The sequence below is a fragment of the Mucilaginibacter inviolabilis genome, from assembly GCF_011089895.1.
Lineage (GTDB): Bacteria > Bacteroidota > Bacteroidia > Sphingobacteriales > Sphingobacteriaceae > Mucilaginibacter > Mucilaginibacter inviolabilis.
The window spans coordinates 461372-517275 of the sequence record NZ_JAANAT010000002.1 but is presented as its reverse complement, the minus strand read 5'-3'; the positions used below and the strand labels follow the sequence as shown (position 1 = coordinate 517275).

At 40.3% G+C, this 55904-nt stretch carries 71 protein-coding genes and 1 pseudogene (2 of these 72 running past the window's edge); 18 read left to right on the top strand and 54 right to left on the bottom strand.

The window, feature by feature from the left end; all coding sequences use genetic code 11:
* Window positions 1–356, bottom strand: the 5' portion of a protein-coding gene (locus G7092_RS18545; protein WP_166091353.1) for a M60 family metallopeptidase. The gene continues 1153 nt to the left of window position 1, outside the view; 356 of the gene's 1509 nt are visible here — the first part of the coding sequence; it begins with the start codon at window positions 354–356; its stop codon lies off the left edge, out of view.
* A 353-nt stretch (window positions 357–709) separates the two neighbouring features.
* On the opposite strand from G7092_RS18545, the pseudogene G7092_RS18540 reads away from it, so the two are divergent.
* Window positions 710–823 (top strand): annotated as a pseudogene (locus tag G7092_RS18540) (transposase); the annotation flags it as partial.
* 157 nt (window positions 824–980) lie between these two features.
* Here the strand turns inward: G7092_RS18540 and G7092_RS31000 are convergent.
* The 5 genes from G7092_RS31000 to G7092_RS18515 form a co-directional block, all read right to left on the bottom strand.
* On the bottom strand, window positions 981–1280 hold the full coding sequence (locus G7092_RS31000; RefSeq protein ID WP_166091351.1) for a YXWGXW repeat-containing protein: 300 nt from the start codon (window positions 1278–1280) through the stop codon (window positions 981–983).
* A 29-nt stretch (window positions 1281–1309) separates the two neighbouring features.
* Window positions 1310–2212 carry a transposase gene (locus G7092_RS18530; RefSeq protein WP_202985355.1) on the bottom strand — a complete coding sequence of 301 codons (903 nt, stop codon included), beginning with the start codon at window positions 2210–2212 and terminating at the stop codon, window positions 1310–1312.
* 155 nt (window positions 2213–2367) lie between these two features.
* Entirely contained in the window at window positions 2368–2517 is a 150-nt protein-coding gene (locus G7092_RS18525; protein ID WP_166091350.1) for a hypothetical protein, read from the bottom strand.
* A 28-nt stretch (window positions 2518–2545) separates the two neighbouring features.
* Window positions 2546–2869, bottom strand: coding sequence for a hypothetical protein (locus G7092_RS18520; protein ID WP_166091349.1), 324 nt, complete (start codon window positions 2867–2869; stop codon window positions 2546–2548).
* Between the two features lie 41 nt (window positions 2870–2910).
* Window positions 2911–3279 (bottom strand): hypothetical protein, encoded by a 369-nt coding sequence (locus G7092_RS18515; protein WP_166091348.1) that lies wholly within the window; start codon window positions 3277–3279, stop codon window positions 2911–2913.
* A gap of 157 nt (window positions 3280–3436) precedes the next feature.
* On the opposite strand from G7092_RS18515, the gene G7092_RS18510 reads away from it, so the two are divergent.
* The gene (locus tag G7092_RS18510; RefSeq protein WP_166091347.1) at window positions 3437–3775 is read left to right on the top strand and encodes a PadR family transcriptional regulator; all 339 of its coding nucleotides are present in this window, start codon (window positions 3437–3439) and stop codon (window positions 3773–3775) included.
* Entirely contained in the window at window positions 3772–4389 is a 618-nt protein-coding gene (locus G7092_RS18505; protein ID WP_166091346.1) for a hypothetical protein, read from the top strand. Before G7092_RS18510 ends, G7092_RS18505 begins: the two co-directional genes overlap by 4 nt.
* Before the next feature lies 1 nt (window position 4390).
* On the opposite strand, the gene G7092_RS18500 is transcribed toward G7092_RS18505, so the two are convergent.
* The 22 genes from G7092_RS18500 to G7092_RS18395 all read right to left on the bottom strand — a co-directional run bounded on the left by G7092_RS18500 (window position 4391) and on the right by G7092_RS18395 (window position 20278).
* Window positions 4391–5365, bottom strand: a complete 975-nt coding sequence (locus G7092_RS18500) for a YeiH family protein (RefSeq protein WP_166091345.1) — start codon at window positions 5363–5365, stop codon at window positions 4391–4393.
* An 80-nt stretch (window positions 5366–5445) separates the two neighbouring features.
* A complete protein-coding gene (locus G7092_RS18495) occupies window positions 5446–6060 on the bottom strand; it encodes a class I SAM-dependent methyltransferase (protein WP_166091344.1) in 615 nt (204 codons plus the stop codon).
* Window positions 6061–6062: 2 nt separating this feature from the next.
* Window positions 6063–6656, bottom strand: coding sequence for a TlpA family protein disulfide reductase (locus tag G7092_RS18490; RefSeq protein WP_166091343.1), 594 nt, complete (start codon window positions 6654–6656; stop codon window positions 6063–6065).
* A gap of 2 nt (window positions 6657–6658) precedes the next feature.
* Window positions 6659–7993 carry an MBL fold metallo-hydrolase gene (locus G7092_RS18485; RefSeq protein ID WP_166091341.1) on the bottom strand — a complete coding sequence of 445 codons (1335 nt, stop codon included), beginning with the start codon at window positions 7991–7993 and terminating at the stop codon, window positions 6659–6661.
* A 13-nt stretch (window positions 7994–8006) separates the two neighbouring features.
* Complete coding sequence (locus tag G7092_RS18480) at window positions 8007–8417, bottom strand: DUF6691 family protein (protein WP_202985354.1); 411 nt, start codon at window positions 8415–8417, stop codon at window positions 8007–8009.
* The gene (locus G7092_RS18475) at window positions 8414–8974 is read right to left on the bottom strand and encodes a YeeE/YedE family protein (protein WP_166091339.1); all 561 of its coding nucleotides are present in this window, start codon (window positions 8972–8974) and stop codon (window positions 8414–8416) included. Before G7092_RS18475 ends, G7092_RS18480 begins: the two co-directional genes overlap by 4 nt.
* A gap of 1 nt (window position 8975) precedes the next feature.
* Complete coding sequence (locus G7092_RS18470) at window positions 8976–9764, bottom strand: sulfite exporter TauE/SafE family protein (protein WP_166091338.1); 789 nt, start codon at window positions 9762–9764, stop codon at window positions 8976–8978.
* Between the two features lie 59 nt (window positions 9765–9823).
* Entirely contained in the window at window positions 9824–10432 is a 609-nt protein-coding gene (locus G7092_RS18465) for a Crp/Fnr family transcriptional regulator (protein WP_166091337.1), read from the bottom strand.
* Window positions 10433–10458: 26 nt separating this feature from the next.
* Complete coding sequence (locus G7092_RS18460) at window positions 10459–11124, bottom strand: FAD-binding oxidoreductase (RefSeq protein ID WP_166091336.1); 666 nt, start codon at window positions 11122–11124, stop codon at window positions 10459–10461.
* Window positions 11125–11175: 51 nt separating this feature from the next.
* Window positions 11176–11547, bottom strand: coding sequence for a hypothetical protein (locus tag G7092_RS18455; protein WP_166091335.1), 372 nt, complete (start codon window positions 11545–11547; stop codon window positions 11176–11178).
* A gap of 110 nt (window positions 11548–11657) precedes the next feature.
* Entirely contained in the window at window positions 11658–12554 is an 897-nt protein-coding gene (locus G7092_RS18450; protein ID WP_166091333.1) for a LysR family transcriptional regulator, read from the bottom strand.
* 17 nt (window positions 12555–12571) lie between these two features.
* On the bottom strand, window positions 12572–12718 hold the full coding sequence (locus G7092_RS18445; protein WP_166091332.1) for a hypothetical protein: 147 nt from the start codon (window positions 12716–12718) through the stop codon (window positions 12572–12574).
* Window positions 12719–12970: 252 nt separating this feature from the next.
* On the bottom strand, window positions 12971–13270 hold the full coding sequence (locus tag G7092_RS18440) for a hypothetical protein (RefSeq protein WP_166091331.1): 300 nt from the start codon (window positions 13268–13270) through the stop codon (window positions 12971–12973).
* An 11-nt stretch (window positions 13271–13281) separates the two neighbouring features.
* Complete coding sequence (locus G7092_RS18435) at window positions 13282–14025, bottom strand: substrate-binding domain-containing protein (protein WP_166091330.1); 744 nt, start codon at window positions 14023–14025, stop codon at window positions 13282–13284.
* A gap of 13 nt (window positions 14026–14038) precedes the next feature.
* Complete coding sequence (locus G7092_RS18430) at window positions 14039–15409, bottom strand: beta-propeller fold lactonase family protein (protein WP_202985353.1); 1371 nt, start codon at window positions 15407–15409, stop codon at window positions 14039–14041.
* Window positions 15410–15419: 10 nt separating this feature from the next.
* Window positions 15420–16034 (bottom strand): DUF305 domain-containing protein, encoded by a 615-nt coding sequence (locus G7092_RS18425; RefSeq protein WP_166091329.1) that lies wholly within the window; start codon window positions 16032–16034, stop codon window positions 15420–15422.
* Between the two features lie 32 nt (window positions 16035–16066).
* Window positions 16067–16705 (bottom strand): peroxiredoxin, encoded by a 639-nt coding sequence (locus G7092_RS18420; RefSeq protein WP_166091328.1) that lies wholly within the window; start codon window positions 16703–16705, stop codon window positions 16067–16069.
* Between the two features lie 24 nt (window positions 16706–16729).
* Complete coding sequence (locus tag G7092_RS18415; protein ID WP_166091326.1) at window positions 16730–17650, bottom strand: molybdate ABC transporter substrate-binding protein; 921 nt, start codon at window positions 17648–17650, stop codon at window positions 16730–16732.
* Between the two features lie 43 nt (window positions 17651–17693).
* Window positions 17694–18149: a DsrE family protein gene (locus G7092_RS18410; RefSeq protein ID WP_166091325.1), complete on the bottom strand. Its 456-nt coding sequence runs from the start codon at window positions 18147–18149 to the stop codon at window positions 17694–17696.
* A gap of 11 nt (window positions 18150–18160) precedes the next feature.
* Window positions 18161–19264: a c-type cytochrome gene (locus tag G7092_RS18405; RefSeq protein WP_202985352.1), complete on the bottom strand. Its 1104-nt coding sequence runs from the start codon at window positions 19262–19264 to the stop codon at window positions 18161–18163.
* A 26-nt stretch (window positions 19265–19290) separates the two neighbouring features.
* The gene (locus tag G7092_RS18400) at window positions 19291–19779 is read right to left on the bottom strand and encodes a hypothetical protein (protein ID WP_166091324.1); all 489 of its coding nucleotides are present in this window, start codon (window positions 19777–19779) and stop codon (window positions 19291–19293) included.
* Between the two features lie 109 nt (window positions 19780–19888).
* Entirely contained in the window at window positions 19889–20278 is a 390-nt protein-coding gene (locus G7092_RS18395) for a YidH family protein (RefSeq protein ID WP_166091323.1), read from the bottom strand.
* Window positions 20279–20463: 185 nt separating this feature from the next.
* Between G7092_RS18395 and G7092_RS18390 the strand changes: the two genes are divergently transcribed.
* Complete coding sequence (locus tag G7092_RS18390; RefSeq protein ID WP_166091321.1) at window positions 20464–20637, top strand: DUF3606 domain-containing protein; 174 nt, start codon at window positions 20464–20466, stop codon at window positions 20635–20637.
* Window positions 20638–20641: 4 nt separating this feature from the next.
* Complete coding sequence (locus tag G7092_RS18385) at window positions 20642–21304, top strand: MBL fold metallo-hydrolase (RefSeq protein ID WP_166091319.1); 663 nt, start codon at window positions 20642–20644, stop codon at window positions 21302–21304.
* 274 nt (window positions 21305–21578) lie between these two features.
* On the opposite strand, the gene G7092_RS18380 is transcribed toward G7092_RS18385, so the two are convergent.
* From G7092_RS18380 to G7092_RS18335, 10 genes are all read right to left on the bottom strand, one after another.
* Window positions 21579–22268 carry an ATPase gene (locus G7092_RS18380; protein ID WP_166091318.1) on the bottom strand — a complete coding sequence of 230 codons (690 nt, stop codon included), beginning with the start codon at window positions 22266–22268 and terminating at the stop codon, window positions 21579–21581.
* Window positions 22268–22666: a hypothetical protein gene (locus G7092_RS18375; RefSeq protein ID WP_166091317.1), complete on the bottom strand. Its 399-nt coding sequence runs from the start codon at window positions 22664–22666 to the stop codon at window positions 22268–22270. Before G7092_RS18375 ends, G7092_RS18380 begins: the two co-directional genes overlap by 1 nt.
* Window positions 22667–22689: 23 nt before the next feature.
* Entirely contained in the window at window positions 22690–23277 is a 588-nt protein-coding gene (locus G7092_RS18370; RefSeq protein WP_166091316.1) for a hypothetical protein, read from the bottom strand.
* On the bottom strand, window positions 23274–24260 hold the full coding sequence (locus G7092_RS18365) for a relaxase/mobilization nuclease domain-containing protein (RefSeq protein ID WP_166091315.1): 987 nt from the start codon (window positions 24258–24260) through the stop codon (window positions 23274–23276). Before G7092_RS18365 ends, G7092_RS18370 begins: the two co-directional genes overlap by 4 nt.
* Window positions 24235–24639, bottom strand: a complete 405-nt coding sequence (locus G7092_RS18360; RefSeq protein ID WP_166091314.1) for a plasmid mobilization protein — start codon at window positions 24637–24639, stop codon at window positions 24235–24237. Before G7092_RS18360 ends, G7092_RS18365 begins: the two co-directional genes overlap by 26 nt.
* Before the next feature lie 220 nt (window positions 24640–24859).
* Window positions 24860–25084 (bottom strand): toprim domain-containing protein, encoded by a 225-nt coding sequence (locus tag G7092_RS30995; protein WP_166091313.1) that lies wholly within the window; start codon window positions 25082–25084, stop codon window positions 24860–24862.
* On the bottom strand, window positions 24987–25502 hold the full coding sequence (locus G7092_RS18350) for a hypothetical protein (RefSeq protein WP_166091035.1): 516 nt from the start codon (window positions 25500–25502) through the stop codon (window positions 24987–24989). The genes G7092_RS30995 and G7092_RS18350 overlap by 98 nt, the downstream gene beginning before the upstream one ends.
* 8 nt (window positions 25503–25510) lie before the next feature.
* Window positions 25511–25858 (bottom strand): helix-turn-helix transcriptional regulator, encoded by a 348-nt coding sequence (locus G7092_RS18345; protein WP_166091312.1) that lies wholly within the window; start codon window positions 25856–25858, stop codon window positions 25511–25513.
* 129 nt (window positions 25859–25987) lie between these two features.
* Window positions 25988–26941 carry a hypothetical protein gene (locus G7092_RS18340; protein WP_166091311.1) on the bottom strand — a complete coding sequence of 318 codons (954 nt, stop codon included), beginning with the start codon at window positions 26939–26941 and terminating at the stop codon, window positions 25988–25990.
* Between the two features lie 2 nt (window positions 26942–26943).
* Complete coding sequence (locus G7092_RS18335; RefSeq protein WP_166091309.1) at window positions 26944–28020, bottom strand: site-specific integrase; 1077 nt, start codon at window positions 28018–28020, stop codon at window positions 26944–26946.
* Between the two features lie 199 nt (window positions 28021–28219).
* On the opposite strand from G7092_RS18335, the gene hemW reads away from it, so the two are divergent.
* From hemW to G7092_RS18315, 4 genes are all read left to right on the top strand, one after another.
* Window positions 28220–29341 carry a radical SAM family heme chaperone HemW gene (gene hemW / locus G7092_RS18330; RefSeq protein ID WP_166091691.1) on the top strand — a complete coding sequence of 374 codons (1122 nt, stop codon included), beginning with the start codon at window positions 28220–28222 and terminating at the stop codon, window positions 29339–29341.
* A gap of 210 nt (window positions 29342–29551) precedes the next feature.
* The gene (locus G7092_RS18325; protein ID WP_166091308.1) at window positions 29552–30100 is read left to right on the top strand and encodes a fasciclin domain-containing protein; all 549 of its coding nucleotides are present in this window, start codon (window positions 29552–29554) and stop codon (window positions 30098–30100) included.
* 152 nt (window positions 30101–30252) lie between these two features.
* Window positions 30253–31131 carry a cupin-like domain-containing protein gene (locus tag G7092_RS18320; RefSeq protein ID WP_166091307.1) on the top strand — a complete coding sequence of 293 codons (879 nt, stop codon included), beginning with the start codon at window positions 30253–30255 and terminating at the stop codon, window positions 31129–31131.
* Between the two features lie 122 nt (window positions 31132–31253).
* Window positions 31254–32135, top strand: a complete 882-nt coding sequence (locus G7092_RS18315; protein ID WP_166091306.1) for a cupin-like domain-containing protein — start codon at window positions 31254–31256, stop codon at window positions 32133–32135.
* 120 nt (window positions 32136–32255) lie between these two features.
* On the opposite strand, the gene G7092_RS18310 is transcribed toward G7092_RS18315, so the two are convergent.
* Window positions 32256–32675 (bottom strand): YybH family protein, encoded by a 420-nt coding sequence (locus tag G7092_RS18310; protein ID WP_166091305.1) that lies wholly within the window; start codon window positions 32673–32675, stop codon window positions 32256–32258.
* Window positions 32676–32864: 189 nt separating this feature from the next.
* Between G7092_RS18310 and G7092_RS18305 the strand changes: the two genes are divergently transcribed.
* From G7092_RS18305 to G7092_RS18275, 7 genes are all read left to right on the top strand, one after another.
* Window positions 32865–33743, top strand: a complete 879-nt coding sequence (locus G7092_RS18305) for a carbohydrate kinase family protein (RefSeq protein WP_166091304.1) — start codon at window positions 32865–32867, stop codon at window positions 33741–33743.
* A 341-nt stretch (window positions 33744–34084) separates the two neighbouring features.
* Complete coding sequence (locus G7092_RS18300) at window positions 34085–35182, top strand: vWA domain-containing protein (RefSeq protein WP_166091302.1); 1098 nt, start codon at window positions 34085–34087, stop codon at window positions 35180–35182.
* Window positions 35183–35274: 92 nt separating this feature from the next.
* Window positions 35275–35652, top strand: coding sequence for a VOC family protein (locus tag G7092_RS18295; RefSeq protein WP_166091301.1), 378 nt, complete (start codon window positions 35275–35277; stop codon window positions 35650–35652).
* A gap of 12 nt (window positions 35653–35664) precedes the next feature.
* Entirely contained in the window at window positions 35665–37173 is a 1509-nt protein-coding gene (locus tag G7092_RS18290; RefSeq protein WP_166091300.1) for a sigma 54-interacting transcriptional regulator, read from the top strand.
* Window positions 37174–37290: 117 nt separating this feature from the next.
* Window positions 37291–38568 carry a metallophosphoesterase gene (locus G7092_RS18285; RefSeq protein ID WP_166091299.1) on the top strand — a complete coding sequence of 426 codons (1278 nt, stop codon included), beginning with the start codon at window positions 37291–37293 and terminating at the stop codon, window positions 38566–38568.
* Window positions 38569–38600: 32 nt separating this feature from the next.
* Window positions 38601–39485, top strand: coding sequence for a UbiA family prenyltransferase (locus tag G7092_RS18280; protein WP_166091298.1), 885 nt, complete (start codon window positions 38601–38603; stop codon window positions 39483–39485).
* Window positions 39486–39488: 3 nt separating this feature from the next.
* Window positions 39489–40121, top strand: coding sequence for a class I SAM-dependent methyltransferase (locus G7092_RS18275; protein ID WP_166091297.1), 633 nt, complete (start codon window positions 39489–39491; stop codon window positions 40119–40121).
* A gap of 123 nt (window positions 40122–40244) precedes the next feature.
* Here G7092_RS18275 and G7092_RS18270 read toward each other — a convergent pair whose 3' ends face one another.
* Genes G7092_RS18270 through G7092_RS18260 form a run of 3 tightly spaced genes read right to left on the bottom strand, consistent with a single transcriptional unit; the run spans window position 40245 to window position 44377 of the window.
* Window positions 40245–40937, bottom strand: a complete 693-nt coding sequence (locus tag G7092_RS18270; RefSeq protein WP_166091296.1) for a response regulator transcription factor — start codon at window positions 40935–40937, stop codon at window positions 40245–40247.
* A gap of 3 nt (window positions 40938–40940) precedes the next feature.
* The gene (locus G7092_RS18265) at window positions 40941–42584 is read right to left on the bottom strand and encodes a sensor histidine kinase (RefSeq protein WP_166091295.1); all 1644 of its coding nucleotides are present in this window, start codon (window positions 42582–42584) and stop codon (window positions 40941–40943) included.
* An 8-nt stretch (window positions 42585–42592) separates the two neighbouring features.
* A complete protein-coding gene (locus tag G7092_RS18260) occupies window positions 42593–44377 on the bottom strand; it encodes an alpha/beta hydrolase family protein (RefSeq protein WP_166091294.1) in 1785 nt (594 codons plus the stop codon).
* Between the two features lie 270 nt (window positions 44378–44647).
* On the opposite strand from G7092_RS18260, the gene G7092_RS18255 reads away from it, so the two are divergent.
* Both G7092_RS18255 and G7092_RS18250 read left to right on the top strand, forming a co-directional pair.
* A complete protein-coding gene (locus tag G7092_RS18255) occupies window positions 44648–46453 on the top strand; it encodes a tetratricopeptide repeat protein (RefSeq protein ID WP_166091293.1) in 1806 nt (601 codons plus the stop codon).
* A 353-nt stretch (window positions 46454–46806) separates the two neighbouring features.
* Window positions 46807–47109 carry a DUF4286 family protein gene (locus G7092_RS18250; protein ID WP_166091292.1) on the top strand — a complete coding sequence of 101 codons (303 nt, stop codon included), beginning with the start codon at window positions 46807–46809 and terminating at the stop codon, window positions 47107–47109.
* 494 nt (window positions 47110–47603) lie between these two features.
* Here the strand turns inward: G7092_RS18250 and G7092_RS18245 are convergent, their stop codons facing one another.
* The 12 genes from G7092_RS18245 to G7092_RS18190 all read right to left on the bottom strand — a co-directional run.
* Entirely contained in the window at window positions 47604–48413 is an 810-nt protein-coding gene (locus G7092_RS18245) for an OmpA/MotB family protein (protein WP_166091291.1), read from the bottom strand.
* A 123-nt stretch (window positions 48414–48536) separates the two neighbouring features.
* Window positions 48537–49202, bottom strand: a complete 666-nt coding sequence (locus G7092_RS18240) for a DUF2461 domain-containing protein (protein WP_166091290.1) — start codon at window positions 49200–49202, stop codon at window positions 48537–48539.
* Window positions 49180–49596: a DUF983 domain-containing protein gene (locus G7092_RS18235; RefSeq protein ID WP_235953891.1), complete on the bottom strand. Its 417-nt coding sequence runs from the start codon at window positions 49594–49596 to the stop codon at window positions 49180–49182. Before G7092_RS18235 ends, G7092_RS18240 begins: the two co-directional genes overlap by 23 nt.
* A 97-nt stretch (window positions 49597–49693) precedes the next feature.
* Window positions 49694–49972, bottom strand: coding sequence for a hypothetical protein (locus tag G7092_RS18230; protein ID WP_166091289.1), 279 nt, complete (start codon window positions 49970–49972; stop codon window positions 49694–49696).
* A 205-nt stretch (window positions 49973–50177) separates the two neighbouring features.
* Window positions 50178–51074 (bottom strand): hypothetical protein, encoded by an 897-nt coding sequence (locus G7092_RS18225; RefSeq protein ID WP_166091288.1) that lies wholly within the window; start codon window positions 51072–51074, stop codon window positions 50178–50180.
* A gap of 98 nt (window positions 51075–51172) precedes the next feature.
* On the bottom strand, window positions 51173–51748 hold the full coding sequence (locus G7092_RS18220; RefSeq protein WP_166091287.1) for a DUF420 domain-containing protein: 576 nt from the start codon (window positions 51746–51748) through the stop codon (window positions 51173–51175).
* A 109-nt stretch (window positions 51749–51857) separates the two neighbouring features.
* Window positions 51858–52553: an SCO family protein gene (locus tag G7092_RS18215; RefSeq protein WP_166091286.1), complete on the bottom strand. Its 696-nt coding sequence runs from the start codon at window positions 52551–52553 to the stop codon at window positions 51858–51860.
* Window positions 52553–52897, bottom strand: coding sequence for a cytochrome C oxidase subunit IV family protein (locus tag G7092_RS18210; protein ID WP_166091285.1), 345 nt, complete (start codon window positions 52895–52897; stop codon window positions 52553–52555). The genes G7092_RS18215 and G7092_RS18210 overlap by 1 nt, the downstream gene beginning before the upstream one ends.
* Window positions 52898–52908: 11 nt before the next feature.
* Window positions 52909–53637, bottom strand: a complete 729-nt coding sequence (locus G7092_RS18205) for a cytochrome c oxidase subunit 3 (protein ID WP_166091284.1) — start codon at window positions 53635–53637, stop codon at window positions 52909–52911.
* Between the two features lie 21 nt (window positions 53638–53658).
* Complete coding sequence (locus tag G7092_RS18200; RefSeq protein WP_235953890.1) at window positions 53659–54243, bottom strand: cytochrome c oxidase subunit 3; 585 nt, start codon at window positions 54241–54243, stop codon at window positions 53659–53661.
* Window positions 54240–55103, bottom strand: coding sequence for a heme o synthase (gene cyoE / locus G7092_RS18195; protein ID WP_166091282.1), 864 nt, complete (start codon window positions 55101–55103; stop codon window positions 54240–54242). The genes G7092_RS18200 and cyoE overlap by 4 nt, the downstream gene beginning before the upstream one ends.
* Window positions 55100–55904, bottom strand: partial view of a COX15/CtaA family protein gene (locus G7092_RS18190; protein WP_166091281.1) — the 3' portion only. Its footprint extends 257 nt past the window's final position; the window shows 805 of its 1062 coding nt (coding positions 258–1062); the start codon falls outside the window, past its right edge; it ends in the stop codon at window positions 55100–55102. Before G7092_RS18190 ends, cyoE begins: the two co-directional genes overlap by 4 nt.

Here is a 55904-nt window from a genome sequence, read left to right as displayed (position 1 = left end):
CCGGTGCTGTACATAATATCATGATCATAACCCGAATAGCCTAAAGTGGATACAATACCTACCAGACTATCGGCTATTTTTTTGTGCTGGATACTTACAGTTTGGCTTATCAATTGATAGCCTGGCTTTACCGCACCCGGAAAGATGGCTGATGAGGGTTGTGCCTTGACATTTTTATAATTGGTGCTTTTTAATACTTCATCGCTCCATTTGGCTATTGCCTTTCTAAAATCGGTATCTTTCTTAGAAAGGGTTTGTTGTGGAGAAATAAGAACCGTTGCCGGATCTTTTTTGGGAGTTTGAGCAAATGTGGCAAGCCCGGAGGCTAAAAATACAATGGTAAATAATTTCTTCATGAATTGGTTGTATATAGCTAGTGATAAATTATTGTTTAGTATAAAGTTATTGCTGATCATGTTAGCAATAACATTGGTTTTTTCAGGTATCCTAAATATATGCGTACAGATGGTCGCCATCGTAATAAAACACCGCACAAACGTTTGATAAGTTATTCGAATTAAATTCTCTTAATTTAAACAAGGCTTAACTTAATATCATTTACTAAATATATTTATGAACTTTGCCACATGGCCGGAATGTAATTAACCATTGATTTTCAAATAGTTAAAAACATAAAGTAACAAATAAGTAACATCACCAGTAAGATAAAGTACCATAAATCACGCTAAAGTAGCCCTATGTATAACCCGTATTCGCCCAAATCAAGCATAATCATGGTTTCCGCAGGTTCCTGCTCAAAGGATTAACAAAAACCGAAGTCGAAATCGGCTTACTTTCCATCGGACATAACCTCAGAAAATAGGAAGCGTAAGCAAAACTTCGCTTTTTTCGCTAAAATCCTGCTCAAATAGAAAAATCCCCCGACAATCTACCATTACAAACTTTGTTCCTAGTGGGGCTATTAAATGCTTTTTAAACAAAAACCGTCTCATAAACTAGTTATGAGACGGCCTTCTCTTTTATCTCCAGTGACCTGGAACCCAAATTGAGCCGCGACGTGTGTTTCGCCAATGCCCTCTAACATAGAAAGCCCCCGGTCGAGGCGGCGCTGTCCAATAACCACCATGCCAAACATATCTGCCACCACTTAGCTGCCAGTCTTCATCTACCCAAACGTGGCGGGGCGACGGCGCGGGCGGCCGATTAATAACTACGGCAGGTCTTGCAGGACGAACTCTGACGATGATTTGACCAAAACTTTTGTTTCCGCCTAATGTTAGGACGGATAACAATATTAGAAAACTTGCTATTTTTTTCATAAAAATGTATTGAGAATGCGAATCAAGGGTTAAAAGACAAGATAAATAAAAGCGGCAGCAATTTTACCAAAAACATGAATAAGCAAACCCTTTGTTGATCTGACCTTATTGGCTCTCTGTATATCCGTTTTTGTTATCAGCCAGTTAAATAGGGACTCAATAGGCTGCCTAATGGTAGAGACAGCAGTGGAGAACAGATCATTTGCAGCTTTATCTCTTTGTTTGATTACCTCGGGTTGTCCTTTTATCCCCTTAACAGGTGTAAGCATGATAGAATTGGTATTTATAGCTAAATCTTTAAAGAATTCCGCATCATTGTAAATTTTATCCCCAAAGAAAGTGCGGTTGTTTATATTGCTCCAATCTTGCCTGAAAACATTTAAATCATTCTCGGATGCCGGAGTGATTACTACATGTTCGGGAAAAGGCAAGCGTTTTGGGCCGTGAAAGGCCAGGGCATGTAACTTAAGCCCATAGTAAAACATGGATTTAGTAGAGCAATACCCTTTGTCCGTGATTTCAGTGGCTACTTTAGCGCTGCGCTTTCCTGAGCAGGTAATAATAGGCATAGAATCGAGTAAGCTTATAGCAGTGTCACATTCCGGTGGTATAAAAGTCGAAAAGGAATGAGCAGCTACAGCTTTAAACGCCTCACTAAGCCTGTTTAACCTGTTATTAAAAGCTTTGTAAGAAGGCAACGCAGGAAACCAGGAACGCAGGTACTGGTCAGCAAAAGCATAGACCTGCGATACACTGAAACGTTGCTCCTGCTGAACAGTAAAAAGATATAATGTCATAATTTCCTGATCTGTAAAGTCGGGTTTGTCGTTATTGGTGTATCTTTGAGATAGGTGTTTGAGTTCGTCGCTGTGTAACTTGCATATATACAGGTATATAGCGATTAGTTTGAGTGCCTTAGCCTTGGGAATCATTCTTAAAGTTCGATGTGGTAATCTTCTTTAAGATACTGATTTTCAAGGCTTTAACCAAATATATTCGTCGCTAAATCGCTCACAATCAACGATTTATCTCCTGAAGTTATCAACATATTTCGACTCTTGATTCGCATTGAGATTTAATAAATATATTAACGATAATGACCCGGAACCCAATGCCTGCCACCGTAAGGACCCACATCATAGTGACCGGGAATCCATCCGGGTCCACGCCTGACTACACAGGAACTAAAGCTGAATGCGATTACAAAGAGTAAAAGCAGATATTTCATTATTTTCATTTTGATAGGTGTATGATTAAACAATTAATTAATTGACAGCTGCATTGTGTTTTTTATTGTAAATTGTTCGGCTATCCCGGCTTTCTTGATGGCGGATCATGCTCCTTTCCCTTGGGCCGACTTTTCCGTTTGCTCTTGCAATTCTTTTTTCTGCGTTAATATTTCGTTCATTATTTCTCAGCGTATGTGCCTCATGATGGGTCAATTCACCGCTTCTTACACCTTGATTAATCCTTGCTTTTTGGTTTTTCTCCCGGTGATTGATCAATGGTGTCCTGGTCTGTGCGTTGGATACACTGGTCACTGCCAGCATGGCAACAAATAAACCACCAACAATTGATTTCTTTTTCATAGATATTATTTAGTTGTTATTAATTCATTTTCTAGCGGTGGTTAGTCCGCCTGTTTTCCATTTCTACTGTGTTTTGCCTTTTTTAATTCTTTCCATTTAAGGTATGTTGCTTCTTGATCAGCAGAGAGTATTTTTTCCATCCTGCCGTCAGTCTGGGCAATAATTTGCCGTTTTGTTAGCCGCCGGTTTCTCTTTTCTGCTTGCCTGTTAGCTTTAAGGCTATCTATGCGAACAGCTTGCTCCAACATTATTACTTTTACTTTTCTGGCTTGTTCTTTATTAAGCGACAATTGTTTTTGAAGTAAAAGAGTCTTATGTTCAGCCCTCTGATTGGGTGTTTTTTGCATTTGCTGCGCACACGCTACGTTCATAATTGAAATAAATCCACACAGTATGATTAGCTTTTTCATCTTTAAAATTGATCGATAAATACATCCTTATACAATGCATCGTATCTTATATAAGTGTTAAACTCAATATTCAATTAAAGGTTTAATCTTTTTCAAAATATACCTTGCTATAAAGGGTATGTAATCATTTTAGGGCTATATTTGCCTAAAAAAAAGTATGTATTCTAAAGAGCTGCTAAAGGGTACAATTGAGATTATTATCTTGAAACTACTGTCGGAAAACGTTAAGATGTATGGGTATGAGATCACCCAAACGGTGAAAGAACTTACCGCTAATAAAATTCAGATCAGTGAGGGTGCGATGTATTCGTCTCTCCACAAATTGGAAGCGACTGGGGTTTTGGAAACAGAATCTGTAATGGTAGGCAAAAGGCCGAGGGTATATTACCGGCTGACGAAAAGCGGCGCTGCCGTAGCAACCGAAAAGATCGCTGAACTGGCATCTTTCATCAAATCGCTAAATGATGTAATTGATTTTAACGTAAATATCGCATGAAGCGAGAATTAACGGAATTTGAGTATGACCAGATAATAGGTTATTTGAAACATTCTGGAGTAATTGAAGACAAATTAATCAAAGAGATGGCCGACCACCTGGCAATCCTGACAGAATTATATCTCGGTGAAGGAAGTGATTTTGAAACTTCATTTGAGCGGGCGAAGCAAGACGTCAAGCAAAAAGATCTGCTTGAAATTAGTGAAAACACTGAAGGATTCAAAGGATATCCAAAATTCCTCGGCAAAAAGTTCTTGGTATCATTTGCAGTCATGATATTAACTGTTTTCATCTTCCGCTTGCTTATGAAATATCAGCATATACCCAAACATAGGCTGGTTATTGTAATATCCAGACGGTTGATCAGCTTCGCACTTTTACCTTTGTTATTGCTTTATAATCTGACGATATCTGCTAACAAAGCCAAACAGGTGCTTCAGTTTGTTTTCCAGTTTTCATTATTTCAGACGATTGCGGAATATCTGATTAAACAGAAAATAAGTATTATTTTTCTAAGTTCAAGTGTAGTATTTGGATTAATCTGGCTGTTTGTATTTCTTATCGTTCCCTTGATAAGAGACAAGAGAATTACAAAGGTTAAGAAAGGCATTTAGACTAAGCCAAATGCATTACGGCATATAAAGCCGCAACTGATATGATGATCCAAAGAACAACGCCCTGGAATAATGGTTTAAAACCAACCGACAAGATCACTTTCCTGGATAAGCCTGCACCGATCAGAAACAAGGTAAGGGTTAACCCGGCCTTAGCAATGGAGATCATGTAGGGGCTGATAATTTTAGTAGCTGGGATATAAGTATTGGCTATCATAGCCAGTATAAATAAGCCTATGAAATAGGGGATGCTGATCTTTTTTGATTTGTTTTTGAAAATGAAGGTCGACATAAAAGCAACCGGGATGATCCACAAAGCTCGGGCTAATTTTACAGTGGTAGCCACTTCTAAGGCATGAGCACCGTATTTGCTTGCAGCACCTACCACTGAACTGGTATCGTGGATTGCGATAGCACACCACAAGCCGAATTGAGTTTGAGACAGATTAAAGTGATGCCCTATAATAGGAAATATCACCAATGCTATGGAGTTAAGGATAAATACACATCCTAAGGCTACAGATATTTGTTTTTCATCAGCTTTGATCACTGGTGAAATAGCCGCGATAGCGCTTCCACCACAAATAGCTGTACCTGCTGAAATAAGATAAGAGGTTTTCTTTTCAATATTTAACCACTTGCCCATGAAATAACCAAATACTAAGGTCCCGGTTATTGAAGCGATGGTAAATAAAATTCCTTCTTTACCCGCTTGCATGGCGCTATGTACATTCATCCCAAAACCCAGGCCTACAACAGCTATTTTTAATAATAAGTTAACAGCTTTATGATTTAAGTCAATGTAAGGATGACCTGTAAATTGTGCGATAACGATGCCTATTAATAAAGCTATTGCGGGGCTTGCAAAAGGTGAAAGGCAAAAGATGACACATATAAAAAATAATATCTTTTGAGCATTGGTGCCAATATTAAATAGTAGGCCGGTCGATGGTATTGTTGATTGTTGGGTATTCATATTCGTTGTTTTGATACCCAAAGATCAATCAATTTTACCCGGCGTTTTTATCATAAAATAGTATGCTCAATAACAAAAGGTTATTGATTCTTTTGAAATACACAAAAGATAAACTGCTGTAAGGTTTGAAATGGAGTTGTATGATCCTTAATGAAACAATTTATCTTTTTAAAATACCGGCTAAAAAGCCTGGTAAGTGTAAGCTCCGAATATTGCTGTACCGGCAAATTACTGCACTTTTCGGGGCCTTTTACGGAAAATGTACCGAGCACTAAATAACCGTCATCCTTTAAGTTCTTGTTTACGGTATATAAATATAGCTGCTGATCCTGCGGGTCGGTCAGGAAATGAAAAGTTGCCCTGTCATGCCAGACGTCAAATTTTTCCGTTCCGTTAAATAAGAGCATATCGCTTACTATCCATTTAATTAAAACGGCTTTTGGGCCTAAACGGAATTTAGCACGTTCAATCGCTGCTGATGATATGTCGAGCACTGAAATATTGGTATAGCCCAATGCTAATAAATGATCGGCTAATAAACTGTCACCCCCGCCGATGTCAATGATCGCGGCATCTGTAGACAAGCCTAATTCTTCTATGATCTTAACCGAAGTTTCAGGTATCGGCTCAAACCAGCTGACTTCCAAAAGTTGTTTGGTTTGATAAACATTTTCCCAATGATCTTTTCTTTCCATGACTAACGGGACAGTTTTAATAAATAATCTGCAAATTTTGCACTACTATAATCACCTGCTCCTTCATGATGAAATACCAACTGCCCTTTTTTATCAAAGATAACGGTAATAGGAATTGAGCCACTCAATAAATTCTCCGGTATCTCGCTGTTGGCCTCGTAAAGGGGAAGGGTGAATTGATGCTTATTCATAAATGGCACTGATTTATTAAAGTCATGATCTGCATCTACCATGATAAAAACAATATTTTTATTGTGCTGCAGTTTTTCATAGAGCTCATTAACAGATGGCATTTCCGCTATACAGGGCGGGCACCATGTCGCCCAAAAATTTATAAATATGACCTTGCCTTTTTGATCGCTTAGGTTTAGTATTTGCCCGTTGGTATTTTGAAAAGTGATATTTGGCAAACTGGTATTATTAGTGGTTTTTATCGGCTGCGATATATCGGGTTGAAATAAACCGACCTGCATTAAACCGCGAATCAGTAAAGCCTTGGCAGAGGGGTTGAAAAAAACGATGAGTACCAATACAATGAAAACTCCATTCAGCATATTTGCAACGGTCAGCCTTTTACGAATGGATGATATACTCATGTTTATAAAAATGCTTTTATAGATTCACCAAGGTCATATACTTTTGTTTTATCGCCAAAAGCATTATTAATGATACTGCTGCCAGCCGCGCTGCGATAGCCACCAGCGCAATGTACAATTATGGGTTTATTAAAGGGTATTTCCGAAACTCTTTCCCTTAATTCGGGAAGCGGTATAGGAATGGCATTTTTAAAAACCGGGTGTTCCATCACTTCTCCACTATTCCTGATGTCAACAATGGTATATTCCGTTTGATTCGTTGAAAACCTATCTATGTTAATAGCATCCATTATTGCTGTTCCTGCCTGAAAAACAAATGCCCGTTCAATAAAATGCTCATAGCCAATCTTCGCGCAGCGCAAGATCAGGCTTTCGAGTATTTGCTCATTTTCCGCGACCAGGTAAAAGGCTTCCTCGGGTGCAATAATGCTCCCCAGCCAGGTTTCAAACTTGCCGCCATTTTGCAGGTTGATAGATCCCGGAAGATGCCCTTTTTTAAATTCTTTTTCAGCCCTTGTGTCAATGATATAAATACTGCTGTTTAGTATACCAGCCTGGCCAACAGGAACATTTTCAATTGCCTGCGCCAGGTTTCCTGCGCCGTGTCTATTTAATTCTACATCAAATGGGAAATATTTAGGAACAAAGGGCTGATCCTGCAAAAGCAGCTTCGTGAATTCGATTTCGTTCATGGGCTGCAGCGACCAGTTACTCAATTTTTCGGCGCCGATGGTACTACTGTTGGCTTCGCTTAATGCCTTACCACAAAGTGTTCCGGCTCCATGCGCAGGGTAAACAATTACGTCATTGTCCAGCACCATTAACTTATCCCGGAGTGAATGATACATTTTAGCTGCTAATTCTTCCCGTTTAGCGGGCAGGTTACCAGCACTTTCACGCAAGTCCGGCCTGCCGCAATCGCCGATGAATAAAGTATCACCTGTAAATACCGCTTTATCTTTACCATCGTGCATTAATACGATGGAGATACTATCAGGAGAGTGGCCGGGCGTATTTAGCACCTTTAATGTTATCTTACCAAAACTGACACTATTCCCATCATCAAAAGTTTGATGCGGATAAGCTGCGCCTACTAATGCAGAACAAAAAATAGTCGCGCCAGCTGTTTGATGCAATTCTAAATGCCCGCTTATAAAATCCGCATGCGGATGGGTTTCGATTACGCCGATGATCGTCGCTTCATTATTTTCAGCATAAGCCAAATAATGGCTTACATCCCGTGACGGATCTATTAGAATTATCTGCCGGTCACATTCACTTAAAATAGCATAGGAATAGTGAGACAGTCCTTTATCTTCAAATTGTTCGATTTTCATTTTATCTGTTATATTAATGACGCAATTTCTCCCTTAATAAACCATAAGTCCACGTTCCCGTAATCGCGCTTAACAGCGTAACGATAATTACGAAGAAGCCGCTGCCGATCTCGGCGAAAAGCGGTCCCGGACAAGCTCCGGTTATTGCCCAGCCTAAACCGAAAATCAATCCACCGTAGACATTACCCCAATGAAATGTTTTGTCAGGAATAACAATTTGCTCTCCGTGTACGGTCGTTAACTGAAACCGTTTGATGAGCTGAATTGAAATGATGCCTACAACTATGGCACTGCCGATAATCCCATACATATGAAAGGCTTGCAAGCGGAACATTTCCTGTATCCGGAACCAGGAGATCACTTGTGATTTGACGAGGATAATACCAAAGATCATCCCTACCACTAAGAATTTTATATTTTTCATAACTGTAATAAATAAGGTAAAACAAACCAGGTCATTACAAATCCTCCGATCATAAAACAACCCGTTGCTACTAAAGATGGCCATTGCAAATTCGATATTCCCATGATGGCGTGACCTGAAGTGCAACCTCCCGCATAACGGGTTCCGAAACCAACCAGAAAACCACCCACAACAATAAAAATAAATCCACGGAGGGTGAACAGCTGGCTAAAGCTGAATATATCCTGCGGCAATAACCCGCTGAAATCTTTTACACCTTCCTGCTGTAGCAACGCTGTCGTATGTGGATTGATATTTATCTGCCCGGTGTTGGAAAGCAGGTAGGAAGCGATAAAGCCGCCTATAATTATTCCGGCAGCAAAAAAGAGATTCCAACTTTCCTTTTTCCAGTCATACTTAAAGAATGAAATATTGGCGGGAATACAGGCAGCGCAGACCTGTCTAAGCGTTCCGGAAATACCAAAGGTTTTATTACCTAAAAGAAGTAAAGCCGGTACGATCAACCCGATCAGGGGGCCAGCCACATACCAGGGCCAGGGTTGTTTAATTAGCTCCATGTTATTTAATTAAAGTTGTGATCAAAACAAAAATCCCCATTAACAACACAAACCAGCCAAAAGCAGGCTTTAGTTTTGTTTCGCTTATATATTTGGTTAAATAGCTGCCCGTTATAATTCCGGCTATGGCAAATGCTGAAAACAGCAATAAGAATTTATAATCGATTGGGGCATGCCGGCTTACGTCACCCATTACGCCTAACAATGAACTGATGGTCATTACCATTAAGGATGTGCCTACCGCTTTTTTCATTGGTAAACCCGCGAATAGCACTAAGGAGGGAATGATCAAAAAACCACCCCCTACGCCAACAAAACCAGTGATGATGCCCACTAAAATACTTTGGATCACTAATTTAGTATAGCTCAACAGCGGGTCGGAAACTAAAATTTCTTTTTTCTTCCTGATCATAGAAATAGAAGCGGCCAACATTAATACCGCGAAAACAAGCATTAACAACACCGGTTTGGTCAATTCAAACGACCCCATATTGAGCAAATGATGCGGTAGGACGGGCATCACCCATTTACGCATGATGAATACAGCTATTAATGATGGGATACCAAATACAAAAGCTATTTTAAAATTAACATTACCTTTTCGGTAATGGCTTATCGCGCCTGCCGAGCTGGTTAACCCTACTACAAACAGCGAATAGGTTGTCGCTATAACAGGGTCGATCAGGAAAAAATAAACTAATATGGGAACAGTGAGAATAGAACCGCCACCGCCGATCAAACCTAAAGATAGACCTATTAATATTGCCGCCGCGTATCCTGCTATTTCCACTCATTTTTTGATTAGGAAACAAATGTACCAGGATGCAGACTGTGAAATGGTGACCTATGTTACAGAGGGATATTTAAAATGATTTTATTTCTGGAGAGCGTAATTAATTCCTGTTTTTCCATTTGTTTAAGCAGCCGGGAGATCACCTCGCGGGTGGTGCCCAATTCTTCGGCCAGTTGCTGATGGGTAATGCTGAACTCATTCGATCCGTAAACACTTGCTTTTCTTTTCAGCAAGGTCACGATCCGGTCGTCTAACTTTTGAAAGGCAACCGCGTTGATCACATCCAGCAATTCCTCGAAACGTCTATGGTAAAGTTTAAAGATAAAGTCCGCCCATTCCGGGTATACCTTGATCCATTCACTGGCTTTGGCAATAGGCAGCATCAACACTTCCGAATCTTCCTCCACCACTAATTTGACCTTACTGGTATCTTCATGTATCCCGGCCAAAAAAGACATAATGCAGCTTTCGCCGGGTTTGATGTAGTAAAGTAATATTTCCCGCCCGTCTTCATCTTCGCGAATCACACGCATGCTACCGGAAAGCACCACCGGGATAGACCGAATATAACTATTCGATTGCATCATCACCGTTTCAGCCGGCAGGGTTTTAAGCTGGCTGTTGGCTCGCAGTTCTTCTTCTAAAATTGCTCCGAATAGTTTCATAGAACAAAGATAGCGGAACTAACGGATTACTGTTCAAAAACTAAATAGTCAGGCGTTACCCCCTCCAGTTTTAAAGCTTCATTGATAGCAGACACCATTTGGTCCGGGCCGCATACATAGAAATGTTTATCGAAATTTTTAACTTCGGCTTGCAAAAATGCAGCATCTATCCTGCGATGGTCATGCGCAACATCGTTTTGACGAGTAGTTGTGAATATAACATTCTGGCAAAGCATATCCTGTAGCTCGTCGTGAAGAATAATATCCTGATCGGTCTGATTTGAGAAGAAAAGTTTATTTCCTTCCAGCTGCCCATATTGATGTAGTTGCCTTAATATGGCCAACATTGGCGTAATGCCTGCACCACCTGCGATAAAATACCCCGGCCCTTTATATTCAATAGCTCCCCAAACATCTCTTAAAATGAGTTCGTCGCCTTTTTGCAGCATATCCAAATGGTTAGTTACGCCCTGATGATCATTATAAATTTTTATAGTGAATTCAAGAAAACTATCATTATTGAGGCTGGTAAATGTAAACGGGCGTTTTTCTTCCTTCCACCCGGGGGCATTAATGGACAATTCGGTAGCTTGCCCGGCATTAAAATGATAGCCAGCAGGCTTTGTCACTCTAAATCGTTTTACATTGTGAGTAATGTCTTTGATCGAAATTATTTGAACGATGTTTTCCATTTTATAAGCGTTTTTTTTCAAAAAAATCCTGTTATATATAATAAGGCTTATTTACAATACCTGGCTATTATTCTGCTTGTTTTTGGTAAATAACCCTTTCACCTGGCAGGTCATTGTAAGTGCGCTTACTGCAAGATACATGGTCAAAGGAGCAATAAAGATCATCGTATGGGTGTGTAAATACCAGTCGATAGCGGAGAGTGTCGGCATAAATACTACGATTATTGCCCTTATACCCGCTTCTTTATAAGAAAGGTTTTGCGGTGCATCTTTATCAAACCAACCTGTTTTGGTTTTAATCCCAATCATTGCTTTGTCTTCCAAAGCGATATGTTCAACGTTTTTTACCGGGGCGTAACTGTAGTGACAAGATTTACCGGTAATTAAGATTTTGGGGTCGACTACTAATTGAAATGTTTTCATGATGTTTTTTCTTTTTGTTGATACAAATATCAATCAGAAAAACTCTCAATTTTTATCACACTTATTGATTTACAATAACCATTAGTTATTGATTAAACAGCATTATAAACTTAATGTGCCTTGTAAGTTTTGGAAAAACGCATAAATAATTCAGCCAGTGAGGATGGTTGACCGTGTAGCTGAATGAAATAAAAAGGCCGTTCTATATTAAAGTCTTTAACATCTACTATTTTCAAAGTATTTGCCTTAAGTTCATTTAATATAGACTGAACAGAAAGGAAGGCGAAACAACTGCTATGCATCAGGTACGATTTAATGCTCTCAGTTCCTCCTAACTGCATTTCTGTTTGCAGGTCGGATAATTTAATATCAAATGGCTTCAGCGCATGTGCAATAACATCCAGTGAACCTGACCCCGGTTCACGCAACAGTAAAGGAAGCGTTTTTAATTCTTCCGGCTTTATCATATCTTTTTTTATGATATTATTGGCCGTACTGCAAACCAGCACCAGTTCATCGGCAATAAATTCCTGGTATTTTATCTGCGGGTTACGATTTATTCCTTCTACCACTCCCAGGTCTATCTCTTTATTTAATAAAGCCTGTTCTATTTGCTCTGTATTACCCGTAACCAAGTTTACACGCGTGTCTGTAAACTTTTTATGAAACTGTGCCAGTACCGGAGGTATTACATACTGTGCGACGGTATTACTACCACCAATACGCAATACGCCTGAATGCTGTTTTATCAGTAGGTTCATATCGAATTCTAATTCTTTATAAATGGCCAATAGCTTATCAGCATATTGAAGCAACATATCACCCGCCGGGGTCAATACGATCTTTTTATTGCCGCTACGTTCAAAGAGGGTTGCCTTATATTCAGCTTCTAACTCTTTAATGTGTTTGGTAACCGCTGGCTGGCTAATATATAGCTCGGTTGAGGCTTTAGTGAAATTAAGCCTTTTGGCTACCGTATAAAATACCTGCAATCGGAAATCTAACATTTGGATGTATTAAAGTTTTAAGATAACCTGGCAATCATTAATATAAAAGGTAAAACTAAAAATGCGAAGGCTGCTATTATTGCCCCTGTGTTAATTGCTTTATCACCTAATATGATTGTTCTTTCTGTAAATTGGTGATGAGTTAAGCTTTGTAAAGTTTTCATGATCTGTTTGATTTTGTTAATCAAAGATCAATTATAAAAACACGCCATTTTCATCACCATTATACATGGTTGATAATGTAAAGTTATGGATTATTTGTTTAGAGATTTATTCAAATAAGCAAATAGCCATCCGAGTACCAATCCGAATAACCAATTCGTTATCATAAAATAACACATTCCTGCTAAGGAGAGTTTATAATTACCAAGCAAACCGTACCCTAAAAGTGGTAACACTATAAATCCATTAATTAGCTAGGGCAATAAAGAAAAAAGGCTGCCTTTAATCCATCCAGACATTTTTAGCAACCGGCTAAACCAGCAAATATAAATTATTACCATTACAAGTCCTGTAAGGTAATGAAAGACAACGCCAAATAATGAGGTATATAAAAAAGCAATATGGCCGGTTATTGGCCGGCCATATTGTAATAATAATTTTAAAAGTCCGCCACCTTCCGCCTTAATATGGATCATAGGTGCAAGTTGGAGCAATAAAGTATTTACCGAGATGGCGATAAACCCGGCAATTAAGGCGTCATTTAATAAAGGCATCTTACGCTTAATTATTCCCAACCCCATTTTTTAAATATCGCGTGACCCGCTGCGCTTTGAAGGAACTGAACAAATTGATTTGACTGCTGCCTTTGCTTACCGTTTGTCGTTAATGCTACGGGAGTACCACGGTACAAGAGTGATGAGGCCGGAAATTCTACTACCTGTGTAATACCTTTCAGGTTTTCATGCCATGAGGCATAAGTAATCCAGGCGTCATAGGTATTATCTTTTTTCCAAGCATCTATGCCCAAAGCGGTATTGGCGAACGAACCTGAGATATTCCGCTGGATATTTTCAATCAGACCCTCTTTTCCGGCAATATCTTCCCATAATCCAAATTGCCCTGCACCGTTCACATCTAAAATATGTATCCCCCGTTTGGTCAGGTCTTTCAGCGATGCAATATGTTTAGGGTTTCCCGGCCTGACCAAAATGGCTGCTCTTCTTTTATACAGCTCAACTCTTGTACCGACATCAACCATCCCCGGATGGGTCTGGATAAACTGGGTAAGCATATATTCGGCACCTCCATAGATCACATCGGCATTTTGCTGAGCCGGGGTCAGCCATTTAGGCTCGGGGCCTCCCGTTACGATTACAGGAATACCTGTCTTTGCGGTAAATACTTTAGCGCAATCCTGCATCGCCGATAGTGGGCCTCCCGGTCCATAGACGTGCAGGGTATCAGTTTGAGCGTAAGTTGCGAAACAAACCGCCATTATCATTGCGATACTTAAAATGTATTTTTTCATGATTATCTTCTAATTATTGACCTGCCATTACCGTAGTTTTATTGGCATCGTTGATCAGGATCACCATTTTATAATCAGCCATAGGCTTGCCTACACTCTTAATAATACCGGTAGACTGACCGCTGAAAGCTCCCTTGGCATCCGTTTTAAATGCATTGATTACATAATCTGTTTTGTAGGGCTGTTCGGTGGAATTGGTGAGTGCTAAAGTATATGCGGTATTAGCTTCCAGCTTTTTGAAATCCTGTTGTACCAGGTCGGTTAAGCCTACACTTCTTGCATTGAGCATGCCTGTAGCGCTGATCGCGCCGGTGCTTTTCATTTTAATTACCTGGCTTTTATTACCTGCATTCAGGGGTGATAAGCCCGTCGTAAGAGGTGTTACCGGTCCCGCATTAACAGCGTACAGTAAAGCCTGTGGGCACTGACCGATCGGGATCGTTTTTACAATGGCCATTTTTACCAAGTCCACTACCTGAACCTGATCATCATTCTCCAGCCCTACATAAGCAAATTTACCATCGCCGGAAGGCCATACGCCATGTGGTAATGAACCCGTGGTTATGCTATCCACCAGTTTGAAACCCTGGTTGATATCAAATACTTTCAGGGTGTTTTCGCCGCCAACGGTCACGAGCATTAAGGGCACCTTGTTGGTAACGGTAAACGTAACGTGATTGGTAATCGGGCCGGTATTGAACACTTTTTCTATTTTATTGGTGGCGGTACTGATCTGGGTTACCTTGCCAACGTCTTTATGGGTCATTGCGATCCATTTACCGTCAGGGCTGCAAAATATATTCGGCGAGAACGGGCTGACAACCGGGATACTTTTAACTACTTTATAGGTCGCCGTATTCACCACATCCAATTGCGCCGTAAAGCTGGAACATACATAGGCCCATTTTCCGTTCGGGGTAAAGGAAACCATGCCCGGCCCGTCTGCCACAGGAACTCGTTTGATCTCTTTCAGCGTGGCGGCATCGATCACACTGATGTAAGCTTCACCTCTTACCGAGATCCAGGCTTGTGTGCCCGACGGATTAAACGTAGCCTCATGCGGCGACCTTCCAATATAAACTGTTTTCAGTAACTTGTTGGTGGCAGTAGAGATAAATGTAACTGAGTTGGAGCCGATAGATACGGCGGCCAGTAATTGCCTTTTTGGGGTATAGCCCAGGCCGTGTACCAGTGCCTGGCCTTTATAAAGCGGACTTAAGATCTCCGGCTGGGGTTTTCCCAATACGATCTCACCCAGATAGGTTTGCGTTTTAGGGTCTATCACCGATACCGTATTTGAGATCTGGTTACCGGTGTACACACGGTCCTGTGCGCTTAATTTAGTCAGCGGCAATAACAGGAACAGGATCATTAATTTTTTCATCGGTGTTTGTTTATTGGATAGGTGTGAATTTCTTCATTTGATCAATTTCGATCTGCTCATCCGAGATAATACTTTCGGCAAGACGCTTGGTGTTTTTATCGGTCCCGTATTGCAACGCCACCTTAGCCATGTCAATAGCGGCCTGGTGGTGCGGGATCATGACTCGGGCAAAAGCATTGTCGTCGTTACTTAGCGTTTTATCTTTCGGCATTTGCTGCATCATGACCACCATCATTTTTTGATTGGCCTGTTGATGAGCTTTGCCTTTGCCGGCAAATGTTTTGGTATTGCGTAGCAGCAATTGCATTTGCTGGATCTGCACCAGTTGTTCGGCTTTGATACTTTTGGCCAGTTGGATCAGCTCCCGGTTTTTGCCGTGCGCTATTTCATAATTCGCCATATCCACAGCGCCCTGATGATGCGGGATCATCATCGCCAGGAAATCTTCATCGGCTGACGCGGTGGGTACGACCCTATCCATATTAACCATCATCTGATCCATCATTTTCAGGTATACGTTTGTTGAAGTAGGCATCGACATTGACATAGACATATCGTGATGCTGAGCTTTGGCTACACCAAAAAGCGACATCAACAAAATAACAAAACTGAGTTTTGGCATCATATAAAATGAATATTTATAAACATTGAACCAGTCTATTGTTTTGTCGGCTGCGGCGTATACCTTAAATAAGGTTTCACAATACGATGTCCTTCGGGAAACTTTGATTCAATATCTTCTGTTTTAACACCTAAGCCAATAATGACATCCTCGCCTGCTTCCCAATTCGCTGGCGTAGCTACGCTGTATTCGTCGGTTAGCTGTAAAGAATCTATCACCCGTAATACTTCATTGAAATTACGCCCGGTAGATGCCGGATAGGTGATCATCAGTTTAACTTTTTTATCAGGCCCGATGATAAATAAGGAACGAACGGTGGCTGTTGCCGATGCATTTGGATGGATCATATCATATAACATCGATACTTTTCGATCTTCGTCTGCAATAAGTGGAAATTCTACGCTGCAATTTTGGGTTTCGTTAATATCACTGATCCAGGCAAGATGCTTATCAAGCGGGTCTATACTTAAAGCAAGTGCTTTTACATTTCGTTTATCAAATTCGCTTTTTAATAGAGCAGTCTTACCCAGTTCAGTAGTGCATACGGGAGTATAGTCGGCAGGGTGAGAAAATAATACGCCCCAGCTATCGCCCAGGTACTCGTAAAAATCAATTTCCCCGATGGTAGTTTGTGCGGTAAAGTTTGGAGCTAAATCTCCTAAATGCAATGACATATTTTTAATGTTAATGTTCGTTTATTATTTGGTTGTAAATCCGTATTTGCGGTATATCGCTTTGGCTGCCGGGCTAACCAAAAAGTCCATAAAATCCCTGGCTGCCTGTGCATGCGGCGCATTTTTTAGTTGTCCTGCAACATAAGTCGCGTTGATATTCTGATCAGAAGGGATCTCGACCATATCAACCGGGTGTTTGATCATCACCTGGTAATAAGCCTCACTATACCATACCGGGGCAGCGTCCGATTGACCGTACATAATACGCATCGGTGATTGACGGTGATGGATCTGGGTAAGGTAAGTGGTACTATCCTTTAACTTATCTTCCATAATAGTCTTACGCAAAGATTCTGTACCTGCGAGTACATAAGCCTGCTCAATGCGTTTACCTATCCCTTCAAAATCCGGGTTCGGCATACTAACACGAATCGCAGCCTGCCCTAAATCTTTTAATCCTTTAATATTTTTCGGATTGCCTTTCTGTACCATTATAGCCAGACGGTTATAGGCGTACGGTTCGGTTTTGCTGAAGTATTCCGGCATTTGATCTGTACGGTTTTTTCCTGCAGTATATACATCAGGTTTAAGCGTAATACGCAGGTTTCCGATGGTGATCGAACCACCCATAATTTGTTTGGCTAAAATGCCCGGAGGCAACGTTTCCGCAAATACCCGCTGATATTGCGGATAAGCCTTCTTAAATGCCGCCATCATATCATCCAGGCACATAAACTGGTTACCGGCAAAGAACACAACTAACTGCGGGTCGTTGATGTCACCAAACAGGTCGGGAACATTATCAACCCCCGGCACGGTAAACATCACCTTGCTTTCCGGCGGAGTGTTCCAGGGCGGATCAAACCGGTGCTCCTGGGCTTTAACTTGGTTGCTGCATGCAATAAATGCTGCTACGCTAAACAATATATTTTTATAATTTTTCATTTGACTTTAATGTTTGTAAATGATTTTTAGAATGATAAGGAGGTTATGGATGAACGACAGCCCAGCCTTGATATTGACGGATGATAATCTCGCCATTACCGCTTGGTACGTAGGATACAAACGGGAATAGGTCGTTTTTATCTATTTTTCGTTCTTTGATCGTATTGCTGCATTGAGCTAAAACAACACCTTTGGCTTGCAAGTCTTTTAAGGTTTGCTCATATGCGCCGCTCTTCATATAAACGGCAACGCCATCGCCGAAGGCGATAAGCTCCACATGCAATTTGCCTTTCAGGCGGACATCTTCCAGCGCGTTGTCAATATTGCGCAGCGTGCCCTTTATTTTTTTATCGTCGTTTGAATTTAGGATGTATAGCGCATCGTAATGCTTCAATTTTGCTGTTGCGCCGGTAAAAGCTGCCGGATCGGTTTGGGCGCTTGCTGTTTTTACAAAAGTTAAAAAGGCAAAGGCTACTAAAATTAAGGTGTACTTTTTCATGGTTTTTATGTTTATGATTTTTTAACGGTTAATTCTTTTTGTGCGTCTTTGATTGGCTTAAAGGGGCCAAGTTTGTGCTGTTTTTCGCTAAAGGCATCCGCATACGGCCCAAAAGGAAAATCTATCGGTTTCTTTTTCAAATCCTTCCAGTCATTGTGCTGGTCTTTGTGCGGACGGGGTTGGGTGTTAATAAAGGCTGCTACGTTCCAGGCTTCTTCATCTGTCAGCTGTGGACTTTCATAAGTGGCGCCGAAAGGCATATTGTTTTTAACAAATCCGGCAAGATTGGTCAGCCTGTACATACCCGCACCATCATTATAACTATGCTTACCCCATAGAGGCGGATTGGTGTAGGATTTTTTATCGGCCGCTAACATGCCTTCTCCGTTATTGCCGTGACAGCTTTGACATTTCATGGTAAAAACCGCCTTTCCTTTTATCGGATCGGCAGCCCCATCCATGAAGGCCAACTTTTCTGTTGCACTTCCGAATAGTTTCTGCCCTTTTTTTACATCCTTACCGATCCATTTCATGTAGGCCAATATAGATTGGATCTCTTTTTTTGAAGTATCCGGTACTTTACCTGCCAGGCTGCGTTCAAAACATTCCGCTATTCGTTCTGAAGCTGGCTCTACCTTACCGCTGCGCCCACTCATTTTTGGATAGCTGGCAATGAAACCGGCGTAATCGTTTCCGAACAATTTAGTGCCGCCTGCAAGGTGACAATTCTGGCAGTTCATGCCGTTGGTAATATGCGCAACCGAACCCTGCGGGCCAAAATATTGAGATGTATGTACTAAAAGCTCTTTTCCATAACGAATCATGTCGCCTGCTTTTCCTGCCGGGATGGTGCTTTCATCCGGCGCTTTCCAGGCATCTGCAGGTATGGCTCTCGGCGTAGTTCCAGCTGCGGCAAGCGGAGATGAAGGAGCAGTAACACTGGTTGTAGCTGCGCCCTCATTTGCTTTGGGGCTTGCTGTAGTTCCCGATCCGTTATTGAATAAGGAAACTATTGTAATTGCCATACATGCTACAGCAATCAACGTAATATAAATCGTATAGCGTGATACCTTTACTATCGTTTTAACCAGTTCTTTTTCTTCTTCGGGTTGCATGATACTATTATTTATTAAGAGGATTATTATAATTCTTTTAAGCTTAAAAGAGCGCCGTTAATGTCGTAAATTATCTGGTAATCTTCCCATGAGCCGTAACCCTCGGTAGCCATTGTACTTCCGCTATGATTGTCAATGGTTAAAACATATAGCGTTCCGTTTTGGGTGGTAACTTCCTTGATCTCATCTTCATAGAATGAAGCATATTTGCTGTTCCTCAATGCAGTTTTAACTGCCAACGGCATGTCTTTGGTCCCGCTTAGCTTTATCGAACTTTTTAACCAGGTTCCGTCTGCAGCGTAAACAGCAGTTTGTTTTTTGTGGTTAAGCTTAAATTCTGCCTTGTAACCGGCTTTGTCCATTTTCCAATCCTTAAGTACTGCGCCGGGATATTTAGCTGTAAATTCAGCAGTAACTTGTTCTGGCGCTTTTACACCGCCTGTTGCAGCATTGGCGTTAATTGTAAATCCTGATACCATCAGGATAAGTGCTGTTTTGATTATTGAGTTTTTCATTTTGTAATATTTTGTTGTTATTTAATACATCAAAAGTAATTACAGAATGAAGGGTATTTTTATCATGATTAATGATGTTCAATAACTAAATGTTATTAAACAATTTTGATTATAGACCCGGTATCAGGTAGATCACTAATAAGGCACCTACTATCACAATAGCTAGGGTTAGTAAAAGTGAAGGAAGCTGTGATGGCTTATAGGCCTTATTTAAGAGTTGCTTTTCCGTATTTCGATATCTCAAGTACGAATACAAAGCCATAAAAGCACCAATGGCCACCAGTAAGATTCCAATTTGTGTAGAATAACCTTTGCCGGGTAACACGGTTTGTTTAGTATTCAAGACTAATGAGATCTGTTTAATAAAAAGCGCAAATTTTACCACCACAAAGCCGAAGCCCATTATGGCAACACTGGTCCTGATCCAGGCTAAAAATGTTCTTTCATTAGCGAGGTGGTCGCTGGGGTTTGAGGTTGGCTTGTTTTCTTCGGTTGACATAAGTGTTTCATAAACAACAAAATGTTTAATTAGTTAGCAACGATTTACTTTATAGGACGGTAAGCCACGACAATTAAGCTATTGAGGCTTTACTAATTATAAGATAACTCGTTAAACAAGTATAATCTCAGGTAATGAAACCATAACTTGTGCTTAATGTTATTGAGTAGATAAATAATTAAAACATGGATGAATCGATAAATGCTAAAGAGCGCGACGAAAGGGAATTTGAATCAAGTGAGGCTTATGATTTTGAGTATTGGGCAAAACACTTTAAAATTTCAGTCGATGAATTAAAGTCCGCAATAAGTAAAGTAGGAAACTCTACAGAAGAAATAGAAAAGTATTTAAAAAAATAAGGTAGTGAAGATTACAAAATACATTCATTCTTGTCTTTTATTTGAAAAAACTGGCTTTAAAATTCTATTTGATCCTGGAAAGTTTTCTTTTGCTGAAGGGTTAGTCACAGCGGAAATGTTTAATGATGTGCAATCGGTGATTATCACCCACAATCATCCCGACCATTTGGATATGGAGAATTTGAAAAAGATAATTGAACTAAGTAAGGCTACTATTTATACTAACGCAGAAGTTTCGAAAGAACTTTTTGCCAATGGTTTGGAAAGTATTCTTGTCGAAGAAGGCGAAATGACAATTGGTCCTTTTAGTTTGGATGTTTTAAATGTTGCTCACGAGCCTATATTGGATAGCCCCTTCCCGGATATGCAAGCTTACGTTATTGACGATACAATATTGAATCCGGTTGATTCGTTTGAGCTAAAGCTTTATGCATATGAAGGAATAAATTTATTGATTCTTCCAATCATGGCACCCTTTACTACCGAACTGAAAGTTGCTGAATTTGGCGACAAAATTCATCCAAAGCATATACTTCCGGTTCACGACGGCTATGCGAAAGACTTTTTTCTGAAGCAACGGTATGAGAACTACGCTAAACATTTCAAGAAGAGAAATATTGAATTTTATGCTGCCGGAGAGGCTGGGTTTAGTGTAGAAATTGATTAAAGGTGGCTTTCCTGCTTGTCCTTACTATCATAAAAATGTTCCTTTATGATAAGGTTCTTGTTATTAAAGACATTTCTTTTACAGATAAAATTCTAACTTAATTAGTAGTTGAATTCACCATCCCATTTTCAACGCTTAGGCACCAAAAGCGCAAGGTGGATGAAATGTCAAGGCCGAAGCACCGCTAAAAAACAAATTAAAATGCTTCGCTTGTATAGCCTTTACATTTCATCCGCCGGTCGGTAACTTTGCCGAGCGCGGTGAAATGGAATGTTTACCGACCAATTCCACGTGATTGATCTTTTTTATTTTCTTGATTCTGTTCGGGTTGCTGCTTGTCCATGATTTTTGCATATTGATTTAACTCAGCAGTTTTTACAAGGTCATTCGCCCAATCAGGAATTAATTCTGCTCGCTCCTCAATTTGGCCAGCCTCGATTGTTAAATAGGAGGTTAGCTTCCTATCTAACTCATTTGATGCAAAGCTCTTCACTAAGTGAACAGAGTCGAAATCTTGATAGTATTTAGTCAAATTCTTCAATCCCATTTCATAATTAGCTTTTATATTATCCAGGCTAACCTGATGACCACCATTCGCCACCCGAAGTTTTACGCGTTCGATAGAAGCCTCCAGGCTATCAAGTCCGAAAAAGATGAGCCTGGCTTGATAACCGGATTTTTTAAATTCAGTTACAGAGTTCATCACCTCTGAGGATCTGAAATTAGTTTCAAAGGCACAATCGAGCGACTGTTCCATTGCTTTATTCTTCCAATCGGAAAATATATGCCCATTTACGGCTTCGTAGAGATTGCCACTATCGGTGGACGGGAATTCTTTCTTTAACAATGCAAACTCCTTATCACCGTCAAATATGGGCGTACCAGGCAAAAGCATACTCGCCGACAGCGTGCTCTTACCGGCACCATTGGGTCCGGCAAAAACATACAATTGTGGATGCTTCATTAGAAACTTCTCCTGATAGTTTGGGTTTGGCCCGTATCCGCATTTACTTTTACAAGTTCACGGTGGTCAGTATATTGATGTATAAAGACATCTTTGTCTTTGCAATATGTATCGTCCTGATAAATATTATATAATCCTTTTTGCAGGTGTTCTGCTTCAACCTGTTCAATTTCCTGATCCAGCCAATTATTCTGCTCTTTTAAAGAACGTTCAAAAATCGGTTTAAATGTTAATTGATCCATTAGTTGATGCAGTTCAGAATTTTTATCTACCGTAGGTGCTATCTTTTTCCATTGCTCCAATGGAATTAATACACCAATTGGCTCATGTTTAGCATTTATAAAAATGCTAAGTTCGCTGTTCTTCTCAAACTTATTCAAATTTAACGTTTTGTTCATTGTCTTACAAATAAAGGGTTCACTTATTCTGTTTTGTCTGTATGGTGCAAAAACTGTTTTATTCTTCCAGCTTTCATTTTATGTTTTTTAAAAGTTTTATTTGGGGAGAACCGGTTAACAGTATCTCTAGTTGATATATTTTCAGCGTTGTTTTTCAGTTTAAATTCATATGCTTCGAATGCGAAGCCCATTGTCGTACCTGTCAATGCGGCTACCAGTAGGATGAGTATGCTGCAAATGATAAGCAGCCAACTTGTCTTTGGATCAAAGTAACGTTTAGCCAATGCCCTTATATCTATATTTAAGGCGTCTATTTTATCTATAACTTTTTGGAAGGATGCAGTGGACGTTTCTTTGCCGGATTCGGCATAAGCTTTTTGAATTTCCGCAAAGATCTGTCCGAACTCTTCACTGTAGTCAGGTATATAAACCTCAGGATAATTCGTTTTACTTTCCATTGCTTTAATTATAGGAACAAGGTCTTTAATATTCTCTATATGCTCTTCGAGTTTTACTTGTCTTCTTTCCATATCCGTGTTGGTTTTGACTAAGGTGTCAATAAGTTCATCTACTCCATTTATCCTTTGGTTTAGTTCATCTATTTCTTTCATCTTGATATTCCTTTACTTTGCTGTTGTTCATTTTTCTTTCGCCGTCTTCTTTCCGGGCTGTCATCGTCGTCGGCTATATTGCCAAGCATGCCACCTAATAAATCCGCTCCTGCTGATAGCGATTGCCTCAGGTAATGGGTTTCCGGCTCCGGCTTTAAATAAGTTATTTTTTCGGTCTTGTCCTGGCTTTCTCTTTCCTGCTTTGCGTTTTCCATTACTTCTCTTAGCTGGTCTGCCAAACTCTTTTCCGGTTTAGCCTGCTGTTGTTCTATTGCCTGGCTAAGCTTTGCATAACTTAAACTCCGGTCTATCTCTGATCCTTTAAATCTATATTCGCCTTTACTGAAACTGATGCCCTGTACCTCAGTGGTGCCGCTCTTATATTTCAAATAGGTAACAATACCCTGTTTAGCTAATACCTGCTTTAGCTCATTGATATTTTTTACTTTTTTGCTGGCGGCCCTGATGGCATCGAATAATTCATATTTAATTTTATCCTCACCTTTAAGCTGCTGGCGGTTAACGCGCTCTTTACCCGATGACAGGTAAAGGCCATGCTTTAAAGTCAATTCTTTAGCAACCTGTACATTGCGCTGTTTTTGAAAGTTATCGGATATGGTTTTACCATTATTACTTACCCGGTTGTAAACGATGTGGATATGCGGATGATCTTTATCTTGGTGTTTTACGATTAAGTACTGCGTGTCCTGTATCTTCATTTTTTGCAGGTACTCTTTCGCCAATGTCACCATTACCTCATCGTTCAGCTTAGCGGCATCGTTAACGCTCCAGCTTAAAGCAATATGTCCAACTGCTTTTCCTAAGTTGGGATTGTATTTTCGTTGCAGGTTAAAATCGTTGATGATTTGATTAACCTGTTGCATTCGTACGCCAGCTGCATCCAATACCACTGCATCATTTTTTTGTACCACATAGCGGATGCACCCGCCAAAGCTTCTACCCGTTATCACTTTCCCTATCATTGTTATTGAGCTGTTTTAAAGTAATATCTATCTCTTTCAAAATTTTATCGCAGTTACGAACTACCGTCAATAAACCTACCTGGTGCGCAAGCTTTGTCAATTGATTCAGGTTATTGGCAAGCTCGGCAAGCATCCAAAGGATGCGCCGCTCATCGTCTGTTAAGCGGGGAACCACCTTGGCACTTTTGGCTGCTGCTCTTATCCAACTGCTTGAACGCATGCCTGCGGTTTTGGCTTTGCTGTCAATATAAAAGCGCTCGGTCGCTGTCATCCTGATACGTATAATCAACTCCCGTTTAACCCTTTTCTTTGGTGCGCCTCCTTTGTTTTTGGGCTGGGTTACCGGTTGTTTATTAGTTGTCTTAACTGTTGCTTCCATCGGTTACCTCCTTACTTTTTCTTTCGTTTTTCCCTTTTGCAACCATCGGGCGCAAAAGGCAAGTTTGCCCGGTGCCGACAGGCATCCGGGATGTTTTTGTGGCAACAAAAACACAAACTTGCTCCTTACAAGCGGATAAAAAACGGCCATTCGCCGTTCGCCCTTTATACCGATATACATCTATACAGCAAGCAGTATTTGCTGATGAAAAAAAACTGGTTTACCGTCCCAACCCCAGCCCCTTTTCTTCAGGCGCTTCGCGCCTTGCCTCCGCTCGCAAAGCGCCCCTCCTTTGGGCGCTCAGGTAATCGTTCACATCGTTATAGCCTTTGTAAAACTCGCTGGCATCAATGCCGTTGATATCTGCTTGTCTCAACTTTTCTGCGGCGGTTTGTCCGGCCTTGTCGTTGTTTAAAAACAGAAATACATCTTTGTAACTTTTCAAAAAAGTGGTCTTGCCTGTATTCCGTTCGGTGCTGACCAGGCAAAGGAATGGGCAACATCTGCATCGGTATTTCGAGTAGAATTTTTAAATAATCCAAACCGTATTCGAGCTGGTCGCCGAAAATATGGCCCAGGTAGGCCAGCGTCCGTTCTGGCTGGCCAATCTTCGGAACATGTATAAATGGATGATACCGATTATAAAAATTGCCGATAAACCGCTTGTAATGCAGGTGTGACGGTACAAAGCAAAAGCCATCATATTTCGGTATACCGGACAGATAGCTCTTGCCATGATCTTGCTTAATGCACTCTACCGAACAGGGAAGGAGCAGTGTCATGCGGTCACCCGAAGCGAGGGGCTTTTGAACGATCTTGTAATAGGCCGTGCCGATTCGGAGATAAGGATATTCCTGTTCCATATTTCCCCTTATTTTCTGCGCAAACGGCGTTTAAAAACAAAATTTTCTGCTTTCTCGGCTATGTCTTTGTCGGTTAGCCTTTTATGGGACATCAGCCAGCTAACGATCTCCTTTTTAGAGAACCTGACACCACCGTTAGGAAGGACAATGCAGGGAATCTTTCCTGCAGATTTTAACTGGTAAAGGGTTTGGCGTGCGTAACCCGTAGTTTTCTCTGCTACCTCATAGCCTCCTATTTCATCTTCGTCGCTTGGCACCAGTATTGGTGCGGGCAAAGCTGTTGCGGATTCTTTTAAAATGGTCAACAGATCTGATACTTTAAGATCTATTACCCTGGTGTTTTCATTGATATTCATTCGACCTCCGTTTTGGTTAACGGAAGCAAAAAAATAGAACAAAATAGACCTATACGACCGATTGGGCGGTATCGTACGAACGTACTTTATGTCATGCTTGGGTACATTATGGAGTTCTATCCAAAACGTTTATTCTTTAAGGATTGATTTATATACCTCGACATAATCATCGGGTAAGGTTTTAAATCTTTCGTTCTCTAATACGACAAGTCCTTTGTTTTGACCGATCATAAAAACGGAATGCAATAATCCCCTATGACTTTTTTTCAAAATATCCTCCGAAAGTATTTTCCGGTCTTTAATGCAGTATTTAAGGAAACCTGCCAGCGTTTTGTCGGGCGCACCATTACGTATAATTTCGGTAAGCGCTATTTTTCCCTGCTCATTATATTTAAAAAGTGGCCCGCTTTTACTATGCCTGTTTAGGTCTTCTATTAATTTTTTAAATGCCATTTCCTTTTCTTCTACTGTTTTACCTTGCCGCCAAAAATCATAGAATGACTGCGGTTTACGCAATAACTGAAAATCCTCCTTGTCTATCTGAGCAAGTGCAGAAAGTTGTTTTTGCCAGTCCTTGCTCCAAAACAGATAGAAAACAGCATTGATATTTTTCTTGTTTCCGTCGGGAAAAATCTGACCAATCAAGACGTAGCCGATAAAACAGGTAATAATAAATCCCAAAAGACTTATAGCAACAAAATACGTACCTTTAGAATAGACACCGAAACCCAAAAACAAAAGGCCGATCAACAAAAATGACAGGCCATAGAAAATCATCAGCAGGTAGTGAAAAATACTTATATTGATATAAAACAAGCGAAGCTTGTTAACCTCTATCGGGTCAAGACCCTCAAAAGTACCCTTAACCTGCAATAAACGCTCCTGTGTCGGCAAATGATGAAAACGGCCACTAAGTTCATCCTGCCAGTTTTTAAAACTTACCGATAAAAATAATTGGACGGGTAATAGCCAAATGCCTAATACGCCAAAGGTAATAATCAGCGGCAAGCGTATTCCCGGAACCAAAAGGTAGACCAGGGTAAACGCTATTACTAAACCGATTTCAAAAAAAACCTTTTTCATATTCAAAGTTTAGGAAATTTCAACATTTCGTTTCGTTTCTTTTCGTCAACGATTTTAGCATAGATTTGGGTCATTTCAATTTTACTGTGTCCCAGCAGTTCTTTCATGGTATATATATCGATTCCAAAAGTCAGGCCAATGGTTGCAAAAGTGTGCCGGGCAGCATGGAAATGGAGGTTTTTTTTCAGACCGGCTTCCAATGCCCAAAATTTTAAGTAAACATTTACCACCTGACTTGTTGGCAAATCCCAAAACACTTTCTTATTTATAGGATGCTTGACCACTTTTGCAATAATTATTTTTGCTTCATCGGCCAATGGTACAGTAACAATTTTCTTTGTCGTTTTTGCCGGTCGAAAAATCAGCTGTTCGTTAACAATTTCATCGTAATGCAATTTCTTAATATCCGAAAACCGCAAACCAGTAAAACAAGAAAATATAAAAGCTTCCCTGATCTGGCTGTTTCCTCTTTTGGGAACGTAATTAGCTAAGGTTCTTACTTCTTCAATAGTGAGCGTGGTGCGCTCCGAGTCTTCCTCCTCGATAATCTTAAAACTACCAAAAGGAGAAGTTTGAATAATCCCTTTAATTACCAGTTTATTGAAATGCTGCCTGAATACGGACATGTAGGCATTAGTTGTATTTCGGCTAACCTGATTAAGCAGGTAACTCTGAAACTTATCTAAAAATTCTTCATCTACTTCCTGGAATAATATGGTTCGTTTGGGGCAATACTTTCCAAGATGAATGATCAGGCATTCCAGTTTATAATTAAATTTCTTTGCAAGGCATTGATCAAGATAGTCCTGAAGATAATAATTGATCTTGGCAGGTTGCTTATAGCCATGCTCCGAGAAATTCAGTTCGTCCTCTCTTTTATTACGAAGTGCTTTAATAATCTTCAGTTTTTCTTTATCAGGCTCGCTAACACGGCTTGCTGCATCAGAATAGTCTTTATCTACATAAATCTTAAGAAACTCGTAATTGCGTTTACCTTTACCCTCACCAGTATTGGAATAGACATCCAAATAAGCACTAAATTTGCCTGTGCTTAGCTTTTTGTATCTAATAGTTACCATGACTTATTAATTACTGTTTATTTGTTACTTTTGTTACTCGTCAAATCTGAATAGTAACACCTGAGTAACAAAAGTAACATAAAATAGAATAAAAAACAAAAGATTAAGAAAGCTATTAAAACATTTTTAACATTGACAATCAATACATTAACATCATTAACCTATCCCATTCTTTATGGGATTATATACTCTTAAAAGCATGGCGGGTATCTACATACATATTCCTTTTTGCAAACAGGCATGTCACTACTGCGATTTCCATTTCAGCACTTCGCTTAAATACAAAGAGGAGTTGCTATATGCCTTGGTAAAGGAAATCAAACTGCAAAAAAGCTACCTGGATAATGAAACTATAGAAACCATTTATTTTGGTGGCGGTACTCCCTCGTTATTGGAAGCCGATGATATCAATATGCTGATTAATACCATTACAGAGCTGCACACGGTATCGTCCAATGCCGAAATAACCCTGGAGGCCAATCCAGACGACTTAGATGATGCCAAAGTAAAAGCACTCCGCCAAACCGATGTAAACCGCTTTAGCATTGGTATTCAGTCATTCTTTGATGAGGATCTGCTATGGATGAATCGGGCCCATCGCAGCCGGCATGCCGAAGCTTCGGTAAAAAGGATTCAGGATGCTGGTTTCGAAAATATTACTGCCGACCTGATCTACGGTTACCCATTATTAACAGATACCAAGTGGAAACAAAACCTGGATAAGATATTTGAGCTCTCTATCCCTCATATATCTTCCTACTCCATGACGGTTGAACCACAAACTGCCCTGGCTGCTTTCATCAATAAAAAAAAGCAGCAGCCCATGAATGATCAGCAAAGCGCCGCACAATTTACCGTATTGATGGATGCTATGACCGATCATGGCTTTGAGCATTATGAAATATCAAACTTTTGCAAACCAGGGCATTATTCCAAACATAACTCCAATTACTGGCAGGGAGTAAAATACCTGGGTATAGGTCCGTCGGCTCATTCGTATAACAACGAAGCCCGGCAATGGAACATAGCCAATAATGCTAAATACATACAAAGTATTGAAACCGGCAAACTACCCGCAGAAACCGAAACCCTCACCGAGGAGAACCGCCTGAATGAGTATATCATGACCTCCATTCGCACCATGTGGGGTCTTGATCTGGATAAATTGAATACCATAGCCAAAGCATCTGCCACTCCATTGCTAATTGCTGCCCGGCAGTATTTTGATAGCGACTGGATAAAGCAACAGGATAACATTTTGTATCTTACCAACACGGGTAAGCTTTATGCCGATAATATTGCAGCCGGCCTGTTTTTTTGATTGATTAATAGCGCTTAAAGCGGCAAGTTGTAAGAATTAAGTGTATTAATAAAAACCGTTATGTTACGCTCCCCGTATCTTCTTACAAATAGCGTCTATTATAAATTTAATAAAACTATCAAGAGCTCGTGATAGCTTTGTTACATTGAAAAACAAAACAAACCAGCACCTTTGGGTGTCATTAAAAACAATTTATAAACTAATCACATCATGAAAAAACTAATCATAGCAGTATTAGCATTAGCAGCTTTTGCAATATCGCCTAATGCCAATGCACAAACTAAAATGGTAGGTGGCGCGGCCATGTATCCAACAAAAAATATCGTTGAAAATGCGGTAAATTCAAAAGACCATACAACCCTTGTGGCTGCTGTTAAAGCCGCTGGTTTAGTACCTACATTATCATCGGCAGGACCTTTTACCGTATTTGCACCCACTAACGAAGCATTTGACAAATTGCCTGCAGGCACTGTTGATAACCTGGTTAAACCCGCAAATAAAGCCGCTTTAACCAAAATTTTAACCTATCACGTAGTTGCCGGTAAATTAAGCGCAGCCGATCTTTGGTCAAAAGTAAAAGATGGAAATGGCAAAGCCGAACTGAGCACCGTGAGCGGTGGCACCTTAACAGTTATGGCACAAGGTAAAAAACTATACCTGGTTGACGAAAAAGGTGGCAAATCATGGATCACCATTGCCGATGTTAATCAAAGCAATGGCGTAATACATGTAGTTAACGCTGTACTAATGCCAAACTAACCTGTTAACTATAAAAAGTTTACAGTTACTTATAAAAAAGAAAGCCCGGCATTTGCCAGGCTTTCTTTTTGTCAGAAAAATCTCAAAAAAACCATTAAACAATTGGCACTTTTTTTCAATTAATTATTTTTGCGTGTTAATTAATTGTGAATATGAGTTTACATCTAACACCCATAGATACCGTTGATAATATAAGCAAAGCAGATTTTGTTAACAATTATTTAAATCCGCGTAAACCGCTTATTATTCGTAAAGCAACACAAAGCTGGCCCGCCTTGCAAAAATGGACCTTTGATTATTTAAAGGAAACTGTTGGCGACCAAACCGTGCCACTATATGATAGCTCCAAGGCCGATCCGTCAAAAGCCATCAATGCATCAGCAAGTGAAATGAAATTTGCCGATTATATCGACCTCATACAAAAACAACCTACCGACCTCCGTATATTTTTATTCGACCCTATAAAACATGCGCCAAAATTGCTGGATGATTACCGTTCACCAACCGATCTGATGGGTGGTTTCCTGGATAAATATCCTAATATGTTTTTCGGGGGTGCAGGCTCTGTTACGTTTTTGCATTACGATATTGATCTTGCCCATATCTTCCACACCCATTTTAACGGACGTAAAAAAGTGATCTTGTTTGATTACAAATGGAGCGAACGCCTGTATTGTATCCCCTTTGCTACTTATGCGTTGGAGGATTACGATATAGAAAATCCTGATTTTGAAAGATTTCCGGCATTAGATGGCATTGAAGGCCAGGTAGCCGTTTTGGAGCATGGCGATACTTTATTTATGCCTACAGGTTACTGGCACTGGATGAAATACCTGGATGGATCATTCTCTATCTCCTTGCGTGCCTGGGATAAATCATGGGCTATAAAAGCTAAAAGCCTGTATAATTTAACCATACAACGTAAGTTTGATAACATGATGAAAGCCCGGTTTAAGAAAGACTATATGGATTGGAAGGAAAAACTGGCCATTAAACGCGCGCAAAATGCGTTAATAGCTGGCAAACCCTAACGTTAATTACATTATTTAACATAAAAGCTTATACCTTTTGGGGTTTTATTTCGTTATTTTGTTTGCTTTTCGGTATTTAAGTTAAATTAGTTTAAATAAAACAGCCGAAGAGTTATTACAATATGAGTTTTATCCTCCACCCGATTGATACTGTTGAAAATATTTCTCCTGAAGATTTTAAGAAGAACTATTTAGATCCCCGCCGCCCGCTGGTTATCAAAGGGCTTACCAAAAGCTGGCCAGCCCGTGAAAAATGGACACCAGAATATTTAAAACAGGTAGTAGGCAAAAAGGTGGTGCCGCTATACGATAACTCAAAAGCCGATCCTTCAAAACCCATCAACTCATCGGCAACCGAAATGCCTTTTGATGAATATATTGATATGATCCGTAGCCAGCCTACTGAGTTGAGGATATTTTTCTTCAACATTTTCAAACAGGCTCCGCAACTTTTGGATGATATTGTATTGCCAAAAGATTTAATGGGTGGCTTTTTAGAAAGTATGCCTGCCATGTTTTTTGGCGGCTCTAATTCGGTTACCTTTTTACATTACGATATCGATCTGCCACATATTTTCCATACCCATTTTGGTGGCCGCAAACACGTGATCTTATTCGAAAATAAATGGAAGCGCCGCCTATATTGTATACCAAACGCAACCTATGCTTTGGAGGATTATGATGTGCAAAACCCCGATATCAAAAAATTCCCGGCACTGGATGGTGTCGAGGGTATTGAAGTGTTCCTGGAGCATGGCGATACCCTGTTTATGCCTACCGGTTATTGGCATTGGATGAAATATATCGACGGATCGTATTCCCTGAGCCTCCGTGCCTGGGATGCTTCCATCAGCCGCAAAGCCGCCAGCCTGTATAACCTGGCCATCAAAGGTGGGGTTGACAGTGTATTGAAAATGACGTTTAAAGAAAAATATGCCAAATTCCGCGAAGAGCTGGCCGTAAAATGGGCCAACCGTGAACTGGCAGCCGGGAAACCTTTTTAAGTTTTACGACGAACGTATTACGTTATACGTTTTAAAATATGCAGTAGCGATGATTTTACTCATCGCTATTTTTGTTTTACGACCTTTTGTCTCAAATCTCCTATCTAATGGCTCATATCTCTATGATGTATGATCGCACACGATCTTCCATTCGCCTTTTATTTTCTTAAACCACAAAGTATAATAACCGCCCGGCTCATCTTTATCACGCTTCAGTTTCCAGCCGCCAAATAAAAAAGCATTGGTAGCATCCAGCACTTTTACTTGTAGTATAGTAAAAGTAAGCTGTCCCATGGTTGCCTTATCAGGATAGGTATTTTTATAACGATCAATAGTGCTTTTCCAGCCATAAACCGGCCCCTTTTGACCAACAAACAGCAACGAGTCTGATTTCCAGTAGCCCTGCATAAAGCCATCAATATCTCCCCGGTTCCAGGCCAGTTCCTGATCGTGCATTACTTTGAGTATGGCCTGCCTGTCTTGCGCATGAGAGAAGTAAGAAATTAGGATTAGAAAACAAGATATAAGGTATTTTTTCATAAATTAAAGATAAGGGTTTCGCCTGATTTTTTGTCTGAACTTTGATTAGTAGGATTAAAGGATTACCACGATAAAATCCTATGAATCTTTAAATTGGGTAAATCACGTTTCAGATAATCTGTTTAATCCCTCAAATCAATAAATCCTGCTATATTTGAAATATACTACACCAAACTTTACATCAACTTTATGAACAAACAGGTATTAAGCTTCGGCGAAGTTTTGTGGGACGCTTTTGGCGATGGTAAAAAAGCTGGTGGTGCTCCTATGAATGTAGCAAGGCACTTAGTGCAGCAAGGAGTTAATGTTGCATTTGCAAGTTCTGTAGGTATGGATAACAGCGGCGACGGTTTGATAAATTTTTTGCAAAAAAGCGGTCTCAACTCCCCTCTTATTCAACGCGATGACGAATTACCTACCTGCGAAGTAACCGTTCAGCTAGACGAAAACAACCAGGCTACCTATATTATACCCGAACCCGTATCCTGGGATAATATCCAAACCACGGCTGAACTGACCACAGCCGGCAAAAAGGCATCAGCTATTGTGTATGGCAGCCTTTCCTGCCGCGAAACCGCCACCCGCGAAACCCTGCTTAACCTGCTCGACGAAACACCGGCGCTAAAAATTTTTGATGTAAACCTCAGACCGCCTCATTATGCACTGTCCACCATCGAAACACTTGCCGCCCGTGCGCACATCGTAAAAATGAATGAAGAAGAAGCAACTCTTCTGATAGGTGGCAGCAGCGATTCATTACGTGATCAGATCATTGAGTTTCGCTCCAAATATCACAACCAAACTATTTGTGTAACCCGCGGCGAACGTGGTGCTATTGTATGGCATGATCATGAATTTTATGAAAGCCCCGGCTGCCCCGTAAAAGTAAGTGATTCGGTAGGTGCCGGCGATGCGTTCCTGGCCACTTTTGTTGCCGGTATACTGGCCAAACACCCCATGCAAACTATTGTTGATAAAGCATGCTCTGTAGGTGCCTTTGTGGCCAGCCAGCGTGGTGCCAATCCGGTTTATCCACCAGAACTATTAAATAGCCTGGCGTATTTGTAAACAAGTAAAAATTCAAAATTCAAAACTTGTTATTCTGAGCATAGCGAAGGATTTATTCTTAACTCTGTATATCGGTAAACAGATTCTTCGCTATGCTCAGAATGACAAGTTGAGGTTTAGTTAATCCTAAGAATCCAGTTTCAGACAAAAAGCCGCCCTGTATAAAGGGATTATTTCGTCCCCCTCAATAACGCATTTTTTTCTTTTCCATCCGCACATCTGAAATCCGCACATCCGTACATCTTTCTTTTGTCATACTTACCTAACAATTTGCTTAAGTATAAGACAAACCAAACTTTTAAGAATAATTATCCGTTTCTTTATGTAAGAAAGGACACGATATGCGCGGTTTTGGATTTTCCAAATTTAAGCCAAACCAAATCCCCAAAGGCGGATTTGACGAATTATTAAAATTATTCCTGGAATTGCTCAACTATACTTCGGGCGATGCAGGCGAAGCTTTGGCCTGGCTTAACGAACTCGATAAACAATACAACCTCACCAATGACGATTATGGCATGGGTGATTTTATTGACGAACTGAAACAAAAAGGCTATCTGGACGAGGACCGTCAAAATGGTGGCTTTAATATCACCGCCAAAACAGAGCAAAGCATCAGGCAATCGGCGCTGGAAGAGATATTTGGTAAACTCAAAAAATCAGGCAAAGGCAATCACCGCAGCCCACAATCGGGTCAGGGTGATGAAAAAAATGCAGAACGCCGTGAGTTTGAATTTGGCGATAGTCTGGATCAGATAGACATGACCCAATCTATCCATAATGCACAGGTTAACCATGGCATTGGCGATTTTATGATGACCGAGCGCGACCTGGAAGTAGAAGAAATGGATTACAAAACTCTTACTTCCACCGTATTGATGATCGATATCTCACATTCCATGATCTTATACGGCGAAGACAGGATAACTCCTGCCAAAAAAGTAGCCATGGCTTTGGCCGAACTGATCCGCACCAAATACCCAAAAGACACCCTGGATATTGTTGTATTTGGTAATGATGCCTGGCCCATAACTTTGCAGGACCTGCCCTATTTACAGGTTGGCCCATATCATACCAATACCTATGCAGGATTGGAACTGGCTACCGATCTGCTCCGTAGGCGTAAAACGCACAATAAACAGATCTTTATGATCACCGATGGTAAACCTACTTGTTTAAAAGAAGGCACCCGGTATTATAAAAACAGCATCGGCCTGGATAGAAAAGTGGTGAATAAAACACTGAACATGGCAGCCCAATGTAAACGCTTAAAAATACCCATTACCACTTTTATGATAGCTAAGGACCCGTATTTACAGCAGTTTGTTCGTAAGTTTACGGAAACCAACGGCGGAAAAGCTTTTTACAGTTCATTAACAGGCCTGGGCGAATATATTTTTGAAGACTATATTAAAAACAGAAGAAAAACGGTAAGGTAAATGTCTGAATCAGAATTTTCAGAATTAATAAATTTTCTGAATCTAATTAAATTCTATTCATTCTAAAATTTTGTAAATTCTGATTCGGACAAATGAAAATCGACCGTATAGATCACCTGGTTTTAACCGTAATAGATATAGAGGCAACCTGTACATTTTATAGAAATGTATTGGGTATGGAGGTTGAAACGTTTGGGGAGGGTAGAAAAGCCCTGAAGTTTGGCAATCAAAAACTCAACCTGCATCAAAAGGGAAAGGAGTTTGAACCAAAAGCCGATCATCCCACTCCCGGAGCCATTGACATTTGTTTTATCGCAACAGACGCTATTGACCAGCTTAAAGCAGAACTCGAAAATAAGAACATACAAACACAGGGAGTATTTGAACGTACCGGCGCCACCGGCAAAATACGATCGATCTATTTCCGCGACCCCGATCAAAACCTGATCGAGGTTAGTAATTACCTATAACAAAGCATTTAGATGAACAAACTACTCGATATAAAAACACTCGGTGAGTTAAAAAAAACTGATTATAAAAGCCGATCGGTAAAAGATGAATTACGTGCCAACCTGATTACCCAATTAAAAAAACGCGAAGGCGGTTTTGAAGGTATCGTTGGTTTTGAAGATACTGTTATACCTGATTTGCAAACCGCTATCCTGTCAAGACACAATATATTATTGCTGGGTTTACGCGGTCAGGCTAAAACGCGTATCGCACGCCTGCTGGTGAATCTCTTGGATGAATATATACCTTATATTGAAGGCTCAGACCTGTTTGACGATCCGTATAACCCCATATCATGGTATGGACATAATGCAGTAACCCAATTAGGCGATGCAACCCCTATAGGCTGGATCCATCGCTCAGAACGTTATACCGAAAAACTGGCTACCCCCGATGTTACCGTTGCCGATCTGATTGGTGATGTTGATCCTATCAAGGCAGCCACTTTAAAATTAACCTATTCAGACGAACGCGTTATCCACTTTGGCTTAATTCCACGGGCACACCGCGGTATCTTTGTGATTAACGAGCTTCCCGATCTGCAGGCACGTATACAAGTGTCACTATTTAATATATTACAAGAAAGGGACATACAGATACGTGGTTTTAAACTACGCTTACCGCTGGATATCCAGTTTGTATTTACCGCTAATCCGGAAGATTATACCAACCGCGGTTCTATAGTTACGCCTTTAAAAGACCGTATCGAAAGCCAGATATTAACTCATTATCCCCGCACGGTTGAAATTTCACGCAAGATTACCCAGCAAGAAGCCTCTCTTACCGAAGAGCAACGCGCCAATATTGAGGCCGACAGCCTGGTAAAAAACCTGGTAGAGCAGATTGCTTTTGAAGCCCGTAATTCTGAATATATCGATAAAAAATCGGGCGTATCGGCACGTTTAACCATCTCGGCATTTGAAAACCTGATCAGCAATGCCGAGCGTCGCATGATCATCAATAACGAAATCAGCACTTTTGTACGCATTACCGACTTTTTGGGGGTTATCCCAGCCATAACTGGTAAGATTGAGCTGGTATATGAAGGTGAACTGGAAGGTCCGGGCAAGGTGGCCAATATCCTGATAGGGAAAGCCATTAAAGCGTCTTTACTGCAATTTTTCCCAGATCCAGAAAAAGCTAAAAAGGCCAAAGGTGTAAACCCATATGCCAGCATCATTAATTGGTTTGGTGAGGGCAATAACCTGGCATTAGTTGATGACCTGTCATTACAGGATTATAAAAAAGCACTTAATGAAGTAGCCGGATTAAAAGACCTGGTTAAAAAAACGCATCCACGTTTAACCGAAAATCAACAGCTATTGTTGATGGAATTTGTATTGCATGGCCTGTCGGAGTTTTCACAACTCAACAAGGGTTTCTTAGATAATGGCTTTGCATTCTCAGATATGTTCAATAGTTTGTTTAATTTGCAGCCTGATGACGAAGACGATCTTGATTTAGATGATGATCGTTATTAATTTGAACAAAAGTTAGGTATCAAGTAGCTAGTATCAAGTATCACGACAGCTACAGTTTTTCATAAACCAATCAAAAATCTTGATACTTGATACTAGCTACTTGATACTAAAAATAAAATGAGGGAACAGGCACTCAACATAACACTAATTGTTACTATACTGCTGCTGATTGACCTGTATGTATTACACGGCATACGCGGCGCGTTTAAAAAATGGAAGTTGCCCCACTCGGGCGACTTTACTTTTTTTTATTGGTTTATTTCTATTCTATTGATAACCGGGCTACTGCTGGCTGTTTATGTAAACTTAGGCGTAGGTCCGCGGGCTGCTTTTCTCCTGGCTTTTTTCCTGATTTTTTTAGGTAAGATATCATTTCTACCTTTTCTCATGATTGATGATCTGAGGCGAATGCTGGTATTACGACGTAACCGGCTAAAAAGAAAGTCCGAAGATATCAGCATTCCTCCGCAGGAGCATGCCATACCCCGCTCTGAGTTTTTAATGAAAGCTGGTTTACTTGCGGGTGCCATACCGCTGGCAGCCATCAAAATCAGCATGCCTAAAGGTTTGTATGATTATCATGTAAAATATCAAACCATGTATCTGCCCAATTTGCCCAAAGCCTTTGATGGCATTAAGCTGGGACAAATATCAGATATACATTCGGGCAGCTTTTACAACAAAAAAGCAGTACTTGGCGGCGTAGAAATGTTGCTAAAAGAAAAACCTGATTTCATTTTCTTCACTGGCGATCTGGTGAATGGACAATCCTCCGAAATGAGCGATTATCAGGACATCTTCTCTAAAGTAAAGGCCCCGCTTGGGGTTTATAGCTCACTGGGCAATCATGATTATGGCGATTATGGCACCTGGCCATCCATAGCCGATAAAAAGAAGGATCATCAGGATCTGATAGCTACCCATAAAAACATGGGCTGGAACCTTTTGCTTAACGAACACCGGCGTTTAAAAGTTAATGGCGAAGAGATAGGTATACTGGGTGTTGAAAATTGGGGTGAGTTGAGTATGTTCCCCAAGTATGGCCGCATGGATCTTACAACCAAAAACACGGATGATCTTCCGGTAAAACTATTGTTATCTCACGATCCGTCACATTGGCGTGGCGAAGTATTACCCCAATATCCACAGATAGACGCCATGTTTTCGGGTCATACACATGGTATGCAGTTTGGTGTTCGTACAGAGCATTTTCAATGGAGCCCTATCGAATACGTTTATAAAGAGTGGGCAGGTCATTATCAGGAAGGTAAACAGCAATTATATGTGAACGTGGGATATGGTTTTGTTGGTTTAGCGGGCAGAGTTGGAATATTACCGGAGATTACGATATTTACATTAAAAGCCGGCCAGGACCCTTCGGGATACCGATCTTAACCAATTAAAATGCAGGCGGACATTCATAACAAATGAAAAAAATATTTCAACCTGTTTTTGATTTCCTGCTGTTCAGTAATATTTTCATGTCGCTTTGTGCTGTTGCCCAGGCTTTGCTTACCTTCCAGCTGATTGGTGCAAAACCTATGTTTCCTGTCTTAGCGTTATTATTTACATCAACCCTGGGCATTTACAATTTTTGTATACTCATTGCGCGCCCCAAACAACCCGAGTCATCACCATATAAACGGGTACGTTGGTTTTTTGCACATTACAGGCTTATGGTAACTTTTACCATCGTGTCCTTATTATCGCTCGTGCCTTTGTTCTTTTTGATTACTACCGAGTCGAAAATATTGCTCATTTTTTTGGGCTGCTTATCATTTACCTATGGCTTGCCACTATTTACTGTTGGTGATCATAAGTTTGGGCTTCGTAATATACCCGGCCTAAAACCATTTCTGATCACACTGGTATGGACACTGAGTTGTGTTTTGTTTCCCGTACTGGAGGTACTCCACCTGCATAACAATGACATATCTATGCGCGATACTACCATACTGATAGCTAAACGCTTTTTATTTATCGGTGCCCTTACTATTCCTTTTGACATCCGCGATTTGTTTGAAGATCGCAAACAAGGTTTAAAAACCATCCCGGTTGCCTGGGGCGAAAAAAACGCTTACCTGTTTTGCCAGGTTTTGTTGGCAGGCTATGTCATTTTGTTGTTTCTGTTCAGGGCTAATGGTTTCAGTACCGATTTTTGGGCCTTAACCGTTACCGTAATTTTAACAGGCTGGCTCATATTTAAATCGGCATGGGAAAAAGATGAGTATTACTATTTCTTTTTTATGGATGGTGTGCTCATACTACAATATGTAGTATTGATGGCATTCCGCTTTCTTTTTGGCCATTAAGTTATGGCGGCTAACTTTAATAATTCAGCCTGGTTTTATGACCGCCTTTCCCGTTTGATTTATGGTCATGCGTTGGTAAATGCCCAGTTATATCTGCTCAGCTTTATTAAGCCGGGCTCCCGGGTGCTTATTGTTGGTGGCGGTACCGGTTGGATATTGGAAGAGCTTACAAAAATACATCCATCCGGTTTGCTAATTACCTATGTGGAAGTTGCCGCAGCAATGATGAACTTATCGAAAAAAAGAGACATCGGAGGTAATGAGATCGTTTATATTCAAAACGTAATTGAACAGGTAAACTTAACGCCCGGTTTTGACGCCGTGATAACCCCTTTTCTGTTTGATAATTTCACAGAACAAACATTAAAGACGGTATTTACTCATATACATACCACACTAAAACCGGGAGCCCTGTGGCTCAATGCCGATTTTCAACTTACCGGCAAATGGTGGCAACAGTTCTTACTGAAAAGTATGTTCGTTTTTTTCAGGTTGATTTGTGGTATTGAGGCAGGTAAACTACCCGAAATAAAAACATGTTTTATCTCGAATAGCTATACTGTGGTAGATGAAAGGACTTTTTATAGCGATTTTATTGTGGCCAATATATACCGGAATGCTATGGTTTACATGTAAACCCATTAAACGGCAACAAAATCAACTCAATTTACTCATATTAAGCTACTTACATAATAATCAACCATAAATTATGTAAACCCACTTATTAGCACATAAGGTCCCCTTCAGGGGATTAGATGCCTACTGATTATATACAAACTTATACCCTATTCCCCTTACCGTTTGCAGGTATTGCGGCGAATCGGCATTAGTCTCTATCTTTTTACGCAGACGTACAATGTGCATATCCAGGGTGCGCGTATTTACATCGGCATTGTAACCCCAAACTTCCATCATCAGCTCTTCCCGATTGATCACTTTGTTCTTATTTTTCAGAAAATAAAGCAATATCCGGTTTTCTAAAATAGTCAGCTCAATTTTGCGGTTATCCCTGATCAATAAATGGGTGTTGGGCAGGTGCTCCATATTGGCGAAACGATACGATTCCGTTTTTTCGTTGTTCAGAGAAAACTTGATTTTACTGTCAATCATCGCCACCAGCACATCCATGTTAAATGGCTTGGTAATATAATCAGATACACCAAAGTTGTAAGCTTCTATCTTGTCAACATCCTGAGCCTTGGCTGTCATCATAATGATCAATTTATCGTACCCTTTTTCCCTGATACTGTCGCATACCTGCGATCCGGGTTTTCCGGGCAGCATCCAGTCGAGCAAAACAATATCAGGTTGTTCATCCAGTATTATTTTTTCGGCATCGTCGCCATTATCGGCCTCCAATACTTTGTATCCTTCAGATTGTAACCGCTCAGCTACCAGGAAACGCAGGTTTTCATCATCTTCAACCAGCGCAATTTTAATTTCTTTATTCATATTTTAATTTTCGTATGGAAGCGTAACTATAAATTCCGAGCCCTCATTAACTTTACTGTGAACAACTATGTCTCCATCCATAAAATTAACCAGTTCTTTACAAAATGCCAAACCCAGGCCCACGCTCCCATTTTGGTTATACTGATTTTCTATCCTGTAAAATTTCTTAAATATATTGTTTACCTCTTCTTTAGGTATACCTATTCCCTTGTCAACAAATGAAAATACAATATCACCCTTTTTATGCGTAATATTTATATTCAATTCTTTTTTTTGCGGATGGGAGTACTTATAAGCGTTTTCGATCAGATTCTGAAATACACTGCCCAACAAAACAGGATCACTATAAAAGGTCTGAACACCGCTTATTTGGGCATTTAATTTAAAATCCGGGTACTTTATTTTAAACGTTTCGGTATACCGGCTTACAAAATCCGCCACTACTATTTCTTCTTTTTTAAGGGTGATGGATTTATTTTCAAGCTGAGTAAATGACAATAATTTATTCATCAAATCATTGAGCTTATCGGCCTCTTCATCCAGTATTTTGCCATAATGCTTACGTTGCCTTTCGGTAAGCTCGCCATCACCACGCAAGTTTGACCCCGCAATTTTTATAACGCTAACAGGTGTTTTAAACTCATGGGTAAAATTATTGATAAAATCATACTGCAGCTTAAACAGCTTGATATTGACATTTAGGTTGCGGTAAATGAGCCAGCCGATAAGTACCAAAAAAAGTGATATTAATAAAACCACCGCTCCAATAGGCATAAAACGCTTGTTGATTTCGTTGGCCAGGTAACCATGCTCTGAACTAAAATATAACTTATAATCAGAAAACGACCCGGGGAACGAAACTTCGGTTATCAGTTTGTCACCATCGCTATCAACAGGATCATAAACAACAGGCTGTATAGATACATTCTGATACAACTCATGATGTGTATTTTTTATCTTTAACCGATACGGATCGAGATGAAAAGTCATCATGTTTTGTTTGTACGACGCTGAAACCGAATTACGTTGTTGCAGGTCGCGGTATATTTTGATATCCTCGCGCCGCAGTATATTGGTATAACTGATTTTATTGGGCTTTACATCCCAAAATGTTTTAAATAACTCATCCTGGCTGGATACACGACTTGTATCTGAAAAAGCGATATAATTGTTGAGTTTAACCGCCATTTCTTTAAAATCCGATTCATCAGAGGGGCTGATCCTTTTAGCTCCAATCACCTTTCCCTTTTTATACCAATATTGATAAATCGACCTGACGGATATATCCAGGTTGTTTCTGCGGATAGTGATGGGGGCTTTACTCCCAATCAATACATCATAAAAAACGATACTTCTTACAAAGGCATAATCATGAAAAACTGATGCTGCATATTTAGCTGCCGAAGCAGAATCTAAAAAGCCCTGGTATGAGGTGATTTCAGGTATTTTATTCTGAAAAAAATCATTATATGGTTTTATGGTTTGTTCCAATACATCAATTTTTTTGGAACCAAACTCATTCTCTACATATTTTGCTGTAAGATTATACGATACAAAAAGTGCCACTACAAAAGTTACCGATATAAGCACCAAAAATATGATGATCAGCAAAAAACTTTTGCGGTAAGCATTTCTATGTACAGGCATAAGGGGTATTATGGTTTAACCCGCATGTTGTAATCCAGGAATTTTTCTATTTCAGCGTACATTTCCATACGGTTACGCTCATTTCTAAAAAAGGCCCGTTCATTGGGTTTTAAAAAGTATTTTACATCAACATTCCGCTTACGTAGTTCGCGTACAAACTGGTTAAGCTCGCTGATATTGGCTCGTTGGTCTTTAGCTCCCTGAAAAATAATTAAAGGAGCTTTTATCTTATCTGTATGAAACACCGGCGAAATAGCCCTAAGCTGATCGGCATCTGTTTCGGGATTACCAACCATTTCGTATATCATTTTTAAATAAGGCTTTAAAAATGGTGGCGCATCCTTAATAAAAGTAAAAAAGTTAATGAGCCCGTTTTGTACTATGGCACAATTATAAAGCTCGGGATGGAATGATATGCCATACAATGCCGAAAAACCACCAAAGCCATTACCAAAGATGGCTATTTTTTTGGGATTAGCTATCTTTTTCGCTATAAGCCAATGTACCCCATCAGTTATATCATCCTGTATTTTACCACCAACCTGCTTAAATCCGGCACTCCTGAAAGCTTTACCATATCCGGTTGAACCACGGTAGTTCACCTGGAATACCGCGTATCCCCGGTTGGCTAAAAACTGTACACGTTCATCATAACCCCAGGAATCCCGGTTACGCCAGAGCTCATCATGCGGTATAACCACCATTGGTAAATTAGTATGTTTACTACCCTGTGGTAACGTTAAATATCCATTTAGCAACAAACCATCGCGTGCTTTGTAGGAGATAGCCTGCATCTCGCAAAGCTTATCGGGTGTTAAACTGGGGTTAACATCGCCTAGTTTAGTCAGTTTATCTGCGTCTTTTTCATACAGATAAAAGGAACCCGGATTACGGTCTGTATAAGTATTCAGGATAAACTTGTTTTCGGCACTATCTCTATCTATCACCTTTATCTCATTCCCCGCCAGCTCTGGTCGCTGAAGCAGGTTGTTATATATTTGCTCAACAGCAGGTATCAGAAAGTGCTTATGCGGTATCGAATCCTCCCATGAAGCAAATTCAGCCTGATGTTTGTTCCTGGAATACTCCACATTCAATATATCGGCCTTATTACAGCTAAAAATAGCTTTTTGCTCTTTACCGTCTTCTGCATTGATCTCAACCAGAGCAGTTTTATCGCGATTAACATTTGACAGTGCATAGAAATAGTTTTTCACCCCCGTAAAAGCAATTGGTTTTACCGAGTTTTTAAAGTTATTTTCAATAATAGGCTTAAATGGGGCATCATCATCCGGTCGGTATGAAATAGTTTCATTTACCCCATCAGATGATCGAACCAGGCGTATTTTGCCATCGTCATCAGGAAACCACTCCGTTATATTACCCGGATTAATCAGATAAGGTTTCAATTCACCCGTTTTTATGTTAAGGCGATAGATATCAAAATTCGCAGGATCGCGTTGATTCATTTTAATAGTGATCACGTCTGGCTCGTTCTTACTACGGTTAAGCATGGCAACCTTTACCTTATTCAAACTCAGCACAGTGCGTAATTTTAAAGAGTCTACGTCAATCGCATACATCTTATAGCTGTCAAAATCCCTCCCTTCGTGACTAAAAACCAATTGATCGTTGTATGTCCAGAAATAATCCGGACGCACGGAAAAATGATCAAAAGAGGTCACCATCTGCTCCTTACCATCACTAAGTGACTGTATAAAAAGGTTTCTCTTCTCCCTGTACGACTTCAGATAAGATACATACTTACCATCGGGTGATAGTTTATAAAACATCTTTTCAGGAGCTCTAAAAAAATCGGCAATAGGAATTTGCCTTACTTTATTCTTACAGGAATATAAGGTTATTATAAAAACAATTAACAATAGATGTCTTAATCGGCCCAACATGGTAATCACCCCAATTTTATTATTCTGGTCAAATTAGCTAAATAACTTAATGTTATCAAAATGTCACTACAATTTTACCCACGTAGTACAACGTTATATGATATTAAAATAATCATGCCGAAACGTGGTAATTATTAATTGACTATTTTTGAGCAGATGAGGACTTTAATATATACTGCTATTATTGTTTTGGTAATGTCTGCCAGGCTTTTTGCACAGGATAATGATCTGCAGTTAGCCAAGCAATATGCCACTAATGGAGAGCCTCAAAAAGCCCTGGATATATATCAGAAACTATACAAACAGGACAACGAAGGCTTCTACTCCTACTATGTGAACACCCTGCTTAGTCTTAAAAAATTTGATGAAGCAGAAAACGTAGTCAAAAAACTGGTCCGTAAACATCCAAACGAAAATCAGTACCAGATAACGCTGGGCACCGTATACACCCAACAGGGTGACCTCAGCAAGGCCGATGCCATTTACGACAATTTAATCAAAAACCTGCCTGCCGACAGGAATGAAATAGCCATGCTGGCCGGGCAATTTTACCAGAGCGCTAATTTGGATTATGCCATAAAAATATTTCAGCAGGGCCGCAAAACGCTCAATAATAACGAGGCGTTTACCTACGAGCTCATCAATCTGTATCGCTTTAAACGGGATAAGGTAAATCTTACCGAAGAATACTTAAACTTTTTACCGGCAAATCCCAACTTTATTTCCCAGGCCGAAAATGCCTTCTCCACCATTTATGAAGGTGAGCCCGATTATAATATGCTGAAATCGAACTTGCTGCGACGCATACAGAAGGATCCGCAGCAAACGATATATGCCGAGCTGCTTAGCTGGCAATTTATGCAGCAAAAGGAGTTTGACCTGGCCCTGAACCAGGCCCTGGCCCTAAGCCGCAGACAAAATGATGATGGCTCCAATATTTTTGAACTTTGCCGCACCCTCAATTCCAATGAAGCTTATGACGCCGCAATCCGCGGATACGAGTATATTATTGGTAAAGGTAAAACATCGCCTATGTATATCCCGGCTAAAATTGAACTCATCAACACTAAAAATTTAAAAGTAACCTCGGGCAAATACCTGCCAGCTGATCTGACCGGTTTGGAGCAGGATTATAACGACCTGCTTACCGAATTTGGGCGGAATAATAGTACCGTTTTTGCCATGCAGAAACTGGCTAACCTGCAAGCCTTTAAACTGCATAAATTAACCGAAGCTCAAAAACTGCTCGAGGATGCGGTAACCATTCCCAATATCAGGCCCGAGCAACTGGCCGCCTGCAAACTTGACCTGGGCGATATATACCTCATCAATAAACAACCCTGGGAAGCCACTCTGTTATATAGCCAGGTAGAAAAGGATTTTCCCAATACCGATATTAACCAGGATGCCAAATTCAGAAACGCCAAACTGGCTTACTATACGGGCGATTTTACCTGGGCCAAAGGGCAGCTTAACATACTCAAAGCTGCCACATCACAACTGATTGCCAATGACGCCCTGAATTTACAATTGCTGATTAATGATAATACGGTTGCCGATAGCGTAGGCAATGCCCTAAAAATATATGCCCGGGCCGATCTGCTGATATTTGCTGAACAGCCCGACAAAGCTGTAATGACCCTGGATAGCATCGACAAAAAATTTCCAAACAATAGCCTGAGCGACGATATACTGATGTCGAAATCAAGGATACTGATACAGCAGAAGAACTATGCCGGCGCTGTACCCCTCTTGAAAAAAATAGTCGACGAACACCCGAATGACTTGTGGGCCGATGACGCTGTTTTTATGCTGGGCGATATTTATGAAAATCGCCTCGATGACAAAGCCAGCGCCAAAATCTGGTATGAAAAGATTGTCAAAGACTATCCCGGAAGCCTCTGGATCAACGAAGCCCGTAAACGCTTCAGGCTGTTAAGGGGCGATAAGGCGGATTCCTGAGTGGTTCACTTGTTCATTGGTTTATTAGTAAATAACGTGAGTTCGGGATAAGAAATGCAAACCTGATCCCAATGTCCGTTTTTGTTAAAAGTGGGTTTACATGGGTTTACACTTTTTACGGTTTACATTATTATATGTTATTGATAATCAATTAACTAACTTATTTTACATCAAAAAAAACGGTTTACAGTGTAAACCCATAAATAATGGGGTTTACATTGATCAGCTTTAAGCAAAGTATTCAGGGAGCCTGAACTGCTTATCCCTGACTCGCATTAAATAGTTCATCGGACGGATGCATTCAACTAATGAACAAGTGAATTAATGAACCAAATAATTACTTTTGCAGCACCATGATTGTATACAACGACACCATAATAATTGAAGAAAGCATTCACGATGAGTGGCTTAACTGGATCAAGACTGTTCACATACCTGCTATAATGGCTACCGGCTGTTTCCAGTCGTACAAGATATTAACGGTTATTGACTCACCGAATGAAGGGGTTACCTATTGCATCCAGTACAATGCCGATAGCATTGAACGGTTTCAGGAATTTTACATGAACCACCTCCACAAGTTCCAGGCTATTCATCAGCAAAAGTTTGATGAGAAGTTTGTGATGTTCAATACCCTGATGAAAGAGGTAGAGTAAAAACTTTTTAAACCTCAAATTTTAACACTTTTCGGGCCAAAAATGAGGCAAAATAGCTCAAAAACTATTGGAAAAAACCTCATTTTAACACTTTTTAACAAATTTAAACCCTGTTTTAAGCGGCTTTTGAAACTTTAAAAAGTATTAATTTATTGACTGTCAAATAACTACATAAAAAAAGTCGTTTTTTTGACTATTTTTCCTCTTAACAAAACAGCCCGGCACTCTGGTTTAGAGATCCGGGCTGTTGTGCTTTATAAATATACGGCGTTTTTGTGGCAGTTACAAACTATACGCCTTTTAAAAAGGGTGTCATGCTGAGCCCCGTCGAAGCATGGTGGGTAGGCCTCTGCGCACGTCCTTCGACAAGCTCAGGATGACAGGCCGCCATATTTCAAGACTTATTATAAAGACTTACGAAGTTTTAAAAACTTCGTAAGTCTGATTTTTCTATCCGTCAAACTCCTGTTCCCCCTTCAGGGAGTTAGGGGGCTCTACTTCGTGATCAAATTATACAGCTCATCCAATCGTGGGGTGAGCACAATTTCGATACGGCGGTTTTTGGCTCGGGCCTCGTTGGTTGGAGCTGTGTCGATGGGCTGAAACTCGCTTTTGCCTGTAGCCGTTAACCGGTGCGGGTCAACCTTTTCAACCTCGGTCAGATAGCGGGTTACCGAGGTAGCACGCAGTACGCTCAGGTCCCAGTTATCTTTGATCTGGCCCAGGTTAATTACCTTTTTGTCATCAGTATGACCTTCAATGGCCATATTAATATCCGGTTCTTTGTTCAGCACTACGGCCAGTTGTTTCAGGGCAGCTTTACCTTTATCGTCAATAACAATACTTCCTGATGGAAACAGCAGCTTATCGGCCAATGATACATATACTTTACCGTTACGGATATCAACCGTTAAACCACTTTGCTGAAAGCCCAATAAGGCCTGTTGCAATTTATTTTTGAGGGCGTTGGCGGCTTCATCGCGTTTACGCAAAATATCTTCTACCTCTTTCAAACGAGCCTCGCGTTTTTCCAGATCGGCTGCCAAACGTTTTAGTTTTGATGAGCTGGTGCTCAGATTACTGTTCAGGGCACTGTTGTTATTGCTCAGGTTGGCTAGTTCGCGATGCAGGCGCATGGTGTCCGCCTTAAGCTGAAAAACCTGGGTTTCCAATGTTTCGGTACGGGTAGTTAAGGAATCGCGCTCGGCAATCAAAGCTTTGTAAGCCTTCGGCGACATGATCTTACAGGAAGAATAAAAAGTAAGACTCAAGGCCAGGGCCAACAGGTAGTAGGTGATCTTCATTATATTTCGTTTATTAGTTCAATTGTTCATTAGTTCATTTGTTCACTGGTTCATTGGTTTTAACTATATAATCTTGCATAGTTTGTAATTAGATACTAATGAGCCAATGAACTAATGAACCAACTACGCCATCGCATTCCTTAAAAAAACGTTGAGCGGGTAAATGAGCTTGCAATCCTGTGCAATTTGCGCCGTTGCGTTCTTCTTAACGATATCTTTATCACTTATCTTATGCCAGGCTATAAAACTTTTTAGCTTCAGCAGGTCGATATTTTCATTATCTGGCGTGTAACCCTGCGGAGCGGTTTTTAATTGCTCCTGCGCCCTGAAATCGCCAAATAGCTTTACAAACTCCGGCGCATCAATAATCTGTTTCAGATCATGTGCGTTATAATCAATTTCCTGGCGTATGGCTTTGAGATGAGCGGCTTCGGGCATCCAATATCCGCCGGCAATAAAAGAGTTACCACCAGGCTGTATCTGCAAATAATACTCAGCTCCACCAAGCTTTGTGCCTTGTGTGGGCAGGCTAATGCCAAAGTTTATTTTATATGGTGTTTTATCTTTCCGGAAACGGATGTCGCGGTAAATACGCATCACGCATTTTTTGGGGTCGAGTGTTTCGTCAATCGCCGGGTCTACCTGGTGCATTTCGCTGAGTAGCTCCACGGTGAACTCAATTACATTTTCGCGGGCTTTTTCATAACGCCCTTTGTTCTCTGAAAACCACTCCCGGTTATTGTTTGCTGCGAGATCCCTTAAAAATTCAAGACTTTCCTGGTTTATCATCAGTATCTAAATATGGCTGGTAATGTATCTTGGGTGATAACCAATATAACAATAGTACCCGCGAATATCTGAAATTTATAGGTGCTAATGCAAAACAGCCCAAAATTATGACACTTAGATACAACCAGGGCGAATCAGCATTATGGGTGATGAGAAAGGTAAGCCAGGCCAGGCCTAATGCTTCGCCTACGTTTAAAGCATAGCTTACATACATGGCGGCATAAAAATATCCCGGCTCAATTTCAAAATGTAAATTACAATGCGGGCAATTGAGGTTTATTTTATTAGAAAAGCTATAAGCACCTCCCTGAAACATATTCCCTCTGCGGCAACGCGGGCACTTGCAATGAAGCATAGCCCATGATCTGGGAGTTGACGGCATGATGTTGGTCATTGGATCATTGAATCACTGTGTCATTAGTTGATCAGTATGTCGTGATTTAAAATTCAACCAATGACTTAATGACCTTCAATGACCTAATGACTCAAAATTAATTCAGGTGCAGTTTTTCCTTACGTATGTTGAGGTCGACGTTTTTACGGCGATATTTTTTGTACCAGATAAAGCCAACAACACCGGCGGCCAGGTAAGGTGCACCTAATAAAAATAAAATACCATTATTTAAACCTTTGGCAGCGTTACCACCACTTTTGGCATTGGTTTCAACCGTGGCTGCACATTGGGCGCATTGCGCTTTTACAGGTTGCCTGCTGCAAACCATAAGGCCCAGGGCAAATACAAATAATATAATTTTAAAACCTGTTTTCATGATGGCAAATTTAGCTAATTAATAATGCCGTATCAAGTAGTTAGTATGAAGTATCAGGACTTTTTACTCCAGATACGCTGCTGCTACAGATTCTCAGCCCGTGGCATATATGGTTTCAGCCTTCGGCTTACAGTCAGCCGAAGGCTGAAACCATGCAATCCTATGATAATCTATAGAAGTTTCAGTAGAGCGTATTGTTCGGCTCTTAGTTAGTTTTATTATTGTTCTCTAAATGCTTTAATCTATCTTCTAACTGTTTCAGCTTTTCACTTTGAATTTGGAGTGCTTCTGTCTGGAGATCAATTAAATTTTGCTGTTTTTTGTTTTCTTTATTCTTCTCAATCAAATAAAGTGTCAGTTCTTCTATCTTTTTAAGCAGCAGCGCGTCAGTTTCCCCTAAGTTAATGCCGTTCTTGCTTACTTCAGCTGCCGATGGTACATCAGGCAAGTGATGATTGTCTTTAATGTAATGTTCCACTTTTTCCAATGGCAACAATGGGTAACTGTTATCAAACACATAGTCGGCCCAGTTTGCTTCTACCCTTACTTCTTTCGTACGCACTTTACCGTTTACAGATAATTTATAGCCAGGATCAGGAGAGGCTGTATTAAGCCCGATATTACCGCTTCCATCAGTAATCATAACCGGGTTTATATTCAATGCCAGCTGAGTACCCGTAGGAACAGTACTTGAGTTGGTATTAGTTATGTATTGATTTACGGGAGTATTTCCCCTCAGTGTAATAGATTTTACTGCGTAAGCAACCCAATTATTTGAATACACATAGAAATCAATAGTATTATTGGTATTCGTGTATGCCTGTAAGGTAACGGTGCCACCATCTGATGAGCCCATGGTAACACGATTAACTGTTAAATCACCATAATTGCCAATATAAAAAGTAGTTTCACCTAAGGCTGTAGCATACCATGCACCACCAAACACGGTTACTATCAATTTTTGAGGGCTTCCCTGGCCACTTGGATTTAATGTACCTACGTAAGTATAGTTGGCAACATTGGATGTGGTTATTGAAGTTGCATACTGTGCTTTCGCCAAAAATGGCACACCTATTAACAGCAGGAATAGAATTTTTTTCATGATAAGTATTTTACAGGTAATTAATTGGCTAAAGATATACAAAGTATGTAAACCTTTATCCTGTAATAATACTTAATACTCGTTACTTAGTACCAGGATTAAAAATGATAATACGGCCGTATCATTAAATAAACAATAACGCCTGATGCGGTTACATACAACCATATCGGGAATGTCCAGCGTACCAGTTTTTTGTGTTTGGCTACCTGCATTTGCAAGCCACGGTGAAAGCTGAGCAAAATGAGCGGCAATACACCTGCTGCCAGTATAATGTGTGGGGTAAGGATACAAAGATATAAAGTACGCATGCCACCAGCGGCCGCCCTTTCTGCATCTGATAATATGCCATCGCCATTGATATCTCCATATATTATTTCATTACGCATAAGGTAATGAAACAGTACATAAGAGACCAGGAACAGTGCCGATAAACTAAAGGTAAGAATATTCAGATTTTTGTGTACCTGTATATTTCCCTGCCTGATAAAGTACAGTGATACCAGTAACAGTATGGTACATGTGCCATTCAATATGGCGTTAAGCATGGGCAAATAAGGTGTAAAGGCAGGCGCAACAGCAGGGCCAGGTATCAGGTGCCGATTGAGTAAAACTACCAATGCAATCACTACTACGGTAATAACCGCCACAAAACGAAATATAAATTTATCAGACATTTTTCTAAGAATCAGGAATCAAGACACAAGAGTCAAGATTCATTTTTTGTTTTATCAATTGGTGTAAGCATCCTATATTGTCTTGATTCTTACACCTTGTTTCTTACCTCTAATACAACGGTTTATCAACTTTGCGCAGCTCCTCGGCAATTAATACTTTGATCTCGTCAGTCAGGCGGTTAATATCATTGGTACTGGCTCCTTTGTAATAGCCGCGGATGCGTTTTTCTGAGTCAATCAATACCAGGTTATCGCTGTAAATAAAATCGTCGTCGTTTTCTTTTATGGCGTTAACCAGGAAACCCTGACGGGCCAGATTATAAATGGATGTGGTATCGCCGGTTAAAAAAAACCAACGGTTTGATGCCGGGCTAAAGCTAGCCGCATATTTTTTTAATACCGATACCGAATCGCGCTGCGGATCAACCGTAATCGATGTAAAATACACCATTTTGTTTTTGCGATAGGTATCTACCAAATAACTCATGTTGCGGTTAATGGTACTGCATACCGCAGGGCAATGGGTATAAAAAAATCCGGCTACGAATATTTTACCTTTAAAGGTGGAATCACTCACCGCTTTGCCATCCTGAGCGGTAAGCGTAAAAGCTGGCAGCTGATGATAGATAGTATCGGGTATATACTTACCATGAAATTTGTGGCCGGTTTTGGCTACTAGTTTCTGACCGTAAATAGCCAGTGGCTTATACCTGTTTTTACCTTTAGCGGTGAGTAAATAATACAAAAATCCTGGTACTGCTAATATGAGCACCAGGATTACAATTTTTTTCGCTATAGCGGCCATTATCCCCTCAACGTGATCCAGTGATGGCTTTCGTTAGTCAATACCAGGATCAAACCTATAATGAATAGTATCGGCACGATGATAGAAAGGGCCAAACCCATTTTCTCGAACTTTAAGTGCATAAAGAAAGCCACAATATAAAACGCTTTAAACAAGGTTAAAACAATGTATACCGGGTTTGCATATTTTATATCCAAATAACCATGTGGCACCAATATTAAAGCGATAATAAATTCTACTGCTGTAATAGCCGACAGGATAAGAGCCACTTTAATGATTCTTCCTTTAGTCATTGTTGCGTGATCACCTTCTTCGTGGTGAACTTCTTGTGAATCTGATGACATATAAATATTTTTTATACTAAGTAAAAGAATGTAAATACGAATACCCAAACAAGGTCTACAAAGTGCCAGTAAAGACCTACTTTTTCAACCATTAAATAGCTACCGCGTTTTTCGTAAGTACCCAACAGTACGTTAACGGTGATAATTATATTGATGATAACCCCCGTAAATACGTGGAAACCATGGAAACCAGTGATGGTAAAGAATAAGTTGGCAAATTCCTGAGCGGTTAAATGACGCGTTGCATCTGTACCCACACCCTCAGCAAAAAACTCTTTTAAGGCGTGTAAACTTGGCGTACTACCCCACCAGAAACCTTCATGGTGTAAGTGACTCCACTCTAAAGCCTGGCAACCCAGGAACATGAAACCACCTATTACAGTAGCTATCATCCATCCAATCACTTCTTTTTTAGCGTTACGATGACCTGCTTCCACAGCTAATACCATGGTAACAGAGCTCAGGATGAGAATGAAAGTCATGATACCTACGAAAACCAGAGGCGCGCCATGATCAACCGAAGTACCTGGTATCGACTGGAAAACCTTATCGGCCGCCGGCCATACGCTTGCGCTGAAACGTAATGCACCATAAGAAATCAGTAATGACGAAAAGGTAAATGCATCCGAAAGGAGGAAGAACCACATCATTATTTTTCCGTACTCCACATTGAAGGGTGATCTCCCTCCAGACCATGGAGTTGTTTTTATTTCATCAATTTGTGATACTGCTGTACTCATTTGTACTTAAATATGGGTGTATTAATTTTGGTTCAAAAGTAAAAAAACATACAGATAAATCCATATAATTCCGAGAAAATGCCAAAAAATAGAGGTCATTTCCATTTTAAACAGGTTACGCACCTGCGGAATGTTCTTATATGTACCTGCAAGGGTATTCAATAGTAACAATATAGCTGCAATTATGTGTAATAAGTGCATCCCTGTAAAGATATAAACAAATGAGCGGGATGCGTTAGGATCTGTAAGATACACATTCATTTTGTAGGTTAATACATACCAGGCATAAACCTGTATGGCAAAAAACGCTACGCCCAGCGCAAAAGTAAGCCACAAAAATAGCCGCTGTTTGGCAAACTGCAATTGTTTGGCTGCTTTGGAGGCTAAAAACAAGGTAATACTGCTAATGATAATTACGGCGGTGCTGTATTTAAAAGCATCGGGCATAATTACATTAAGGCCATGTCCCTTCCCACCACTATAAACGATGAACCCGCTGGTTAAAGCCGCAAAAAACATGAACGAGGTGAATATAAATATCCACATGTTGAATTTTTTGGGAGCCAGATCAAGCCTGTCGTTATTTTTTTGAATCTGAGCCATCATTTCACTTTTCCTATAAAATCAAATAAAAACATTAACTGCACTACAGGCAAATACATAAAGGAGCCAAACATTAATTTGCGGGCCGCCTCTACCGACTGTGCGCGTAACAGGCCAAAAGCCTGGTATAAGAATATTAAACTGCAAACTAAAGATACGCCGCCTACATAATAACCACCATAACCGTAAATGGTTGGCAGTAAACTTACTGGCAGCAATATGATTGCAAATATAAAGGTAATTATGGCACTTCCGGCATTACGGTTACCGGTTGGCAATAGTCTGAAGCCGGCCAGTTTATAATCATCGTCCAGCACCCAGGCAATGGCCCAAAAATGCACAAACTGCCATACAAACTGTATCCCAAACAGGATCAGAGCAATCTCATCAATTCTTTCGTGAGCAGCTACATAGCCAATAAGCGGGGGTAATGCCCCTGGTATAGCACCTACAAACACTGCTATAGGCGATTTACGCTTTAATGGTGTGTAAGCAAAGGCATATAACAAAATGGAGAATACGGATAGCAAACCGGTTAACAGGTTTAAGCTACCTAACAAATAGGTGCCGGCCATACCCATACCCAAGCCTAAAACCAGCGCTTGTCCGGTATTCATCTTTCCGGATGGTATAGGGCGATCCATGGTACGCTTCATCAGCTTATCCAGATCTTTTTCAATGATCTCATTAAAGCAATTTGCCGCCGAGGTTACCAAAAAGCCACCTATGATTAGTTTTATCCAGTTGATCCAGTCGATATGACCATTAACTTTACTCCCAATCAAAAAAGATATAGATGCCGAAAATACCACCAAAATGGTGAGCCGCATTTTTACCAGTTTTGAAAAATCCTTCCAATTCATCGACTTATCCCCCTAACACTAACTGGTTTATATAAATTTAAAAGCAAATAGAACTGTGCCCCGAAAATAAGGCTCGCCAGCACAATGTGCGCGGCCTGCGCGGCCGGTGGCAAGGCCCAGTAGGATAATAATATACCGGTTACTATTTGCAGCATGATCATTAAAAAAGTAAAGCTCATCAATTGCTGATGTACAGAATGACGACCAAAGTTTTTGCGTATTAAAGCGTATAACATCACATTGAGCACCAATACCAATACCGCCATATCCCGGTGCTGCGTAAATATTTCGCCCACACTGCTGATCCAGTTATTGCGGTATCCACCCTGAAAATGAGCAGCTACAGCATCTATTTGATCACGAACCTCGGTACCAAAAGCTATCTGGAAAATACTGGCTACCAAAGCAAGCGTTGTAATGATATATACCAGTGCGCCTGTATTTATTTTTTTAGCATCCAATACTTTAGCCCGGTGATAAGTATATATCAGTATGGCTAATATGGCCAATGCCAACAGCATATGCACTGTAACAATCCAGGATACCAGATTAGTTGATACCACAATAGAACCTAACCATGCCTGAAAGCCTACCAGTACAAAATTAAACAGGCTAAAAAGGGCAATTCTCTTACTATCTCTCCAGTAACTAAAAGCATATACAGCTGATAAAAAAAGAAACAGACCTGATATAGCACCAATAAGGCGGTTGATATATTCAGTCCAGGTTTTTTCGGCGTTAAATTCTTCTGGAACTAATATCGATTTGTCTTCCCGGATTCTTTTGGCCAGTTCACTGTAA

Bases quoted from the DNA above. Each gene is read 5' to 3' on its own strand.
- G7092_RS31000 (WP_166091351.1), bottom strand. From the start codon at position 1,280: ATGAAAAAAATAGCAAGTTTTCTAATATTGTTATCCGTCCTAACATTA.
- G7092_RS18530 (WP_202985355.1), bottom strand. From the start codon at position 2,212: ATGATTCCCAAGGCTAAGGCACTCAAACTAATCGCTATATACCTGTAT.
- G7092_RS18525 (WP_166091350.1), bottom strand. From the start codon at position 2,517: ATGAAAATAATGAAATATCTGCTTTTACTCTTTGTAATCGCATTCAGC.
- G7092_RS18520 (WP_166091349.1), bottom strand. From the start codon at position 2,869: ATGAAAAAGAAATCAATTGTTGGTGGTTTATTTGTTGCCATGCTGGCA.
- G7092_RS18515 (WP_166091348.1), bottom strand. From the start codon at position 3,279: ATGAAAAAGCTAATCATACTGTGTGGATTTATTTCAATTATGAACGTA.
- G7092_RS18510 (WP_166091347.1), top strand. From the start codon at position 3,437: ATGTATTCTAAAGAGCTGCTAAAGGGTACAATTGAGATTATTATCTTG.
- G7092_RS18505 (WP_166091346.1), top strand. From the start codon at position 3,772: ATGAAGCGAGAATTAACGGAATTTGAGTATGACCAGATAATAGGTTAT.
- G7092_RS18500 (WP_166091345.1), bottom strand. From the start codon at position 5,365: ATGAATACCCAACAATCAACAATACCATCGACCGGCCTACTATTTAAT.
- G7092_RS18495 (WP_166091344.1), bottom strand. From the start codon at position 6,060: ATGGAAAGAAAAGATCATTGGGAAAATGTTTATCAAACCAAACAACTT.
- G7092_RS18490 (WP_166091343.1), bottom strand. From the start codon at position 6,656: ATGAGTATATCATCCATTCGTAAAAGGCTGACCGTTGCAAATATGCTG.
- G7092_RS18485 (WP_166091341.1), bottom strand. From the start codon at position 7,993: ATGAAAATCGAACAATTTGAAGATAAAGGACTGTCTCACTATTCCTAT.
- G7092_RS18480 (WP_202985354.1), bottom strand. From the start codon at position 8,417: ATGAAAAATATAAAATTCTTAGTGGTAGGGATGATCTTTGGTATTATC.
- G7092_RS18475 (WP_166091339.1), bottom strand. From the start codon at position 8,974: ATGGAGCTAATTAAACAACCCTGGCCCTGGTATGTGGCTGGCCCCCTG.
- G7092_RS18465 (WP_166091337.1), bottom strand. From the start codon at position 10,432: ATGAAACTATTCGGAGCAATTTTAGAAGAAGAACTGCGAGCCAACAGC.
- G7092_RS18460 (WP_166091336.1), bottom strand. From the start codon at position 11,124: ATGGAAAACATCGTTCAAATAATTTCGATCAAAGACATTACTCACAAT.
- G7092_RS18455 (WP_166091335.1), bottom strand. From the start codon at position 11,547: ATGAAAACATTTCAATTAGTAGTCGACCCCAAAATCTTAATTACCGGT.
- G7092_RS18450 (WP_166091333.1), bottom strand. From the start codon at position 12,554: ATGTTAGATTTCCGATTGCAGGTATTTTATACGGTAGCCAAAAGGCTT.
- G7092_RS18445 (WP_166091332.1), bottom strand. From the start codon at position 12,718: ATGAAAACTTTACAAAGCTTAACTCATCACCAATTTACAGAAAGAACA.
- G7092_RS18440 (WP_166091331.1), bottom strand. From the start codon at position 13,270: ATGCCTTTATTAAATGACGCCTTAATTGCCGGGTTTATCGCCATCTCG.
- G7092_RS18435 (WP_166091330.1), bottom strand. From the start codon at position 14,025: ATGAAAAAATACATTTTAAGTATCGCAATGATAATGGCGGTTTGTTTC.
- G7092_RS18430 (WP_202985353.1), bottom strand. From the start codon at position 15,409: ATGAAAAAATTAATGATCCTGTTCCTGTTATTGCCGCTGACTAAATTA.
- G7092_RS18425 (WP_166091329.1), bottom strand. From the start codon at position 16,034: ATGATGCCAAAACTCAGTTTTGTTATTTTGTTGATGTCGCTTTTTGGT.
- G7092_RS18420 (WP_166091328.1), bottom strand. From the start codon at position 16,705: ATGTCATTGCATTTAGGAGATTTAGCTCCAAACTTTACCGCACAAACT.
- G7092_RS18415 (WP_166091326.1), bottom strand. From the start codon at position 17,650: ATGAAAAATTATAAAAATATATTGTTTAGCGTAGCAGCATTTATTGCA.
- G7092_RS18410 (WP_166091325.1), bottom strand. From the start codon at position 18,149: ATGAAAAAGTACACCTTAATTTTAGTAGCCTTTGCCTTTTTAACTTTT.
- G7092_RS18405 (WP_202985352.1), bottom strand. From the start codon at position 19,264: ATGCAACCCGAAGAAGAAAAAGAACTGGTTAAAACGATAGTAAAGGTA.
- G7092_RS18400 (WP_166091324.1), bottom strand. From the start codon at position 19,779: ATGAAAAACTCAATAATCAAAACAGCACTTATCCTGATGGTATCAGGA.
- G7092_RS18395 (WP_166091323.1), bottom strand. From the start codon at position 20,278: ATGTCAACCGAAGAAAACAAGCCAACCTCAAACCCCAGCGACCACCTC.
- G7092_RS18390 (WP_166091321.1), top strand. From the start codon at position 20,464: ATGGATGAATCGATAAATGCTAAAGAGCGCGACGAAAGGGAATTTGAA.
- G7092_RS18380 (WP_166091318.1), bottom strand. From the start codon at position 22,268: ATGAAGCATCCACAATTGTATGTTTTTGCCGGACCCAATGGTGCCGGT.
- G7092_RS18375 (WP_166091317.1), bottom strand. From the start codon at position 22,666: ATGAACAAAACGTTAAATTTGAATAAGTTTGAGAAGAACAGCGAACTT.
- G7092_RS18370 (WP_166091316.1), bottom strand. From the start codon at position 23,277: ATGAAAGAAATAGATGAACTAAACCAAAGGATAAATGGAGTAGATGAA.
- G7092_RS18365 (WP_166091315.1), bottom strand. From the start codon at position 24,260: ATGATAGGGAAAGTGATAACGGGTAGAAGCTTTGGCGGGTGCATCCGC.
- G7092_RS18360 (WP_166091314.1), bottom strand. From the start codon at position 24,639: ATGGAAGCAACAGTTAAGACAACTAATAAACAACCGGTAACCCAGCCC.
- G7092_RS18350 (WP_166091035.1), bottom strand. From the start codon at position 25,502: ATGGAACAGGAATATCCTTATCTCCGAATCGGCACGGCCTATTACAAG.
- G7092_RS18345 (WP_166091312.1), bottom strand. From the start codon at position 25,858: ATGAATATCAATGAAAACACCAGGGTAATAGATCTTAAAGTATCAGAT.
- G7092_RS18340 (WP_166091311.1), bottom strand. From the start codon at position 26,941: ATGAAAAAGGTTTTTTTTGAAATCGGTTTAGTAATAGCGTTTACCCTG.
- G7092_RS18335 (WP_166091309.1), bottom strand. From the start codon at position 28,020: ATGGTAACTATTAGATACAAAAAGCTAAGCACAGGCAAATTTAGTGCT.
- hemW (WP_166091691.1), top strand. From the start codon at position 28,220: ATGGCGGGTATCTACATACATATTCCTTTTTGCAAACAGGCATGTCAC.
- G7092_RS18325 (WP_166091308.1), top strand. From the start codon at position 29,552: ATGAAAAAACTAATCATAGCAGTATTAGCATTAGCAGCTTTTGCAATA.
- G7092_RS18320 (WP_166091307.1), top strand. From the start codon at position 30,253: ATGAGTTTACATCTAACACCCATAGATACCGTTGATAATATAAGCAAA.
- G7092_RS18315 (WP_166091306.1), top strand. From the start codon at position 31,254: ATGAGTTTTATCCTCCACCCGATTGATACTGTTGAAAATATTTCTCCT.
- G7092_RS18310 (WP_166091305.1), bottom strand. From the start codon at position 32,675: ATGAAAAAATACCTTATATCTTGTTTTCTAATCCTAATTTCTTACTTC.
- G7092_RS18305 (WP_166091304.1), top strand. From the start codon at position 32,865: ATGAACAAACAGGTATTAAGCTTCGGCGAAGTTTTGTGGGACGCTTTT.
- G7092_RS18300 (WP_166091302.1), top strand. From the start codon at position 34,085: ATGCGCGGTTTTGGATTTTCCAAATTTAAGCCAAACCAAATCCCCAAA.
- G7092_RS18295 (WP_166091301.1), top strand. From the start codon at position 35,275: ATGAAAATCGACCGTATAGATCACCTGGTTTTAACCGTAATAGATATA.
- G7092_RS18290 (WP_166091300.1), top strand. From the start codon at position 35,665: ATGAACAAACTACTCGATATAAAAACACTCGGTGAGTTAAAAAAAACT.
- G7092_RS18285 (WP_166091299.1), top strand. From the start codon at position 37,291: ATGAGGGAACAGGCACTCAACATAACACTAATTGTTACTATACTGCTG.
- G7092_RS18280 (WP_166091298.1), top strand. From the start codon at position 38,601: ATGAAAAAAATATTTCAACCTGTTTTTGATTTCCTGCTGTTCAGTAAT.
- G7092_RS18275 (WP_166091297.1), top strand. From the start codon at position 39,489: ATGGCGGCTAACTTTAATAATTCAGCCTGGTTTTATGACCGCCTTTCC.
- G7092_RS18270 (WP_166091296.1), bottom strand. From the start codon at position 40,937: ATGAATAAAGAAATTAAAATTGCGCTGGTTGAAGATGATGAAAACCTG.
- G7092_RS18265 (WP_166091295.1), bottom strand. From the start codon at position 42,584: ATGCCTGTACATAGAAATGCTTACCGCAAAAGTTTTTTGCTGATCATC.
- G7092_RS18260 (WP_166091294.1), bottom strand. From the start codon at position 44,377: ATGTTTTATAAACTATCACCCGATGGTAAGTATGTATCTTATCTGAAG.
- G7092_RS18255 (WP_166091293.1), top strand. From the start codon at position 44,648: ATGAGGACTTTAATATATACTGCTATTATTGTTTTGGTAATGTCTGCC.
- G7092_RS18250 (WP_166091292.1), top strand. From the start codon at position 46,807: ATGATTGTATACAACGACACCATAATAATTGAAGAAAGCATTCACGAT.
- G7092_RS18245 (WP_166091291.1), bottom strand. From the start codon at position 48,413: ATGAAGATCACCTACTACCTGTTGGCCCTGGCCTTGAGTCTTACTTTT.
- G7092_RS18240 (WP_166091290.1), bottom strand. From the start codon at position 49,202: ATGATAAACCAGGAAAGTCTTGAATTTTTAAGGGATCTCGCAGCAAAC.
- G7092_RS18235 (WP_235953891.1), bottom strand. From the start codon at position 49,596: ATGACCAACATCATGCCGTCAACTCCCAGATCATGGGCTATGCTTCAT.
- G7092_RS18230 (WP_166091289.1), bottom strand. From the start codon at position 49,972: ATGAAAACAGGTTTTAAAATTATATTATTTGTATTTGCCCTGGGCCTT.
- G7092_RS18225 (WP_166091288.1), bottom strand. From the start codon at position 51,074: ATGAAAAAAATTCTATTCCTGCTGTTAATAGGTGTGCCATTTTTGGCG.
- G7092_RS18220 (WP_166091287.1), bottom strand. From the start codon at position 51,748: ATGTCTGATAAATTTATATTTCGTTTTGTGGCGGTTATTACCGTAGTA.
- G7092_RS18215 (WP_166091286.1), bottom strand. From the start codon at position 52,553: ATGGCCGCTATAGCGAAAAAAATTGTAATCCTGGTGCTCATATTAGCA.
- G7092_RS18210 (WP_166091285.1), bottom strand. From the start codon at position 52,897: ATGTCATCAGATTCACAAGAAGTTCACCACGAAGAAGGTGATCACGCA.
- G7092_RS18205 (WP_166091284.1), bottom strand. From the start codon at position 53,637: ATGAGTACAGCAGTATCACAAATTGATGAAATAAAAACAACTCCATGG.
- G7092_RS18200 (WP_235953890.1), bottom strand. From the start codon at position 54,243: ATGATGGCTCAGATTCAAAAAAATAACGACAGGCTTGATCTGGCTCCC.
- cyoE (WP_166091282.1), bottom strand. From the start codon at position 55,103: ATGAATTGGAAGGATTTTTCAAAACTGGTAAAAATGCGGCTCACCATT.